This window comes from Rhodobacter ferrooxidans, from assembly GCF_000176015.1.
Taxonomy (GTDB): domain Bacteria; phylum Pseudomonadota; class Alphaproteobacteria; order Rhodobacterales; family Rhodobacteraceae; genus Pseudorhodobacter_B; species Pseudorhodobacter_B ferrooxidans.
This window is the reverse complement of sequence record NZ_ACYY01000001.1, coordinates 218013-273716: the sequence shown is the minus strand read 5'-3', so window position 1 is coordinate 273716 and position 55704 is coordinate 218013. Positions and strand designations below refer to the sequence as shown.

General features: G+C 65.7%; 48 protein-coding genes and 1 other RNA gene (2 of these 49 running past the window's edge). 21 read left to right on the top strand and 28 right to left on the bottom strand.

Going from position 1 to position 55704, the window contains the following annotated elements:
- Window positions 1-1068: the 5' portion of an ABC transporter substrate-binding protein gene (locus tag RSW2DRAFT_RS01315; RefSeq protein ID WP_008027261.1), read on the bottom strand. 171 nt of this gene lie to the left of the window's left edge; only the first 1068 of its 1239 coding nucleotides appear in the window; it begins with the start codon at window positions 1066-1068; its stop codon lies off the left edge, out of view.
- A gap of 99 nt (window positions 1069-1167) precedes the next feature.
- Between RSW2DRAFT_RS01315 and RSW2DRAFT_RS01310 the strand changes: the two genes are divergently transcribed.
- The gene (locus RSW2DRAFT_RS01310) at window positions 1168-1965 is read left to right on the top strand and encodes an IclR family transcriptional regulator (protein ID WP_008027259.1); all 798 of its coding nucleotides are present in this window, start codon (window positions 1168-1170) and stop codon (window positions 1963-1965) included.
- Window positions 1965-3017, top strand: coding sequence for an ABC transporter ATP-binding protein (locus RSW2DRAFT_RS01305; protein ID WP_008027257.1), 1053 nt, complete (start codon window positions 1965-1967; stop codon window positions 3015-3017). The genes RSW2DRAFT_RS01310 and RSW2DRAFT_RS01305 overlap by 1 nt, the downstream gene beginning before the upstream one ends.
- Here RSW2DRAFT_RS01305 and trhO read toward each other — a convergent pair.
- Window positions 3014-3916 (bottom strand): oxygen-dependent tRNA uridine(34) hydroxylase TrhO, encoded by a 903-nt coding sequence (gene trhO / locus RSW2DRAFT_RS01300; RefSeq protein ID WP_008027255.1) that lies wholly within the window; start codon window positions 3914-3916, stop codon window positions 3014-3016. The two genes, RSW2DRAFT_RS01305 and trhO, sit on opposite strands and share 4 nt — an antisense overlap.
- A 102-nt stretch (window positions 3917-4018) precedes the next feature.
- On the opposite strand from trhO, the gene pncA reads away from it, so the two are divergent.
- Window positions 4019-4627, top strand: coding sequence for a bifunctional nicotinamidase/pyrazinamidase (gene pncA, locus RSW2DRAFT_RS01295; RefSeq protein WP_008027253.1), 609 nt, complete (start codon window positions 4019-4021; stop codon window positions 4625-4627).
- Window positions 4628-5920, top strand: coding sequence for a nicotinate phosphoribosyltransferase (pncB, locus tag RSW2DRAFT_RS01290; protein WP_008027250.1), 1293 nt, complete (start codon window positions 4628-4630; stop codon window positions 5918-5920).
- 19 nt (window positions 5921-5939) lie between these two features.
- On the opposite strand, the gene RSW2DRAFT_RS01285 is transcribed toward pncB, so the two are convergent.
- From RSW2DRAFT_RS01285 to RSW2DRAFT_RS01250, 8 genes are all read right to left on the bottom strand, one after another.
- On the bottom strand, window positions 5940-6878 hold the full coding sequence (locus tag RSW2DRAFT_RS01285) for a phosphotransferase enzyme family protein (protein ID WP_008027248.1): 939 nt from the start codon (window positions 6876-6878) through the stop codon (window positions 5940-5942).
- Entirely contained in the window at window positions 6875-8152 is a 1278-nt protein-coding gene (locus tag RSW2DRAFT_RS01280; RefSeq protein WP_008027247.1) for an aspartate aminotransferase family protein, read from the bottom strand. Before RSW2DRAFT_RS01280 ends, RSW2DRAFT_RS01285 begins: the two co-directional genes overlap by 4 nt.
- The gene (arfB, locus tag RSW2DRAFT_RS01275; protein ID WP_008027245.1) at window positions 8149-8571 is read right to left on the bottom strand and encodes an alternative ribosome rescue aminoacyl-tRNA hydrolase ArfB; all 423 of its coding nucleotides are present in this window, start codon (window positions 8569-8571) and stop codon (window positions 8149-8151) included. The genes RSW2DRAFT_RS01280 and arfB overlap by 4 nt, the downstream gene beginning before the upstream one ends.
- A 308-nt stretch (window positions 8572-8879) precedes the next feature.
- Window positions 8880-9503 (bottom strand): queuosine precursor transporter, encoded by a 624-nt coding sequence (locus RSW2DRAFT_RS01270; protein ID WP_008027243.1) that lies wholly within the window; start codon window positions 9501-9503, stop codon window positions 8880-8882.
- Window positions 9504-9582: 79 nt separating this feature from the next.
- Window positions 9583-10479, bottom strand: coding sequence for an esterase-like activity of phytase family protein (locus RSW2DRAFT_RS01265; protein ID WP_040671373.1), 897 nt, complete (start codon window positions 10477-10479; stop codon window positions 9583-9585).
- On the bottom strand, window positions 10452-11342 hold the full coding sequence (mepA, locus tag RSW2DRAFT_RS01260; RefSeq protein WP_008027240.1) for a penicillin-insensitive murein endopeptidase: 891 nt from the start codon (window positions 11340-11342) through the stop codon (window positions 10452-10454). The genes RSW2DRAFT_RS01265 and mepA overlap by 28 nt, the downstream gene beginning before the upstream one ends.
- Entirely contained in the window at window positions 11339-12709 is a 1371-nt protein-coding gene (locus RSW2DRAFT_RS01255) for an MFS transporter (RefSeq protein WP_008027238.1), read from the bottom strand. Before RSW2DRAFT_RS01255 ends, mepA begins: the two co-directional genes overlap by 4 nt.
- A 57-nt stretch (window positions 12710-12766) precedes the next feature.
- Window positions 12767-13297 carry a thioesterase family protein gene (locus RSW2DRAFT_RS01250; RefSeq protein WP_008027237.1) on the bottom strand — a complete coding sequence of 177 codons (531 nt, stop codon included), beginning with the start codon at window positions 13295-13297 and terminating at the stop codon, window positions 12767-12769.
- Between the two features lie 126 nt (window positions 13298-13423).
- Between RSW2DRAFT_RS01250 and RSW2DRAFT_RS01245 the strand changes: the two genes are divergently transcribed.
- From RSW2DRAFT_RS01245 to yaaA, 3 genes are read left to right on the top strand one after another with little or no spacing between them, the layout of a single operon-like run.
- Window positions 13424-13711 carry a YggT family protein gene (locus RSW2DRAFT_RS01245; RefSeq protein ID WP_008027235.1) on the top strand — a complete coding sequence of 96 codons (288 nt, stop codon included), beginning with the start codon at window positions 13424-13426 and terminating at the stop codon, window positions 13709-13711.
- Window positions 13712-13750: 39 nt separating this feature from the next.
- On the top strand, window positions 13751-15796 hold the full coding sequence (recQ, locus tag RSW2DRAFT_RS01240) for a DNA helicase RecQ (protein WP_008027233.1): 2046 nt from the start codon (window positions 13751-13753) through the stop codon (window positions 15794-15796).
- A gap of 37 nt (window positions 15797-15833) precedes the next feature.
- Window positions 15834-16601, top strand: a complete 768-nt coding sequence (yaaA, locus tag RSW2DRAFT_RS01235; protein ID WP_008027231.1) for a peroxide stress protein YaaA — start codon at window positions 15834-15836, stop codon at window positions 16599-16601.
- Window positions 16602-16603: 2 nt separating this feature from the next.
- Here the strand turns inward: yaaA and RSW2DRAFT_RS01230 are convergent, their stop codons facing one another.
- Window positions 16604-19168, bottom strand: a complete 2565-nt coding sequence (locus tag RSW2DRAFT_RS01230) for a hybrid sensor histidine kinase/response regulator (protein WP_008027229.1) — start codon at window positions 19166-19168, stop codon at window positions 16604-16606.
- Window positions 19169-19361: 193 nt separating this feature from the next.
- Here RSW2DRAFT_RS01230 and RSW2DRAFT_RS01225 point away from each other — a divergent pair, with 193 nt between their 5' ends.
- Window positions 19362-24821 carry an alpha-2-macroglobulin family protein gene (locus RSW2DRAFT_RS01225; protein ID WP_008027228.1) on the top strand — a complete coding sequence of 1820 codons (5460 nt, stop codon included), beginning with the start codon at window positions 19362-19364 and terminating at the stop codon, window positions 24819-24821.
- Entirely contained in the window at window positions 24821-26869 is a 2049-nt protein-coding gene (pbpC, locus tag RSW2DRAFT_RS01220; protein WP_008027226.1) for a penicillin-binding protein 1C, read from the top strand. The genes RSW2DRAFT_RS01225 and pbpC overlap by 1 nt, the downstream gene beginning before the upstream one ends.
- Window positions 26870-26991: 122 nt before the next feature.
- Here pbpC and bktB read toward each other — a convergent pair whose 3' ends face one another.
- From bktB to RSW2DRAFT_RS01205, 3 genes are read right to left on the bottom strand one after another with little or no spacing between them, the layout of a single operon-like run.
- Complete coding sequence (gene bktB / locus RSW2DRAFT_RS01215; protein WP_008027225.1) at window positions 26992-28167, bottom strand: beta-ketothiolase BktB; 1176 nt, start codon at window positions 28165-28167, stop codon at window positions 26992-26994.
- A gap of 3 nt (window positions 28168-28170) precedes the next feature.
- Window positions 28171-28797: a maleylacetoacetate isomerase gene (maiA, locus tag RSW2DRAFT_RS01210; RefSeq protein ID WP_008027223.1), complete on the bottom strand. Its 627-nt coding sequence runs from the start codon at window positions 28795-28797 to the stop codon at window positions 28171-28173.
- Window positions 28794-29222: a MarR family winged helix-turn-helix transcriptional regulator gene (locus tag RSW2DRAFT_RS01205; RefSeq protein ID WP_008027220.1), complete on the bottom strand. Its 429-nt coding sequence runs from the start codon at window positions 29220-29222 to the stop codon at window positions 28794-28796. The genes maiA and RSW2DRAFT_RS01205 overlap by 4 nt, the downstream gene beginning before the upstream one ends.
- Before the next feature lie 129 nt (window positions 29223-29351).
- Here RSW2DRAFT_RS01205 and RSW2DRAFT_RS01200 point away from each other — a divergent pair, with 129 nt between their 5' ends.
- From RSW2DRAFT_RS01200 to fahA, 3 genes are all read left to right on the top strand, one after another.
- Entirely contained in the window at window positions 29352-30446 is a 1095-nt protein-coding gene (locus RSW2DRAFT_RS01200) for an MFS transporter (RefSeq protein WP_008027218.1), read from the top strand.
- Window positions 30447-30508: 62 nt separating this feature from the next.
- Entirely contained in the window at window positions 30509-31351 is an 843-nt protein-coding gene (locus RSW2DRAFT_RS01195) for an MBL fold metallo-hydrolase (protein ID WP_008027217.1), read from the top strand.
- Complete coding sequence (gene fahA, locus RSW2DRAFT_RS01190; protein ID WP_008027214.1) at window positions 31348-32610, top strand: fumarylacetoacetase; 1263 nt, start codon at window positions 31348-31350, stop codon at window positions 32608-32610. Before RSW2DRAFT_RS01195 ends, fahA begins: the two co-directional genes overlap by 4 nt.
- 2 nt (window positions 32611-32612) lie before the next feature.
- Here the strand turns inward: fahA and RSW2DRAFT_RS01185 are convergent, their stop codons facing one another.
- Complete coding sequence (locus RSW2DRAFT_RS01185) at window positions 32613-33173, bottom strand: DUF2585 domain-containing protein (RefSeq protein ID WP_008027212.1); 561 nt, start codon at window positions 33171-33173, stop codon at window positions 32613-32615.
- A 56-nt stretch (window positions 33174-33229) separates the two neighbouring features.
- On the opposite strand from RSW2DRAFT_RS01185, the gene RSW2DRAFT_RS01180 reads away from it, so the two are divergent.
- Window positions 33230-34180 carry an MBL fold metallo-hydrolase gene (locus RSW2DRAFT_RS01180; protein WP_008027210.1) on the top strand — a complete coding sequence of 317 codons (951 nt, stop codon included), beginning with the start codon at window positions 33230-33232 and terminating at the stop codon, window positions 34178-34180.
- A 73-nt stretch (window positions 34181-34253) separates the two neighbouring features.
- Here RSW2DRAFT_RS01180 and RSW2DRAFT_RS01175 read toward each other — a convergent pair whose 3' ends face one another.
- The 3 genes from RSW2DRAFT_RS01175 to RSW2DRAFT_RS01165 form a co-directional block, all read right to left on the bottom strand.
- On the bottom strand, window positions 34254-34982 hold the full coding sequence (locus RSW2DRAFT_RS01175) for a metallophosphoesterase family protein (protein WP_008027207.1): 729 nt from the start codon (window positions 34980-34982) through the stop codon (window positions 34254-34256).
- Window positions 34983-35084: 102 nt separating this feature from the next.
- Window positions 35085-36680: a phosphoglycerate dehydrogenase gene (gene serA / locus RSW2DRAFT_RS01170; protein WP_008027205.1), complete on the bottom strand. Its 1596-nt coding sequence runs from the start codon at window positions 36678-36680 to the stop codon at window positions 35085-35087.
- A gap of 92 nt (window positions 36681-36772) precedes the next feature.
- Window positions 36773-37918, bottom strand: coding sequence for a phosphoserine transaminase (locus RSW2DRAFT_RS01165; protein ID WP_008027203.1), 1146 nt, complete (start codon window positions 37916-37918; stop codon window positions 36773-36775).
- A gap of 151 nt (window positions 37919-38069) precedes the next feature.
- On the opposite strand from RSW2DRAFT_RS01165, the gene serB reads away from it, so the two are divergent.
- From serB to RSW2DRAFT_RS01150, 3 genes are read left to right on the top strand one after another with little or no spacing between them, the layout of a single operon-like run.
- Window positions 38070-38945 (top strand): phosphoserine phosphatase SerB, encoded by an 876-nt coding sequence (gene serB, locus RSW2DRAFT_RS01160; RefSeq protein WP_008027201.1) that lies wholly within the window; start codon window positions 38070-38072, stop codon window positions 38943-38945.
- Window positions 38942-39424, top strand: coding sequence for a GNAT family N-acetyltransferase (locus tag RSW2DRAFT_RS01155; protein ID WP_008027200.1), 483 nt, complete (start codon window positions 38942-38944; stop codon window positions 39422-39424). Before serB ends, RSW2DRAFT_RS01155 begins: the two co-directional genes overlap by 4 nt.
- 60 nt (window positions 39425-39484) lie before the next feature.
- A complete protein-coding gene (locus RSW2DRAFT_RS01150) occupies window positions 39485-40246 on the top strand; it encodes a TSUP family transporter (protein WP_008027198.1) in 762 nt (253 codons plus the stop codon).
- Here RSW2DRAFT_RS01150 and RSW2DRAFT_RS01145 read toward each other — a convergent pair.
- Together RSW2DRAFT_RS01145 and RSW2DRAFT_RS01140 are read right to left on the bottom strand one after the other, a co-directional pair.
- Entirely contained in the window at window positions 40243-41598 is a 1356-nt protein-coding gene (locus RSW2DRAFT_RS01145; protein WP_008027196.1) for an aminotransferase class III-fold pyridoxal phosphate-dependent enzyme, read from the bottom strand. The genes RSW2DRAFT_RS01150 and RSW2DRAFT_RS01145 overlap by 4 nt on opposite strands.
- 2 nt (window positions 41599-41600) lie before the next feature.
- Window positions 41601-42407, bottom strand: a complete 807-nt coding sequence (locus tag RSW2DRAFT_RS01140) for an IclR family transcriptional regulator (protein WP_008027194.1) — start codon at window positions 42405-42407, stop codon at window positions 41601-41603.
- Window positions 42408-42534: 127 nt separating this feature from the next.
- Here RSW2DRAFT_RS01140 and RSW2DRAFT_RS01135 point away from each other — a divergent pair, with 127 nt between their 5' ends.
- From RSW2DRAFT_RS01135 to RSW2DRAFT_RS01115, 5 genes are all read left to right on the top strand, one after another.
- Window positions 42535-43479 (top strand): tripartite tricarboxylate transporter substrate binding protein, encoded by a 945-nt coding sequence (locus tag RSW2DRAFT_RS01135; RefSeq protein ID WP_008027192.1) that lies wholly within the window; start codon window positions 42535-42537, stop codon window positions 43477-43479.
- Window positions 43480-43542: 63 nt separating this feature from the next.
- Complete coding sequence (locus RSW2DRAFT_RS17050; RefSeq protein ID WP_008027190.1) at window positions 43543-44091, top strand: tripartite tricarboxylate transporter TctB family protein; 549 nt, start codon at window positions 43543-43545, stop codon at window positions 44089-44091.
- 10 nt (window positions 44092-44101) lie between these two features.
- On the top strand, window positions 44102-45607 hold the full coding sequence (locus tag RSW2DRAFT_RS01125) for a tripartite tricarboxylate transporter permease (protein WP_008027189.1): 1506 nt from the start codon (window positions 44102-44104) through the stop codon (window positions 45605-45607).
- Window positions 45597-47084: an aldehyde dehydrogenase family protein gene (locus RSW2DRAFT_RS01120; protein WP_008027187.1), complete on the top strand. Its 1488-nt coding sequence runs from the start codon at window positions 45597-45599 to the stop codon at window positions 47082-47084. The genes RSW2DRAFT_RS01125 and RSW2DRAFT_RS01120 overlap by 11 nt, the downstream gene beginning before the upstream one ends.
- A gap of 7 nt (window positions 47085-47091) precedes the next feature.
- Window positions 47092-48324 carry a Tm-1-like ATP-binding domain-containing protein gene (locus RSW2DRAFT_RS01115; protein ID WP_008027185.1) on the top strand — a complete coding sequence of 411 codons (1233 nt, stop codon included), beginning with the start codon at window positions 47092-47094 and terminating at the stop codon, window positions 48322-48324.
- A gap of 64 nt (window positions 48325-48388) precedes the next feature.
- On the opposite strand, the gene RSW2DRAFT_RS18660 is transcribed toward RSW2DRAFT_RS01115, so the two are convergent.
- From RSW2DRAFT_RS18660 to RSW2DRAFT_RS01080, 8 genes are all read right to left on the bottom strand, one after another.
- Window positions 48389-49291: a peptidoglycan DD-metalloendopeptidase family protein gene (locus RSW2DRAFT_RS18660; RefSeq protein WP_008027183.1), complete on the bottom strand. Its 903-nt coding sequence runs from the start codon at window positions 49289-49291 to the stop codon at window positions 48389-48391.
- Between the two features lie 15 nt (window positions 49292-49306).
- A complete protein-coding gene (gene recR, locus RSW2DRAFT_RS01105) occupies window positions 49307-49906 on the bottom strand; it encodes a recombination mediator RecR (RefSeq protein ID WP_008027180.1) in 600 nt (199 codons plus the stop codon).
- 1 nt (window position 49907) lies between these two features.
- A complete protein-coding gene (locus tag RSW2DRAFT_RS01100; RefSeq protein ID WP_008027178.1) occupies window positions 49908-50252 on the bottom strand; it encodes a YbaB/EbfC family nucleoid-associated protein in 345 nt (114 codons plus the stop codon).
- A gap of 13 nt (window positions 50253-50265) precedes the next feature.
- The gene (locus tag RSW2DRAFT_RS01095; protein ID WP_008027176.1) at window positions 50266-51999 is read right to left on the bottom strand and encodes a DNA polymerase III subunit gamma/tau; all 1734 of its coding nucleotides are present in this window, start codon (window positions 51997-51999) and stop codon (window positions 50266-50268) included.
- Window positions 52000-52144: 145 nt separating this feature from the next.
- Entirely contained in the window at window positions 52145-53182 is a 1038-nt protein-coding gene (gene rsgA, locus RSW2DRAFT_RS01090) for a ribosome small subunit-dependent GTPase A (RefSeq protein ID WP_008027174.1), read from the bottom strand.
- Window positions 53183-53284: 102 nt separating this feature from the next.
- Window positions 53285-53382, bottom strand: an RNA gene (gene ffs / locus RSW2DRAFT_RS17325) — signal recognition particle sRNA small type.
- 36 nt (window positions 53383-53418) lie between these two features.
- Window positions 53419-54048 (bottom strand): HAD family hydrolase, encoded by a 630-nt coding sequence (locus RSW2DRAFT_RS01085; RefSeq protein WP_008027172.1) that lies wholly within the window; start codon window positions 54046-54048, stop codon window positions 53419-53421.
- A 40-nt stretch (window positions 54049-54088) separates the two neighbouring features.
- Window positions 54089-55704 carry the 3' portion of a bifunctional 2',3'-cyclic-nucleotide 2'-phosphodiesterase/3'-nucleotidase gene (locus RSW2DRAFT_RS01080; RefSeq protein ID WP_008027170.1) on the bottom strand. Its footprint extends 307 nt past the window's final position, so 1616 of the gene's 1923 nt are visible here — the last part of the coding sequence; the start codon falls outside the window, past its right edge; its stop codon occupies window positions 54089-54091.

The following is a 55704-nucleotide window of genomic DNA, read 5'->3' as shown; positions in this document are numbered from 1 at the left end:
TGCCGACAGGAACGGGTCGGTTTCATCCACCGTCGCGTTCTTGTTGGTGGGCAATTGGCCAAGGATGCCGTTCATCTTGGTCTGCACATCGGCCCGCGCCACGAAAGCCAGGAACAGCTTGGCATCGGCCACGTTCTTGGCCCCCGCCGGGATGTGGATGGTATCGGTCGGCGCTTCCTCGGCCCGCGGCAGGCCGGGGGTGATTTCGGGGAACACCATGAAGCCCAGATTGTCGTTGGTCATGCCACCTTCCTTGAAGGTCGCCACCGCAAAGTTGCCCATCACATAGTTGGCAGCCTTGCCCTGCACCAGCAGCGCCGCCGCATCCTGCCAGTCGATCGCCGCATGGTTTTCGGTCACATAGCCCGGCTCCACCAGCTTGGCCCACTCGGCAAACACCGCTTTCACCCGGTCATCGGTCCAGGCGATCTTGCCCGCCGTCAGGTCCATGTGGAACTCGTAACCGTTGGTCCGCATGTCGAGATAGTCGAAGATCCCCGCCACCGGCCACAGCGCCGAACTGCCGGTGGTCAGGCAGTCGATGCCCGCCGCCTTGAAAACCGCGCAATTGGCGATGAACTCGTCCCAGGTCTTGGGTTCAGTGACGCCCGCGGCCTTGTAGACGTCCTTGTTGTAGTAAATCCCCCACTGGTAATAGGTGTAGGGCACGCCCCACTGCTTGCCGTCGATGGTCATCGAGGCCTTGGCCGACCCCAGCGCCTCGCCCAGCCCGTTGGCCTCCCACACATCGGTCACGTCCTGAAACTGCCCGGCGTTGACAAAGGGCGCCATGCGGTTGCCGGCATACCAGTTGGCCAGATCGGGGCTGTCGGCGGTCAGAAAGTTGCGGATCGCGGTCTTGTAGCCTTCATGGTCGAACATGTTGACCACCACATCGACATCGGGGTTCTCGGCCTCGAAATCGGCAATCAACTGATCAAACGCCGCCTTCGGTGCCGGGTCCGAGGTATCGGTGTTGAACACCAGCGTGCGTTGCTGCGCGATGGCCGACCCCGACATCAGCAACGCCGCGGTCAGCGCCAACGCCCCCGTCTTGAAATGAACCATGGTTTCCTCCCTGATGGTTTCATTATGTGAAACTTAGTCTTGAATATTGAAAACTATGCGGCGTATCATGCAACCTGTCAACTGGAGGCTGATAGCGGGATGATGGCAGAGGCGGGCGATGGCACGGTGGGCAAGGCGCTGGATGTGCTGGATCAGGTGGCCGCCTGCGGTCGCCCGGTGCGGTTTTCCGATCTGCTGGCTGAAAGCCGCTATCCCAAGGCCACACTGTATCGGTTTCTGCAAACCCTGACGCATCAGGGCATGCTGTCCTATGACGCCGAAAGCCAGCACTATGCGCTGGGGGTACGGCTGGTGCGGCTGGCCCATGCGGCCTGGGCACAAAGCAGTCTGGCGCCGCTTGCAAGGCCTTGGCTGGACAGGCTTTCTGCCGACACCGGCGAGACCATCCATCTGGCGCAACTGGATCAGGGGCAGGTGCTTTACGTCGATAAACGCAACGCCGCCCGGCCGGTCGAAATGTTCGCTCAGGCCGGCAAGGTCGGCCCGGCCTATTGCACCGGCGTCGGCAAGGCGATGCTGGCGCATCTGGAGCCGCAGGCGCTGGAACAGGCGCTGCAACGGCAGTCGTTCCACCGCTTCACCCCGCATACTCTGGCCAGCCGTGCGCTGCTTCTGGCCGAGCTTGCAGCGATTCGCGCCCGCGGTTTCGCCTATGACCGCGAGGAGCACGAGCCGGGAATCATCTGCATTGCCGCACCGATTCTGACTCGCACGGGCCGGGTGATCGGGGCGCTGTCGGTCACATCGACCACCGCCCGCACCACATTGGAAGGATTGGCGGCACGGGCACCGCAGATCACCGAAACCGCGGCATCCATCGCCGCCGAAGCGGAAAGCTGGCGCTTTCCCGAACAGCAACAGGCAGGGAGGGGCTGATGTCAGGCGTAAATCTGCAAGGCGTGGTCAAGCGGTTCGGCGAGGTTCAGGTGATCCACGGCGTCGATCTGACCATCGAGGATGGCGAGTTCTGCGTCTTCGTCGGCCCCTCGGGCTGCGGCAAATCCACCCTTCTGCGCATGGTGGCGGGGCTGGAGGAAACCACTTCGGGCCGCATCCATATCGGCACCCGCGACGTGACCCGCGAAGACCCGGCCGAACGCGGCGTGGCGATGGTGTTCCAGACCTACGCGCTTTATCCGCACATGACGGTTGCGGAAAACATGGGCTTCGGGCTGAAGATGACCGGCCATCCCAAGGCCGAGGTCGCCGCCAAGGTGCGCGAGGCCAGCCGGATACTGAAGCTGGACGATTACCTGGCCCGCAAGCCCAAGGCGCTTTCCGGCGGTCAGCGCCAACGCGTCGCCATCGGGCGCGCCATCGTCCGCGGGCCAGAAGTGTTCCTGTTCGACGAGCCGCTATCAAACCTTGATGCCGAGTTGCGGGTGGAAATGCGCGTCGAAATCGCCCGCCTGCACCGCGAGATCGGTGCCACGATGATCTACGTCACGCATGACCAGGTCGAGGCGATGACGCTAGCCAGCAAGATCGTGGTGCTGCGGGCAGGGCGGGTCGAACAGGTTGGCAAGCCCTTGGAGTTATACCACAATCCCGACAACCGCTTTGTCGCCGGTTTCATCGGCAGCCCGGCGATGAACTTCGTTTCGGGCGTGGCGTGGCGGGGCGGCGTCGAGGCGGCGGGCCTGGGCGGCACGGTCGTTACCGAGACCGATCTGCCGCCGGGCGCCGTGGTGGTCGGCCTGCGCCCGCAACACCTGCATCTGGCCGAAGGCAGCACGCATCGGGTGGAAATGACCGAGGCGCTGGGCGGCGTTTCCTTCATCCACCTGACCGCGCCCACCGGCGAAAAGCTGGTGATCGAGGCGCATCAGGATTTGCATGCGCAGCCCGGCAGCATGGTCGGTCTGGGGTTCGACGCCGAAAAGGCGCTGTTCTTCGCCGCCGATGCCGAAGGCCGACGCCTGCGCTAACCGGCGAAGTGCCGCGCACCCCGCGCTGCGGCCAAAGCCACTTGCCGCTGCCGCTCGCGGAACCTTTCGCGGTCGGCCTCGGTGTGTTCGTCGATGCAATGGTGACAGGAAACGCCCGCCTCATATTCCGGGCGAAGCTTGTCTTCGGCGCTGATCGGCCGACGGCAGCCGTGGCAACTGTCATAATCGCCCGGAACCAGCCCGTGCCCGACCGATACCCTTTGGTCGAACACATAGCACTCGCCTTGCCACAGGCTTTGGTCGGCAGGCACGTCTTCAAGGTATTGCAGGATGCCGCCTTGCAGGTGGTAAACCTCTGGCATGCCCTGCCCCAGCAGGAAATTCGTCGATTTCTCGCAGCGGATGCCGCCGGTGCAGAACATCGCGATGCGCTTGTTGTGAAAGCGGTCCTTGTTGGCCGCCCACCAGGCCGGAAACTCGCGGAAAGTGCGGGTTTGCGGATCGACGGCGCCCTGAAACGTGCCGATCGCCACTTCGTAGTCGTTGCGGGTGTCGATCACCGCCACATCGGGGTCGGCGATCAGCGCGTTCCAGTCGGCGGGTGCAACATAATGCCCCACGTTTGCGCGCGGATCGACATCCGGCTGCCCCACGCTGACAATCTCGCGCTTGACGCGCACCTTCATGCGGCCGAACGGCATCTCCGCCGCCTGCGCCTCTTTCCAGCCAAGGCCAGCACAGCCCGGCAGGGCCCGGATATGCGCCAGAACCGCATCAATTCCTGCCCGCGGCCCGGCAATCGTGCCATTGATCCCCTCGCCCGCCAGCAGCAGCGTGCCCTTCACCCCCTGCGCCTCGGCCAGCGCCAGCAGTGGCGCGCGCAGGGCGGCGGGGTCGGCAAAACGAGTGAAATGATACAGCGCGGCGATGGTCAGCATGGCGGCTGTTTGCCGCGCGACTGTTACAAAAGCAATCCCCCAAGCTTGACCCTGCCGCCCATGGGTCTTACGCAAGGACTTTCAGCCGCAAGGGAGGCGCCGATGCGACCCGCGACGCAAGGCCTGATCGTGATCGACGTGCAGAACGATTTCTGCCCCGGCGGTGCGCTGGCGGTGGCCGATGGCGATGCCATAATCCCCCGCATCAACGCCCTGCTGGCTGAGTTTTCGGTCAAGGTGCTGACCCAGGATTGGCACCCCGCCAACCACGCCAGCTTTGCCGCCAACCACCCCGGCAAGGCGCCGTTCGAGATGATTGATTTGCCCTATGGCCCGCAAGTGCTGTGGCCTGCGCATTGCGTGCAGGGCAGCAAGGGCGCGGATTTCCACAAGAAACTCGCCACCAACGCCGCCGATCTGGTGATCCGCAAGGGCTTTCGCCCCGGAATCGACAGCTATTCCGCCTTCTTCGAAAACGACCGCGAAACCCCCACCGGGCTGGAGGGCTATCTGCGGTCGCGCGGGGTCAGCGACCTGACGCTGGTGGGCCTCGCCACCGATTTCTGCGTCGCCTATTCGGCGCTGGATGCCGCGCGCTTAGGCTTTGGCGTCACCTTGCTGGAAGGCGCCTGCCGCGCCATCGACCTTGACGGCTCGCTGGAAGAGGCGCGCGAGGCGATGATCGCGGCCGGCGTGCTGCTGGAGGCTTGAATGGTTGATATCGCCACCCGCGTTCACAATCACAAATGGAAGATCGACCCGATCGTGCGCTCGCTGATCGACACCGACTTCTACAAGCTCTTGATGTGCCAGTCGGTTTTCCGCAACAAGCGCGATACCGACGTGACCTTCAGCCTGATCAACCGCACGGCTTCGGTGCGTCTGGCCGATCTGGTGGACGAGGGCGAGTTGCGCCAGCAGCTTGACCATGTGCGCAGTTTGCGGCTGTCGCGCGGCGAAAGCACATTTCTGCGCGGCAACACGTTCTACGGCAAACGCCAGATGTTCCGCCCCGATTTCATGGAATGGTTCGAGGGCATGCAACTGCCGCCCTACCATCTGGAAAAGCGCGACGGTCAATATGAACTGACGTTCATAGGCAAATGGCCCGAGGTGATGCTGTGGGAAATTCCGGCGCTTGCGGTGCTGATGGAACTGCGCAGCCGCGCGGTGCTGGAGCGGTTGGGCAAGTTCGAGCTGGAAGTGCTGTATGCCCGCGGCATGACCAAGCTGTGGGAAAAGATCGAACGCCTGCGCCAGATCGAAGACCTGAAAATCGCTGATTTCGGCACGCGGCGGCGGCATTCCTTCCTGTGGCAGGACTGGTGCGTGCAGGCGATGCGCGAGGGTCTGGGGCAGGCGTTCAGCGGTACCTCGAACTGCCTGATCGCCATGCGGCGCGAGGTCGAGGCAATAGGAACAAACGCTCATGAATTGCCGATGGTCTATGCGGCGCTGGCCAATTCCGATGCCGAACTGGCGCAGGCGCCCTATCAGGTGCTGGCCGACTGGCACGAGGAACATGACGGCAATCTGCGCATCATTCTGCCCGATACCTATGGCACCGAAGGTTTTTTGCGCAACGCTCCGGAATGGCTGAGCCAATGGACCGGCATCCGCATTGACTCTGGCGACCCGGCGGCAGGCGCTGAAACCGCGATCCTCTGGTGGCAATCGCGTGGCGAAGATCCGCGGCAGAAGCTGGTGATCTTCTCGGACGGACTGGACGTTGACAAGATCGAGGAACTGCACCGGCAGTTTCACGGTCGGGTCAAGGCGTCGTTCGGCTGGGGCACGCTGCTGACCAACGACTTTCGCGGTCTGGTGGCCGATGATGCGCTGGCACCGTTCAGTCTGGTGTGCAAGGCGGTCTCGGCCAACGGTCGCCCGACGGTGAAATTGTCCGACAATCCCAACAAGGCGATGGGACCAGCGGCTGAAATCGCTCGATATAAACGGGTATTCGGTATTGGCGAGCAAGTGGCGCAAGACGTATTGGTATAGGGTAGATCTGTAGCGCGTCTTAGCCCGACCCAGACATGACCTGTGCCGACCACATCACGGCGCGGTCGATATGGCGCCGGTGCACCGGGTCCAAGTGCGGCAGGCGCGGTGCCGCCCAGCCAACCGAGGCCAGCGTGCGGGCCAATGTGAACACATCCACCATACTGAAATCGTCATCGCGCAAGCTGGCATAGCCGTCGATCAGCGCTGCCTGCAACGCCTGACGGTTCGCTTGATACAGATTTTGCGACATCACCGTGCCCAGATCGTACAGCCGAAAGCCGATACCGGAATCGTCGAAGTCGATCAGCGAAAGCGAATGACCGTTCACTAAAACATTTTCCCGCAGCACATCCGCGTGAATCGGCCCCGGCGCGGCGGTTCTTGCGTAATCGGTCAGTCTCTCGCGGGTGAAATCACGGGCGCGTCGCAAGGTTGCGGCCTCGTCTGCCGTCAGTGCCGGATGCTCCCAAAATCTTCCCCAGAACGGTTCTTCGCCCGTCAACCCGTCGATATCCCAGCGCGGTCGCGTAAAATCGCCGGGCAGGATCAGCCCGTCGGTCACGCGGTGCACCTGTGCGACCAGCCGCCCCAGCGCGTGGTGCCACGCCACCTGCTGCGCCGCATTGCCCGGCAAAGGCCGCCCCGCCTCGCCCAAAGGCGCACCGTCAACCCAAGCAAGGACCGAGGCAATCCGCCCGCTGTCCAGCCGCACCAGCAGATCGCCAGAGCGGCTGACCAGCGGATCCGGCACCGCCACCCCCGCCTTCGCCAGCGCCGCACACCACCACAGTTCCGACCGGATCGCCGCTTCGGCCTGATAGCCCTGCCGGTGCAATCGCAGCGCCGCCCGCTTGCCGCCGGGCAGGCGCATCTCATAGACCGCATTCTCGCGGTTGCGGATCAGCCGCAGATCATGGCCACCCCAAGCCGACGCGGCTTCCTGGCTTTCGCTCATGCAGGCACCGGGGCTTCCGCCAGCACAGCCTCGATAGCGTCCATCAAAGAGTCAGCATTTTCAATGGAGAACGGCAGTGGCGGTCGGATTTTCAGCGTGTTCTGCGCCCGCCCGATCCGGTTCAGGATGAAGCCGCGGGTCACCAGCGCCTCGACCAGATCGGCCACGAAATCGGTTGCCGGGGTCATCGCGTCATCCAGCACGAACTCGGCGCCGAAGAACATGCCGTTGCCGCGCACATCGGCCAGCAGCGGGTGGCGCAGCGCCTGCATCCGCGCCATCACATGCGCCGAAACCACCGCTGCATTGTGTTGCAAGCCTTCATCCTCGATCACCTGCAGCACTTCCAGACAGGCTGCCGCCGACACCGGATTGCCGCCGAAGGTGTTGAAATAGCCAAAGGCGTTGCGGAAGGCCGCCATCACATCGGGCCGCGCCAGCACCGCAGCGACCGGATGACCATTGGCCATTGGCTTGCCCACGGTCACGATATCGGGGGCAAAGCCCAAGGCCTCGTGACCCCAGAAATCACTGCCCATGCGGCCAAAGCCTGGCTGCACCTCGTCGGCGATCATCACCCCACCTGCAGCGCGCACCACCTGCACTGTTGGGTCCAGAAACCCCTTGGGCACCGAAGGTAAACCTTCGTTCGCAAATGCCGGGCACAACATCATGCCAGAGAACCCGAACCCCGCCGCCTCCAGTTCCACAATCGCCCGTGCCACGTTGTCGGCAAAAGCCTGCGCCTGTCCGGCAAGGCTTCCACCCACCGGTCGCAGGTTGTCGGGCGCGGGCACCAGCCGCACATTCGGTGCCCGGCCCCCGATCGGCGGACGGCGCGATGACAGTTGACTGACCGCCGAAGTATTGCCGTGATAGGTGTTGTCAGTGGCAATGATGCCGGTGTTGCCGGTCACCGCCTGCGCCATCCGCAGCGCGATATCGTTGGCCTCAGACCCGGTGCAGACCATGATCGCCTGTGACAAGCCGTGGCCCAGCTTTCCGGTCAACCGCTCGATATAGTCCAGCACCAGATCGTGCAGATAGCGGGTGTGGGTATTCAACTCGGCCGCCTGCGCCGCAATCGCCTGTACCACGCGCGGGTGACAATGGCCGACATGCGGCACGTTGTTGTAGCAATCCAGATAGCGTTTGCCGCTGGTGTCCCATAGCCAGACGCCCTGGCCTTTCACAATGTGAACGGGTGTTCGGTAAAACGTCGGCACGTTCGGCCCCATCAGCCGCGCCCGCCGTTCCAGCATGGTCTCGGTCATTCTTCCTCCGCTATCTTGCCGCGTGCTGCCTTGACTTCGCCGCGCTCGGCCTTGGCCGCCAACCGCCGCCGCTGGCTGCCCAACGTCGGTTTTGTTGCCACCCGCCGTTTAGGGGCCACCAGTGCCGCCTGGATCATTTCCACCAGGCGCGCTTCTGCCAGTTCGCGGTTGCGGGCCTGGCTGCGGGTTTCCTCGGCGCGGATCACGATGGCGCCTTCGTTGGTCCAACGCCGCCCGGCCAGCCGCTTCAGCCGCGCCTTCACCGCTGGGGTCAGGTTCGGGCTGCGCTCGGCCTCGAACCGCAATTCGACTGCGGTTTCCACCTTGTTGACATTCTGCCCGCCTGGCCCGGACGACCGGGAAAAGCTTTCCGAAAGCTCCCAATCGGCCAGCACAAGGGTGTCATTGATCCGCAGCATTGCGCAGCATCCGGTTTCATCTGTTCTCAAATATCCCCGCCGGAGGCTCCGACGCAACCGCAACAATGCCGGTTCAGAACGAGAAAGGGTCGCCACATGCGGCGACCCTTCCCGAGTTTCAAGGAGATGGGCCAGTTAGGTCTGAAGCCCAATCATCGGTAGGTTCCCTGAGGGGTTGCCCTCAGCAAACGCCCCCTCTGACTGTCCCGAACCGCTTCTCCAATATCACTCTCGACACTGGATCACCTCCTTTCAAATGGTTTCCGATAGCGCTAGCGTCGCACATATTTTGTGTTTGTCAAAAGATTTTACGCATCCCTTGTGGTCCACTTTGCGATGACCAGCCGAAACGGCACCAGCGCAACAATCGCCAGCGTCAGTTTCACCGTCCAATCTGCCACCGCGAGCGACACCCAAAGCGGCGCCTGCGGCCCGACCCCCAGCAGCGGCAGCACGTCGTTGGCCCAAGCCACGTCGTTGCCCGGCTCCAGCACCACCAGGGCGCTTGAAAACGCGATGCTGAAAAACAGCGCCGTATCGACCGAAGCCCCGACCAGCGTCGAAATCAGTGGGGCCCGCCACCAGGCCACCTGGCGCAGCCGGTCAAAAATCGTCACGTCCAGCAGTTGCGCCGCCAGGAACGCCAGCCCTGACCCCATCGCCACCCGCAAGGTCACCAATGGGCCGAATTCCCCCACGATCTGCGTGCCGATCAGCGAGCACACCACTCCCACGGCAAACCCCGCCAGCACCACCCGCCGCGCCGCAGCCACACCTTGCAGCCGGTTGGTCAGATCGGTCACCAGAAAGGCGAAGGGATAGGTAAAGGCCCCCCAGGTCAGCCAGGGGCCGCACAGAAACTGCACGAGAACGTTCGAGGCCACCACAAGGGCGGCCATCGCAAGAATACCGGGAATCAAGTTGCGGGTCATGTTTTTTCCGTTTTTACAAGGTGGCGGAGACTTGGCCCTGCTGGGCAATGGCGCGGGTTAGGCCGCGTGCAGGCGTCTGTCAACCGGGCACCCGGTATTCCACGATCTCTGTGCGCTGGAAAAAACTGAAGTTGTCGTCCGACACCATGGTCAGCCGCAGCACGCCGCCAGCGTCGCGCCAGACCGAAAGACCTTCCAGATTGTCGTGCAGGCCGGGCGGCGTTTCAAGCAACACCTCGGCATCGCTCAGCCCCTGGGAATTGACGGTGAACCGCCGCACCCGGCTGGCAAAGCCGCCCACGCCATGAAATTGCCGCTCCAGCAAGTAAAGGTGGCCATCCGGGCCAAAATCCATGCCGACCGGCAAATAGCGGTCCGTGCGCGGCAACTCGAACGGCTGATCCCAAACGCCATTGCGGAACCGGTAGATTTTGAACGGCTTTTTCGCCCCGCTCGATTCTTCGGGCAATGTGTACAGCCAACCGTTGGCGTCCACCGCAAGCGCTTCCAGGGCGGCGTTCCGTTTCATCCGGGCAAAATCGGGGTGCACCGGCAGGTTCTCGGCAAAACCGCCGATCGTTACATAGTACAGCACGCGCACCTTGCGTTCCAGCGACACATAGAACGACCCGTCGGGTGCCAGTGCCAACCCTTCGCTGTCGGTGCGACCTTTGGACAAAGGCTTTTCGCTATCGGATTTCAGCCGATGCACAGGGCCGGCGTCGATGCCGACGATCATCCCGGTTGCATCCCGACGGAACCTGCCACTGATCCAGCCACCGTGATCCGACAGCGCGGTAAAGCTTTGACCGTCCGCCAGGATTTCTATGCCGGAAAAGCCGCCAAAGCGGCGATCATCGCTGGTCCAGGTGTAACTGCCGATATGGCCTGCGGGCGGCTGCGGTGTGGCACTGCCTTCCAGCGCCAGCACCGCAAACAGGCCTGCCGCTATTGCGCTGTAAGAACGTCGGCGCATTGTGCAGGCAGATCGGCCATGGTGAATTCACGCGGGGTCTTCGGTCGCGGTTTGGGCTTTTCCGGTTTGCCGCTGGGTTTCGGCGGGTTCAGATAGTCGGTCACCCACCAGTTCAGCGTCTCGTCGCAGCCATCGCCGCCGTTCGACAGTTCGGCCACCGTCGGCTTTTGCGTTTCGCACAGATTTGCGCCTTTCGGGCATTTCAGCCGGACGTGAAAATGCGTGTCATGCCCGGCAATCGGGCGAATCTTCTGCAACCAGGCCTTGTCGCGGCGGGTGGCGGTGCGGCACATCTCGATCTTCACGGCGGCGGCCACGAAAATCCGGTCCACCCGCGGGTCAGAGGCCGCAGCCCGCAGCAGCGCATGATGCGCAGGGGTCCAGTTTTCGGTCACCGACCGCTGATCCGCCGACCGCACCGGGATCGACGAGATGTTCTCGCGTTCCCGCCGCGTCAGGTTCAACCGCCGAGGCGGCAGCATCCAGACATCGGCATCCAGCCCGGTCTGGTGGCTGGCATGACCCGAGGTCATCGGCCCACCACGCGGCTGGGCGATATCACCGATATAAAGCCCCGCCCAACCCACTTGCGTGGCGGCCACCGACAGTTGCTGCAAGAACTCGATCAACTCGGGTTGGCCCCAGTTGCGGTTGCGCGAAAGCCGCATTGCCTGCCAGGTCGGGCCGGATTCAGGCATCTGCACCATGCCCGCCGCACAGCCGCGCGCATAGCTGCCGATCGGCATTGGCCGATCTGACGACGGGGTTTCCATCGCGCCAAACAGTTTATTCGCCAACGGTTTGGCGCTGATCGGGGTGGCGGCCAGCCCAAGGGCGGCGATCAGAATAAAAAGGCGTTTCATGCGCTGACCCGTTGCTCCCCCTGCGGTTTCACCCAGACTAGCAGAAACAACCCCGCAAGGAACAGCCCGATCAGCGGCGAGATGCCGATGCGCTGCGACCCGCTGGCCATGGTGACCGCCGCAATCAGCGCCGGGGCCAGAAACGAGGTGACCTTGCCCGACAGCGCGAACAGCCCGAACGCCTCGGCGGCATGTTCGGGGCTGGTATGGCGCACCATCATGGTGCGGCTGGCCGCCTGCAACATGCCGCCCGCGCCGCCGATCAGCGCGCCACAGGCGAAAAAGATCTGGTCGGGCAGGTTGCTGGCCGGGTCCATCGCCATGCCGAACAGCCCCTCGCGGGTCATGCCGACGATGATGCAGCAGACCGCGATCAGCACCAGGATGCTGAAGGAAATCACCGGTTTCGAGCCGAACCGGTTGTCGGCCCGCCCGCCGATCCAGCTTGCCACAGCCGCCGAGATCGCGCCGACAATGCCGAACAGGCCGATCTGGGTGACGCTCCAGCCCAGCACGCCCGAGGCATAAACCCCGCCAAAGCCGTAAAGCGCGTTCAGCGCGTCGCGATACAGCAGCGACGAGCCCAGATAGGCGGCAAGGCTGGGCCGATGGGCCAGGCTTTTCAGCAGGGTTTTCAGGCTGGCCCAAGCCGCGGGAACATCCAGCCTGCGATGGTGGGTTTTCGGCTCGCGCACCCACAAGACGAACGGCAACATGAAGACCACATACCAGATCGCGGTGAAGGGGCCGACCGCGCGGGTGCCTTCGCGCGCCGCCGCATCCAGCCCCAGGATCGGGCTGATGCCGATCAGGGTCTTGCCGGTGCTGCCGCTTTCGACGAACAGCGCCAGCATCACCGCCAGCGAAACAATGCCGCCCAGGTAGCCGAAGGCAAAGCCGGAACCCGAGATGCCGCCGATCTTGTCGTGATCCTCCAGCCCCGGCAGCAGGGCGTTGGTGAAGATGGTGGCAAACTCCATGCCGATGAAGCCCAGCCCGAAGAACGCCACCGCCCAGAACAGACTGCCCTCGCCCGGTGCCAACCACCACAACCCGTAGGAACCCACGACATACAGCAGCGAAAACACCCAGACCCAGACCAGCCGCCCCCCGGTGCCATCGGCAATCGCCCCCAGCAGCGGTGCCAGCAGGGCAATCACCGCAGAAGCCGCGGCGATGCCCCAGCCCCAATAAGATTGCGCGGCAGCGGCGGCGGCGTCGGCAGTCATGCCCTGCGCCACATAGCGCGCCCGCGCCATCTCGGCGAAATAGGGGCCGAAGATGAAGGTCAAAAGCAGCGTGCTGTAGGGCTGGCTGGCCCAGTCAAAGAAATACCAGCCCCAGATGCGTTTCCTTGGCGAAATCATCGCAGCCCCCCGCTATGCCCCCGGATCAAGCCCGAAATGCCGCGCCTGCGCAAGCGATCAGCGTTGCGGCGGCCAGGGGCGCAGCGCGTCGGCAGCAATCCAGCCCTGAACCCAATCGGGCAGGGGCGGGCTTTGCGGGTCTTGCCCCAGCGCCTGCAAAACCTCGACCGGCGCAACAATCCCCGCCTTCGAAGTCACCGCCGAGCGCAGCAGCATATGGCTGGTGCAGTCCGCCCCCTTCCACATGCTTTGCTCGATATACAGAAACCGCGCGTCCCAGCCGATGCAGCGGCTGTGCATTTCCAGCCGGTCGAACATCTGCACCCGGCGACGATAGCGCGTGGTGTTGCCCGCCACCGTCATGCCCCAGCCCCGCGCCTTCAGCACCGCATGCAGCCCGGTGCGCTGCCCCAGCGGAATCCGCCCCAGATCATACAGCGTCAGAGTGCGGCCATTGTTCAACTCGACCCAGGGGTCCAGATCCCAGGGCCAGCAGATGTGATGGCTGACATGGGCACCCAGCAGCGGCAAGGCAGGCGCGCGCCGAAACTTCCACAGCTCTTTATACATCCGGGCAAAGGGATACATGGCGCCTCCGTTTGCCCTGCCCTGCCGTGTCGCGGCAACAAGGTCAAGCATAACGCTTCGGAAAGCATTGCCCTTTATCGGTTGGCCGGATACCTAACGCCCAAGCCACAGACCGGAGCCGTTGCCATGACCTCGATCCTGCAAATCCTGCTTCTGATCCTTGATGTCGCGCAATTCATCATCTTCGCCCATATCATCATGAGCTGGCTGATCAATTTCCAGGTGCTGAACCTGCGGCAACCCTTGGTGGCACAGCTTTGGAACGGGTTGAACCGGTTGCTGGAGCCGCTGTATTCCAAGGTGCGCAACATCCTGCCCAGCATGGGCGGGCTGGATCTGGCGCCACTGATCGTGCTCTTGGGCGTCTATGCGCTGCGCATCGTGCTGATCAACAACCAGTTCGCTTTTTCCTAAGGCAACCGGGCGTCCCGGCACCTCCTGACCCGCAGGCCCATGCAGCACACCCGTTCCCTTCTGTCCTCGGTCTTCGGCTTTGCCGCCTTTCGCCCGGGGCAGGAAGAAATCGTTCAGGCGGTGCTGGACGGGCACAACGTGCTGGCGATCATGCCGACGGGCGGCGGGAAATCTCTGTGTTTCCAACTGCCTGCGCTGTCGCGGCCCGGCGTGACCGTTGTGATCAGCCCGCTGATTGCGCTTATGCGCGATCAGGTGCGGGCCCTGCGCGAAGCGGGCGTCGAAGCTGGCGCCCTGACCTCGGGCAACACCGACGAGGAAACCGAAAGCATCTTTGCGGCGCTGGATGAGGGCCGGATAAAGCTTCTCTACATGGCCCCCGAACGGCTGGCCTCTGCTGGCACCCTCAGCCTGCTGCGCCGGATCAACGTGCAGATGATCGCGGTGGACGAGGCGCATTGCGTCAGCCAGTGGGGCCATGATTTCCGCCCCGACTACCTGCGCATCGGCGCGCTGCGGCAAGCCCTGAACGTGCCGCTGGCCGCCTTCACCGCCACCGCCGACGAGGAAACCCGCACCGAGATCGTGACCCGGTTGTTTGCCGGTCAGCCGCCCGAGACCTTCCTGCGCGGCTTTGACAGGCCCAATATCCATCTGGCCTTCGCGGTGAAAGACACGCCGCGCCAGCAGATTCTGGCCTTTGCCGCCGCCCGCAAGGGGCAATCGGGCATCGTCTATTGCGGCAGTCGGGCGAAAACCGAAACCCTGGCGCAGGCGCTGCGCGAGGCCGGTCACGCCGCCTGCCCCTATCATGCGGGCATGGAGGCCGATGACCGCCGCCGCACCGAAGTGCGGTTTCAGCAGGAGGATGGGCTGATCGTGGTGGCGACCATCGCCTTTGGGATGGGCATCGACAAGCCCGACATCCGCTGGGTCGCCCACGCAGACCTGCCAAAGTCGATCGAGGGCTATTATCAGGAAATCGGTCGCGCCGGGCGTGACGGGGCACCTGCCGAAACCCTGACGCTTTATGGCCCCGAAGACATCCGCCTGCGCCGCGCCCAGATCGACGAAAGCCCCGCCCCCGCCGACCGCAAGGCCGCCGACCATGCAAGGCTGAATGCGCTGCTGGGTCTGGCCGAGGCCACCGGTTGCCGCCGCCAGGTGTTGCTGGGATACTTTGGCGAGGCGTCAACCCCTTGCGGCAATTGCGATATCTGCGATCATCCTGCCGATGTGTTCGACGCCACCGACGCCGTGCGCAAGGCGCTTTCAGCGATGCTGCGCACTGGCGAGTGGTTCGGCGCCGGGCATCTGATCGACATCCTGACCGGCACCTCCACCGCCAAGGTGCGCGAGCGCGGCCACGACCAGTTGCCCACTTTCGCCGTCGGGCGCGAGTTTTCCAAGCCCGCCTGGGGGGCCGTGTTCCGGCAGATGATGGGCCGTGACCTCGTGCGCCCCGACCCCGACCGCCACGGCGCGCTGCGGATGACCGACGCCGCCCGCCCGATTCTGCGCGGCGAAGCGGCGATCAGCCTGCGCCGCGATACCGTGCAATCGGCCTCGGCGGGCGCGCGACCGGCGGTGAAGTCGCTGGTATCGGACGAAGACGCGCCGCTGATGTCGGCGCTGAAAGCCAAGCGCCGGTCACTGGCCGAGGCCGCCTCGGTCCCCGCCTATGTGATCTTTCCTGACCGCACGCTGGCCGAAATGGCCGAAAAGCGCCCCGCCAATCTGGACCAGATGGCGCAAATCTCCGGGGTCGGGGCGAAAAAGCTGGAAAGCTACGGGTTGGCGTTTCTGGCGGTGATCAATGGTGCCGCCGAGGGCCTGCATCCGCAGCGGCTGCGGCTGGCCGGGCGCGATGCCGGGGCGCTGTTTGACCGGCTGTCGCAGGTGCAGTTGGAGCTTTCCCGTGGCGCCGATGGCATCGGCAAACCGCTGAGTCTCTCGCAATCCGCGCTGCGCAAGATCGCCGAGGCGCGGCCCAGCACCCTGTCGGAACTGGACCGCGTTGGCGATCTGGGTCCGGTCAAGATCGAACGCTTCGGCGCGGCTTTCCTTGCGGTGCTAAGGGGCTGAGCCTTGCCTTCGCCGCGCTGTCTTGTAGGTAGGGCCAATGCTGACCGTGCTTTCCCCTGCCAAACGGCTTGACGCCGCCCCCCGCCCGCTGGCTTTCGGGTTGCCGGAAACCCGACCCCGGTTCCAGACCGACGCCGAAACGCTGGCCGAAGTGGCGCGCGGACTTGGCCCGGCCGATCTGCGCAAGCTGATGGATATTTCCGAACCGCTTGCCCGGTTGAACGTCGCCCGGTTTGCCAGTTTCGACACGGCTCCACTTTCCACCGCGCTCAGCCTGTTTGCCGGTGACACCTACACCGGGCTGGAGGCGAAAACGCTGGACCCCGACGCGCTGGACTGGGCGCAGCGGCATTTGCGCATACTTTCCGGGCTTTACGGGCTGTTGCGCCCGTTCGACGCCATCGCGCCGCACCGCCTGGAGATGGGCAGCCGTCTGGCCAACCCGGGCGGGCCTGACCTTTACGCCTTCTGGGGCGACCGGATTTCCCAGGCGCTGAACGAGGCCGCAGAGCAGGCGGCCACCGATGTGCTGATCAACTGCGCCTCGGTTGAATACTTCACCGCCGTGGACCGCAAGGCCTTGCGGCTGCGGGTGATTACTCCGGTGTTTCTGGAAGGCCGCGATGGCACGCAAAAGATCGTCAGCTTCTGGGCCAAGAAGGCCCGCGGTGCCATGGCCCGCTTCATCGCCGAAAACCACCTGACCGAGCCGCAGGCGATCAAGCACTTCGACGCCGGTGGCTACCGCTTCACGCCCGAACTGTCGGACGGCGACCGCTGGGTGTTTCTGCGCGAGACTGACTGAATTCAGGTTCCTGTCATCGCCTCCTCCTCCTCGGCATCGGGCAGCACCGGGCGGGCATCGCTGGGGCAGAATTCAACCAAAGCCTCGGTGATCGCAGATTTGCGCAAGGGTTTGGTCATGTAGCGGTCGATCCCGGCGGCCAGGATGCTGGTCTCATCGCCGTCCATCGCATGTGCGGTCAACGCCACGATCGGCACATGGCGGTCCCCGGCTTCCAGCAACCGGATCGCGGTGGCCGCCTCCCGCCCGTCCATTTCCGGCATCGAGATGTCCATGAAGATCATGTCGGGGCGGATGCTCTGGAAAAGCTCCACCGCCTCGCGGCCGTTGTTGGCGAAGGTCAGGTCGATATCCATGTCCTTGACCATCTTGCGGAAAACCAACTGGTTGGTGCGGTTGTCCTCGGCGGCCAGTACCCGCATCTGCCGCCGGGTCGCCGCGGTCAGGGTGAACCGCGGAGTGTGCACCGGCACGACCGGCGTCGAAAGCGCCTGCAACCGCCGATACAGGTCCGAGCGCAGGATCGGCTTTTGCAGGATCGCCGCCAGATCGCCCGCCATCGGGCTTTCGCGCGCCTCGGTCGGGCTGGAGGACAGCAGCACCACCGGCATGGTCCAGCCGCCGTCCCGCACCCTTTGGGCCAGGGTCAGCCCGTCCATTTCCGGCATTTCATGGTCGGTCAGCAGCACGTCGAAATCACTGTCCTGCGCCAGCACTGCCAGAACCTCGGCGGCGGAGCGGCACAGCGTCACCTCGATGCCGCAGGTGATCAGTTGCCGTTCCAGAATGGTGCGGTTGATGAACTGGTCATCCACCACCAGCGCGCGGCGCAGCGTCACCTGCACATGCTGGGTGGCATCTTCCTCGGCCACCGGCAGCGCCAAGCGGAAGCCGAAGCACGAGCCCTTGCCCGGCTCGCTATCGACCCAGACCGCCCCGCCCATGCGTTCCACCAGCCGCTGGGTGATGGCGAGGCCCAGGCCGGTGCCTTCGAACTTGCGGTTGGTCTCGCTTTCCACCTGATTGAATTCGCCAAAGATGTGGTCCAGATGCTCGGGCGCGATGCCGATGCCGGTGTCTTCGACGGTGATGTGCAACTGCTGGCTGCCGGGTTCTGCCTCGATGCCCACCACGCGCACCAGCACATGCCCGGTCTCGGTGAACTTGACCGCATTGCCCATCAGATTGGTCAGCACCTGCCGCAGCCGTCCGGCATCGCCGATGTAGCGGGTGGGCAGGAACATGTCGAAGTCGATCATCAGATCCAGCCCCTTGGCGCGGGCGCGGGGTTGCAGCAGCATGGTCACTTCGTGGATCGTGCGTTCCAGATCAAAGGGTTCGGGGTGCAGCGTCAGCCGCTCGGCCTCGATCTTGGAATAATCGAGAATGTCGTTGATGATCACCAGCAACGCCTCGCCCGAGGAGCGGATGGTGTCGGCAAACAGCCGCTGTTCCTCGGTCAGGTTGGTGTCGCACAGCAGTTCGGCCATGCCGACCACGCCATTCATCGGGGTGCGGATCTCGTGGCTCATGTTGGCAAGGAAGGCCGATTTGGCGCGGTTGGCGGCCTCGGCGGCCATGCGCGCGGTTTCCAGCAATGTCTGCTGTTCGCGGGCCGCGGTGACATCGACCCGCAGGCCGACATGGCCGCCATCGGGGGTTTCCTGCTCGATCACCCGCAGCCAGCGGCCATCTGCCATCTGCTGTTCGAACTGGTCGCTTTTCAGCCGACGCCGGGCCAGCCGTTCCTTCAGCCAATCCTCCTCGACCCCCAGCGCATCGGCATAGGCGCCCTGTTCCAGCCCATAGCGCAGGATCGATTCGTAGCTGGCCCCCGGCACCATCGCCTCGGCGCTTTCGGGATAAAGATCGCGGTAGCGCTGGTTGCAGGTCATCAGCCTGTCCTCCCTGTCAAAAAGCACGAATCCATCCGGAATCGCCTCGATGGCGGCCCAGATACGCATCTGTTCGGTAATGTTCAGCGCCAGGCACACCATGTCGCCATCGCGCGAGCGGTGATCGACCAGCCGCACCCAGGTGCCGTTGGCAAATTGCAGCACCACCGGTTCGATCGGGTCATCGTCCCAGCGGGCCAGCATTTCGGCGCACCAATCGTCAAGATTGCGGCCGCCGATGTCCACCAGCCCGGTTTCTGCCCCCAGCCGCAGAATCGCTTCGTAACTGATGCCGGGCACCAGTTTGTGGCCTTCGAACGAGGCCAGATAGGCGCGATTGGCGGTGACCAGCTTCTTGTTGGTATCGAACACCGCGAAACCGTCGCGGATGGTGTTGATCGAATCCCACAGCCGCCGTTCGGCCACCACCGCGGCGGTATGGGCGCGTTCCAGATCATGCATGAAGCGGTTGTTCTGGCCCTTCAGCACCTCGGCCTCGGACAGCGCCGATTTCACCACCTGCCGCTGTTCGACAATCTGATCCGACAGCGACCGCGCGTGCAGCGCCAGCTTTTCATTGGCGGCAAAAAGCTCGCGGCTTTTCTGTTCCAGCAGCCGTTCCGCCGCCAATCGCGCGCGCCGTTCCTTGGCCAGCCGTTCCGCGATTTCCATACCCAGCCTGTTCCGCCGCCCATCCTGCCAGACCGGGCGCTGCCTTCTGGCGCAGACCTCGGTCAGACCGCACCTTGGAACAACAAAGTGAAGTAAAACTTAATGTTGACCGGGTTCGCCGGACATTACGACTCATTGCCAGAATGGGGGGCTGCGTGGCAACATGACGGCCTTGATTGCTGGAGGTATTTCGATGCGTGTTTTCACCCGGGTCTTCGTGCTGTCCGCCTTTGCCCTGACCGCCGCGCTGCCGGCATTGGCAGAAGATCTGGTGCCCGCGCGCCGCTTCGTGCTCAGCCAGGATGCCGACCTGCCGGGGGGCGATCTGACCTCGCTGTTCGACACCACCATCGAAGCCTGCGAGCAGGCCTGCATGTCCAATGCCCGCTGCACCGCCTTCACCTTCAACACCCGCAACGGCAGTTGCTTTCCCAAGGCCGCACCGGGCGAGGAGAAATTCTTTCAGGGTGCCTTTTCGGGCCGGTTGGTGGCCAATGATCCGGGCGTGATTGCCGGTGCCGCCGCCCGCCGGGCCGAGCTTGGCTTTCTGACCGATTGGGATATTGCCGCTGCCGTTGAACAGGCCAAGACGCTGGGCAACCTGCACACCACCGGGCAATGGACCGCCGAAGAACACATGCAATCCTCGGCCGATGCCGAGGCCAATGGCGATCTTGAACTGGCCGGGCAGTTTGCCGGGGCGGCGATCAACGCCAGCGATGCGCCCGAATTGTGGCTGGACTATTCGCGGCTGCTGCTGGCCGAAAGCGCGACCAACGAGAACAACCGCAGCGATCTGCGCAACCGCGCCTTCAACGCCGCGATCAATGGCTATCTGCGCGCCGAAAACAAGGCGCTGCGCCACTCGATCCTGGTGCAGTTCGGTGCGGCGGCCGAGGCTTATGACCGTGGCCGCGACACCGTGCAGGCGCTGCGTCTGGCGCAAAGCCTGCAAAGCCGCCCGGACACCGAGGCGCTGCTGGAGGATGCCATTGCCAAATGGGGCTTCCGCATCACCGAGCATGACGTGCAGTCGGACAGTGCCCGCCCGCGGGTCTGCGCCACCTTCTCGGAAGATCTGGTGGAATCCGGCGTCGATTACTCCAGCTTCGTGCAACTGCCCGAGCCGGGCCTGACCGTGGTGGCGGGTGGCTGGCGGCAGTTGTGCGTCGAAGGCATGGCGCATGGCGCGCGCTACACCCTGACCTTCCGCGAGGGGTTGCCCGCCGCCGATGGCCAGACCATGGCGAAATCGGTGCCGCTGAACGTCTATGTGCGTGATCGCAGCCCCGGCGTGCGCTTTGCGGGCCGCGCCTATGTGCTGCCGAAATCCGACAACGCCGCGCTGCCGGTGGAAACGGTGAACACCGAAAAGCTGGATCTGGCGCTGTTCCGGGTGTCGGACCGCAACCTGCTGCGCGCCATCCAGAACGACTATTTCGGCCAGCCGATGCAGGATTGGGCCGAGGGCTATTTCACCGACGAGGTGGGCGAGCAGCTGTGGACCGGTTCGGCCACCGTCGGGATGGAGGTCAACCGCGACGTGACCACCCGCCTGCCGCTGGCCGAGGCGATCGCCGGTCTGCCTGCCGGGGTCTATACCCTGAAAGCTGCGGTGCCGGGGGTGGACCCCTATGTGGTTCCCGCGGCCTGGCAGTGGTTCGTGATTTCCGACCTTGGCGTGACCACGATGAGCGGCACCGACGGGCTGCATGTCTTCGTGCGCAGTCTGGGCACGGCGGCGGCGAAAACCGGTGTGAATGTCGAACTCCTCAGCCGCGCCAACACGGTGCTGGCCACGGTGCAGACCGATGCCATGGGCTATGCGCATTTCGATGCCGCCCTGACCCGCGGCAGCAACGGCGCGCAACCGGCGCTGGTGGTGGTGAAGGACGGCGATACCGATATCGCCTTCCTGTCGCTGACCGACCCCGAGTTTGATCTGTCGGATCGTGGCGTTGAAGGCCGTGAACCGGCACCGCCGGTGGATGTGTTCCTGGCCACCGACCGCGGCGCTTATCGGGCGGGCGAAACCGTGCATGCCACGGCGCTGGCGCGCGATGCGCAGGCGGCGGCGGTGGCGGGTCTGCCGCTGACGGCGCTGGTCTATCGCCCGGATGGCGTGGAATACTACCGCGCGCTGGCCGAAGATGTTGGCGCGGGTGGCCATGTGTTCGACCTGCCGATTGCCGGTTCGGCCCCGCGCGGGGTCTGGCGGCTGGACATTCTGGCCGATCTGGAAGCGCCTGCGCTGGCCAGCCAGACCTTCCTCGTGGAAGACTTCCTGCCCGAGCGGATTGATTTCGATCTGAAACTCGCTGACACGCCGATCAGCCTCGGCGATATGCCGCAACTGACGGTCGATGCCAAATACCTGTTCGGCGCGCCGGGGGCCGATCTGGCGGTGGAAGGCGAAGTGCTGGTGACGGCCGCCGATGGCCTGCCCGCCTTCCCCGGCTACCGCTTTGGCCGCCACGACCTTGCCTTCGACAGCCGCATGGAATCGCTGCCGGGCGAGGTGCGCACCGCCGAGGATGGCACGGCGCTGGTCGATGTGACCCTGCCTGAAATGGCCGACCCGGCCATTCCGTTGCAGGCGAAATTCACCGTGCGGGTGGCCGAAGGCTCTGGCCGTCCGGTGGAACGCAGCCTGACCCGGGCGCTGACGCCCGCGGCGGCGATGATCGGCGTCAAGCCGCTGTTTGACGACGTGGTGGCCGAAGGGGCCGATGCCCGCTTTGCCCTGATCGGGGTCGGTGCCAATGCGCTGGCCGAACCGATGCAGGTGAAGTGGAAACTGTCCCGGATCGAGACCAATTATCAATGGTATCAAAAGGATGGAAGCTGGAACTGGGAACCGGTGATCAGCCGCACCTCCGTGGCCGAGGGTGAAGCCGCCTTGGGCGACACCCCGACCGAGATTGCAGCGCCTGTCACCTGGGGCGAATACGAACTGGCGGTGGAACGCAGCGACGGCAAGCTGGCTGCCACTTCGACGACCTTCTGGGCCGGCTGGTATGCGCCCGCCGACACCTCGGTAACGCCCGACACGCTGGAGCTTTCGCTGGACAAACCGGCCTACAAGTCTGGCGAAACCGCAACGCTGCGGCTGGTGCCACGGGCGGCAGGGACGGCGCTGGTGACGGTGCTTTCCAACCACCTGATCGCCATGCAGGCGGTCGAGGTGAAGGAAGGTGAAAACCTGATCACCCTGCCGGTCACCGATGAATGGGGCGCGGGGGTCTATGTCACCGCCTCGGTCCTGCGGCCGATGGACGTGGCGGCGGGGCGCAACCCGGCGCGGGCGCTGGGTCTGACCCATGCCGCGGTTGATCCCGGCGCGCGGAAGTTGACGGCGGCGGTGGAAACCGCGCCCGAAGCCGCGCCGCGCGGGCCGCTGGATGTGGCGGTAAAGGTCGATGGCGTGGCGGCGGGCGATACCGCCTTTGTCACCATCGCCGCCGTCGATGTCGGCATCCTGAACCTGACGGCGTTCGAAGCCCCCGACCCCTCGGACCACTACTTCGGTCAGCGCAAGCTTGGCGTCGGCATCCGCGACGTTTACGGCCGTCTGATCGACGGGCTGAACGGCGCCGAGGGCACGGTGCGTTCCGGCGGTGATGCCGGGCTGAATGCCAAACTGCTGGCACCGCCACCGACCGAGGAGCTGGTGGCCTATTTCACCGGCCCGGTGCAGGTGGGCGCCGATGGCTATGCCCGCGCCAGCTTTGATCTGCCGTCGTTCAACGGCACGGTCAAGGTGATGGCGGTGGCCTGGTCGGGCAAGGCGGTGGGGCAAGCCAGCGCCGATGTGCTGGTGCGCGATCCGGTGGTGGTGACCGCCAGCCTGCCGCGCTTCCTGTCGCCCGGCGACGAAACCCGGCTGCTGCTGGAGATCGTGCATGCCACCGGGCCTGCGGGCCGCATGGGGCTGGATGTCTCCAGCACCGGGCTGACGCTGGGCGAGGTGCCTTCGGGCTTTGATCTGGCCGAGAACGGCAAGCAGGTGTTTGCGGTGCCGGTGACTGCCAGCGGGACCGGTTTGCAGACCATCGAGGTGGCGCTGACCACGCCGGATGGCAAGCAGTTGAAGAAGACCCTGACCATCCCGGTGCAGGTGAACGACCCCGAAGTGGCGCGGATCACCCGGTTTGATCTGGCGGCAGGCAAAAGCTTCACCTTCGATGCCAATGTCTTTGCCGACATCACGCCGGGGTCCGGCAGCGCGACCATGGCCATCGGCCCGATCGCCCGGCTGAACGCGCCGGGCCTGCTGGCGGCGCTGGACCGCTATCCCTATGGCTGCACCGAGCAGATGACCTCGAAGGCGATGCCGCTTCTGTATTTCGATGCGGTGGCGCAGGCGATGCACATGAAGGGCGGCGACAATATCCATGCCCGGATTGATCAAGCCATCACCGAGATTCTGGCCAACCAGTCGGCGGAAGGGGCCTTTGGCCTATGGTATCCGGCGACGGGCGACATGTGGCTGGATGCCTATGTCACCGACTTCCTGTCGCGCGCCAAGGCCCAAGGCTACGCGGTGCCCGACCTGGCGCTGCGCAACGCGCTGGACAACCTGCGCAATCAGGTGAACTACGCACCCGATTTCGACGGTTCGGTGAATGGCGGCGGCGAGGCGCTGGCCTATGCGCTGATGGTGCTGGCGCGCGAAGGCGCTGCCGCGGTGGGCGATCTGCGCTATTATGCCGATGTGAAGGGCGGCGATTTCGCAACGCCGCTGGCAATGGCGCAACTGGGGGCGGCACTGGCCAGCTATGGCGACCAGACCCGGGCCGATGCGATGTTCCGCAAGGCCGCGACCAAGCTGAACGCCTCGACCGCCACCGAAAAGGCCCAGATCTACCGCGCCGATTATGGCACCAACTACCGCGATGCCGCGGCGGTGCTGGCACTGGCGGTGGAGGCGGGCTCCACCGCGGTGGACCGCGAGGCGCTGACCGACCGGGTGGCGACGCAAAGCGCCAACCTGTCCACCCAGGAAGCCACCTGGGCGCTGCTGGCGACCAATGCGCTGATCGACCGGCCGGGTGCCGAAGGCATCACCATCGACGGCGCACCCGCGACCGGCCCGCTGGTGCGGGTGCTGGATGGCGCGGCGGCAGTAACGCCGGTGGTGGTGGAAAACGGCTCTGGCAAGACCACCACGCTGACGGTCACCACCTATGGCGTGCCGTCGGAACCCGAACCCGCGGGTGGCAATGGCTATGCCATCACCCGCAGCTACTACACGCTGGACGGCAAGGCCGCCTCGCTGGACGATCTGAAAACCGGCACGCGGCTGGTGACGGTGCTGGAGGTGACGCCCTTTGGTTCCGGCGAGGCGCGGCTGATGGTCAGCGACCCGCTGCCGGCGGGGCTGGAGATCGACAACCCCAACCTGATCTCGGGCGGGGCGATCTCGGGCCTTGGCTGGCTGGACCTGCAAGGCGAGGTGGCGCACAGCGAGTTCCGGCAGGACCGCTTCCTGACCGCCATCGACCGCTATGACAACCAGCCGTTCCGGCTGGCCTATGTGGTGCGGGCGGTGACGCCGGGGGTGTTCCACCACGCCGCCGCCTCGGTCGAAGACATGTATCGCCCCGATTTCCGGGCGCGGTCTGACACCGGGCAGATCACGATTACCGAGTGATGCGGGTCAGCCGCAACCTTGGACCGCTGCTGTTTGCAATGGCCGTCGCCCTGTTGGTGGCGGCCATTGCACGCGTGCAGCTTGACCATTGGGTCGATACGACACTGCTGCCACCCTTGGGGGTCGAAACCGCGGTCGAGGTGGTGGACCGCGACGGGCGCTTGATGCGGGCCTATACCGTGGCCGATGGCCGCTGGCGGATGGCGGTCGATCTGGCCGATGTGGACAAGGGCTATCTGGCGCTGCTGCTGGCCTATGAGGACAAGCGGTTTTACCAGCACTCCGGGGTGGACCCGCGGGCGATGCTGCGGGCGCTGGCGCAGGCGGTGTGGAATGGCCATGTCGTCTCGGGCGGATCAACCCTGACGATGCAGGTGGCGCGGCTGCTGGAGGAAAGCGGCACTGGCCGTGTGGCGGGCAAGCTGCGGCAGATGCGGGTGGCGCTGGCGCTGGAACGGCGGCTGGGCAAGGACCAGATCTTGCAGCTTTATCTGCACCTTGCGCCCTATGGTGGCAATGTCGAAGGCCTGCGCGCCGCCACCCGCGCCTATTTCGGCAAGGATCCGCGGCGGCTGACACCGGCAGAGGCGGCGCTGCTGGTGGCCATTCCGCAATCACCCGAGAACCGTCGGCCAGACCGCAGGATCGGCGCTGCCGGGGCGGCACGGGCGCGGGTGCTGGCGCGGGCGGTGCAGGAAGGCGTGCTGGAGGCCGAACAGGCGCAGGCGGCGCTTTCCGAAGCCGTGCCAGACCGCCGCCGCCCCTTCCCGCAACTGGCGCCGCACCTGACCGACCGGGTGCGCGCCGCTGCCCCCGCCACCCTGCGGCATGTGCTGACGCTGGACGCGGGCTTGCAGGTGCAGCTAGAGGCTTTGGCGGCGCAGGCGGTGGCGGGACAGGGCGAGCAGCTGGGGGTGGCCATCGTGGTGGCCGATCACCGGTCGGGCGAAGTGCTGGCCTCGGTCGGCTCTGCCGCTTACCGCTCGGACGCGCGGCAGGGGTTTGTCGATATGACGCGGGCGTTGCGCAGCCCCGGTTCGACGCTGAAACCGCTAGTTTATGGGCTGGCCTTCGACGAGGGGTTGGCGCATCCCGAAACCCTGATCGACGACAAGCCGGTGATGTTCGGCGGTTATGCGCCGCAGAATTTCGACAAGGTTTTCCGCGGCACCATCCGCCTGCGCGAGGCGCTGCAACTGTCGCTGAACATTCCCGCGGTGCTGCTGACCGACGCGCTGGGGCCTGCGAAACTGCTGGCCGGGATGCAGCGGGCGGGCATGCATGCGGTGGTGCCGGGCGGGCAGCCGGGGCTGGCGGTGGCCTTGGGCGGTGTGGGGGTGACGCTGGAGGATATGGTGCAGCTTTACGCCGCCATCGCACGGGGAGGCGTGGCCTTGCCGCTGCGGGTGACGGGGGAAAGCGTTGAAGGCCAGCGGGTGATGTCCGACACCGCCGCCTGGCAGGTCAGCGATATCCTGTCGGGGCTGGCCCCGCCACCGGGTGCGCCTGCCAACCGGCTGGCCTACAAGACCGGCACATCCTATGGCCACCGCGACGCCTGGGCGATCGGGTTCGACGGGCGGCATGTGATCGGGGTCTGGATGGGCCGCGCCGATGGCACGCCGGTGCCGGGGGCCTTTGGCGGCGAGTTGGCGGCGCCGGTGCTGTTCCAGGCCTTCAACCGGCTGAAACCGGCGCTGACGCCGCTGCCACCGCCGCCGCCCAGCACGCTCTTGGTGTCCAACGCCCAACTGCCGCAGCCGCTGCAACGCTTCCGCTCGCGCAACGCGGCGTTTCAGGCGGCCGAGGATGCGCCGGCGGTGGTGTTCCCCCCCGATGGCGCGGAAGTGGAATTGCTGGATCAGGGGTTGCTGGTGCGGGTGCGCGGCGGCGTGGCGCCGTTCACCTGGCTGGCCGATGGCGTGCCGCTGGCGGTGGCACAGGGCGCGCGCGAAACCATGCTGGCGCTGCCGGGGCCGGGCTTCGTGACGCTGTCGGTGATTGATGCGGCGGGGCAATCTGCCCGGGCCTCGGTGCGGCTGCGGTGAAAGCAGCCGGGGGTTTCACACCCCCCAGCCCGGCCATGGGTCGGGCGTTCCTTGCTGAAAACCTTCCACCGAAAGGTTTTCCGGGCGCGCGTCACCCCGTGGGATATTTGGGCAAAGGTGAATTACAGGCGTTCGATGGCCAGCGCGATACCCTGGCCGCCGCCGATGCACAGCGTGATCAGCGCGCGTTTGCTGCCGGTGCGGGCCAGTTCGTGCAGCGCCTTGACGGTGATGATCGCCCCCGAGGCGCCGACCGGATGCCCCAGCGCAATCGCCCCGCCATTGGGGTTGACCTTGGCCGGGTCAAAGCCAAGGGCGGCGCTGACCGCAAGCGCCTGCGCGGCAAAGGCCTCGTTGGATTCGATCAGGTCGAAATCGGCAATGGCAAGCCCGGTGCGCGCCAGCAGCGCCTGCACCGCGGGCACCGGGCCAAGGCCCATCACCTCTGGCCGCACCCCGGCATGGGCGTAGCCAAGCACCCGCGCCAGTGGCTGCAACCCGGCGGCCTGTGCTGCCGAGGCGCGGGCCAGCACCAGCGCCGCTGCACCATCGTTGATGCCCGAGGCATTGCCTGCGGTGACGCTGCCGGTCTTCGAAAACGCCGGGCGCAGCGCCGCCAGTGCCGCCAGCGTGGTGGCCTTGGGGTATTCGTCCTGCGCAAACAGCGCCGGTCCCTGCCGGGTCTTCACCTCGACCGGCACGATCTGGCTGGCAAAGCGGCCCTCGGCAATCGCCATGGCGGCGCGGTTCTGGCTTTCCAGCGCGAAGGCGTCCTGCGCTTCGCGGCTGATGCCACATTCGACGGCGACGTTTTCGGCGGTGATCCCCATATGGCCGCTGCCGAACGGGCAGCTTAGCGCCCCGGTCATCATGTCGATGGCGCGCGTATCGCCCATCTTCACGCCAAACCGGGCGGCGGGCAGCAGATACGGCGCGCGGCTCATGCTTTCGGCCCCGCCTGCCAGCGCGAAATCGGCGTCCCCCAGCAGCAGAGCCTGAATGGCCGACACCACCGCCTGCACGCCCGATCCGCACAGCCGGTTGACGTTCATCGACGGCACGGTTTCGGGGATGCCCGCCTGCATCGCCGCGACGCGGGAAAGATACATGTCGCGCGGCTCGGTGTTGATGACATGGCCGAACACCACGCTGCCGATCCGGGCGGCATCCAGCCCGGCGCGGTCGATGGCGGCGCGGGCCACCACGGTTGCCAGATCGACCGGCGCCACGGCGGCCAGCGCGCCGCCAAAGCTGCCGATGGCGGTGCGCATACCGGAAAGGATGACGATGTCGTTCATGGCTTACTCCTGCGGTTTCGCGCGGTCGGGGTGGGCGGCCTGCACCGCCGGAATTTCCGCCAGATTGGCCGCGATCCTGTTGATCTGCAAAAGCGACGTTGCGTCCACCCCCCAGCGCGCGGCGTTGTAAAGCTGCGGCAGCAGGCAAATGTCGGCCAGCGTCACCGTATCGCCGTGGCAATAGCGGCCGCGCCCGTCCAGCATCGCCTCCAGCGCTGCAAGACCGCTGCCGATGAAATGCTGCATCCAGCCTTCCATGCTGATGGCCCCACCCGAGGCGTCCACCGCGTGCCGCGCCACGCGCAGGTTGCAGATGGGATGGATCTCCATCGCCACGGCATAGGCCAGGGCGCGCACCCTTGCCCGCCCGGCAGGATCGTCGGGCAGGAAACCGGCATTGCGGGTTTCATTCAGATATTCCAGGATCGCCAGCGATTGCGTCAGGGTCAGCCCGTCAATCTTCAGTGTCGGCACCAGCCCCTGCGGGTTGCGCGCAAGGTTGGCAGGGTCGCGCTGGGCGCCGGATGTCAGGTCCACCGGCACCGCCGTGTAGGGCAGCCCCAGCAGCCCCAGCCCGATCCGCACCCGATACGCAGCGGACGACCGCCAATAGTCGTAAAGCACGGTCATTCGGGGTCTTTCAGCAGGGTGGCAAGCGCCGCGCGGAACGGTGCCGCCCCGGCACCAAGCTGCGCCAGCACCTGCGCCTGATAGCGTTCCGCGATCGGCAGGATGCGCGCCACCAGATCGCGCCCCGCGTCAGTCAGCGAGATCACCACCAGCCGCCGGTCGGTGCTGTTCGCGTGTTTCTCGATCAACCCCGCCGCCTCCAGCCTTGCGGCAGCGCGGCTGATCTTGGGCTTGTCCATCTCGACCCTGGCGCAAATCTCGCGCACCGACACCGCGCCCGATTGCGCCAGATGCGCCAGCACCCGCCATTCGGCGATCGAAAGCCCGAACTCGGCCCGATACAACTCGGCAAAGCCACGGCTGACGCGCGAGGCGGCAACGGCAAGCTGATAGGGCAGAAAGGCAGACAGATCGAAGGCGGACATGGCACCGGTTCCGTGGATCGGCTTGACCATAGCTGGCGCAAACTGCCCGATTGCGCAAGCGTGATGGGGTCGCGGATTGACAGTGCCACTGGCTTGGGCGAAAGCGGCGGGCCAGACAAAGGGGCGATGATGCGTCAGATGCTGAGGGCCGAGGCCGGGTTGCTGTTTGCCGGCATGGCCACATTCGTGCTGATGGGGGCGGGGCAGTCGCTGTATGGCCCGGCCTTGCCCGCGTTTACCCGGGCCTTCGGCGTCGGGCTGTCCGAGGCGGGCTTGCTGATTTCGGCGCATTGGGTGGGGGCGGCGGTCGGGGTGACGCTGATGTTCCTGCGCGGACATTGGGCCACACCGCGGCGGGTGCTGCTGGTGATGGCGCTGGGGGCGGCGATGGTGGCGACAGGTGCCGCCTGGGGGCTGACGCTGGCAGGGGCGGTGGTGTTCGGCACCGGCTATGGCGCGGCAACGACCATCTACAACCGCCGTTTTCTGAACGCCTTTGGTGCGCGCGGCCCGGCGATGGTCGGGCAGTTGAACGCGGTTTTCGGGCTGGGGGCGATTGCGGCACCGCTGATCTTTGTGGCCTTGGGCAGCCAGCCACAGCTTTCCTACGGGCTGGTGGCGGGCCTGGCGTTGCTGGCCTTTCTGGGCGCAGGCTCCGTCAGGCCGGAGGCGCCGCCGCCGCTGGCGCATGGCCCGGGCTTCCGGCTGCGCCTTGACATTCTGGCCTTTGGCGTGGCCGCAATCGGGGTCGAGGCCAGTCTGATCGGCCTTGGTCCCACCGCTCTGATCGCGGCGGGTGAAACCGAGGCACATGCCGCACAACTGCTGTCCGCGTTCTTCGTGGCCTTTCTGGCGGCGCGGGTCGGCCTGCTGTGGCTGGCTGATGCCGTGCCTGCCTTTGCCCTGCTGGTGCTGGCGCTGTTCGGCGCCGGGCTTTGCGCGCTGGGGGCGGCCAGCTTGAGTGCGGCATGGTTCTTTGTGCCCTTGGGTGGCTTTGCCGGGCTGTTCTTTCCGCCGTTCTATGTAACCGCCGCCGCAAGGATGGGCAGCGACCCGCGGGTATCGCCCAGCATCATAGCCGCCGGGCTGATCGGCGGCATCGCGGCACCCCTGCTGATGGGCGGGTTGATGAGCTGGCTGGGTGATGGGCAGTTTTTCTGGATCATTGCCGCCTTTACCCTGAGCACCGCCGCCGCAGGCTTGCTGTCGTTGCGCCGTGCTTGACTTCGTTGCGTTTGCAACAATACTCGCCGCAAGCTGTCGCATCGCACAAACCAGGGGGTGCCATGAACCGGATCGTGCTGCTGGGCACCAAGGGCGGTCCCGGCATAAGGGCGCGCGGCGCCATGCCGACATCGACCCTGCTGGAACTGGACGGGCGGCGCATTGTCATTGATTGCGGTATCGGCGTCACCAAGGGGCTGGTCGAGGCCGGGGTTGATCTGCGCGACCTTGACCTGATCTGCATCACCCACCTCCATTCTGACCACCTGCTGGAGCTTGGCCCGCTGATCCATACCGCCTGGTGCACCGGTCTGCGTGGCGCGGTCACGGTTTACGGACCGGAAGGGATTGCAACCTATTGGGCCGGGTTTCTGGCCTCGATGGCTTATGATTGTGCCATAAGGGTGCTGGACGAGGGCCGCACCCCGCTGGCCGAACTGGTGACGGTGGTGACCTATGCCGAGGGTGTGGTGCTGGAAGGGCCGCTGCGGATCAGCGCCTTGGCTGTGCCGCATCCGCCGCTGGAAAACTGCTTTGCGCTGCGGTTTGACGGCAGCCACACGGTCACGCTGTCGGGCGACACCGCCTATTTCCCGCCCTTGGCCGCCTTTGCCGCTGGGTCCGACGTGCTGGTGCATGAGGCCATGCTGCCCGAAGGCATTGACCTGATCGTGCAGAAAACCGGCCTGGGCGAGGCCTTGCGCGCGCATCTGCATGCGGCGCATACCACGGTGGATGACGCGGCGCGGGTGGCTTCGGCGGCGGGGGTGGGGCGGCTGGTGCTGAACCACCTGATCCCGGTCGATGACCCGCGCTTTACCGCAGCCGACTGGCTGTCGCGCTGTGCCGCGCTGTGGAACGGTCCGGTCACGCTGGGCCATGATGGATTGGAGATCGCGCTGTGAGCCTGCAGAAATCCTGGGTGGAAAGCGCCAATTCCGCCACCACCGACTTTCCGCTGAACAACCTGCCCTGCGGCGTGTTCTCGGTCGGTGACGGTGATGCGCGCTGCGGTGTGGCCATTGGCGACATGATCCTGGATGTGGCGGCGCTGGAGGCGGAAGGGCTGCTGCGACTGGCTGATCACCCGGTGTTCGATGTGCCGTTCTGGAATGAACTGATGGAGCTTGGCCCCGACGCCTGGGCCGATTTTCGCAGCCAGCTGGCCGGGTTTCTGACCGAAGGCGCACCGAAGCGGTATCTGGCCGAGGATCACCTGGTGCCGCAAGCCGATGCCGTGATGCACCTGCCGTTTCTGGTGGCCGAATACACCGATTTCTATGCCGGGCGGAACCATGCCTACAACGTCGGCTCGATGTTCCGCGACCCGGCCAACGCCCTGCCGCCGAACTGGCTGCACCTGCCGATCGGCTATAACGGCCGGGCCTCGTCTGTGGTGGTGTCGGGCACCGATATCCGCCGTCCCTGGGGGCAGTTGAAACCCCATGGCGCCGACGTGCCGCAGTTCGCCCCCTCGCGCCGCTTCGATTTCGAACTGGAGGTTGGCGCTGTGGTCGGCACCGCCAGCGAGGGCATGGTGTCGGTGGCGGCGGCGGATGCGATGATCTTTGGTTATGTGCTGCTGAACGACTGGTCGGCGCGGGATATTCAGGCTTGGGAGTATCAGCCGCTGGGGCCGTTTCAGGCCAAGGCCACCGCGACGACCATCAGCCCCTGGATCGTGATGCGGGCGGCGCTGGAGCCATTCCGCAAGCCGACACCGCCGCGCGAGGTGCTGCTGCTGCCCTACCTTACCGAACCCGGCCCGCTGCTTTACGACATTGCGCTGGAGGTGGGTCTTGCCCCCGCAGGCCAGCCCGAAACCGTGATCAGCCGCAGCAACATGACCGCGCTTTACTACGCCCCGGCGCAGCAGCTTTGCCACCACACCACCTCGGGCTGCCCGATGACGGTGGGCGATCTGCTGGGCTCTGGCACGATTTCAGGCGCGGAGAAGGACAGCCGTGGCAGCCTGCTGGAACTGTCCTGGGGTGGGAAAGAGCCGATCACCTTGGGCACCGGCGAAAGCCGCAGCTTCATCGAGGATGGCGATACCGTCACTCTGCGCGGTGCAGCCATCGGCGCGGGCTATCGCATCGGTTTCGGGGAATGTTCCGGCACGCTGATCGCCGCCCATGCCGACCCGATTGGTGCGGGGCGATGAGGCTAAAGCCCGCCCTGCCAGACGCGCACCGCGTCCAGCGGATACAGCAGCATCAGCACGTTCAGCGCCAGCCCGTCGCGGATGATGAAGGCCGTCAACACCTCGAAGCCGATCACCAGCGCCACGCTGGCCCAGACCGGGATCACCCGTGCCAGATGGAAGCCGATGATCATCGCCAGAATGTCGGAAACCGAATTGACCACCGAGTCGCCAAAGTAATCCAGCGAGATCGTCACCGCCCGATACCGCTCGATGATGAAGCTGGAGTTTTCCACCATCTCCCAGCCTGCCTCGACCACCGTGGCAATGACCAGCCGCCAGCCGAACGGCACCCGCCGCGCCACCAGCCACAGCGCGCCATAGAACAGCAACCCGTGCAGCAGGTGCGAGGGCGTGTACCAATCAGCGATGTGCTGCGAGTTCTCCGAACTCATGGTATCGCCGTGCCAGAGCTTGATATAGCCGCAGGTGCACCACGGCACCCGGCCCGCCCACAACAGGTAAGCTACCGCCAGCAGAATGATGGCCAGAACGATCAGATAAGGCAGGCGTTTGTTGCGCATGACCGCGACGGAATCACATCGCGCGGGCTGCGTCCACAGAATTGAGAGGGAAATCCATGGCCAAGACATTCGCATCGCAGGGCGATCTGGCGGAAAAGCACACCAGCTTCACCGAGGTGGGCGACGGGGTTTACGCCTTCACCGCCGAGGGCGACCCCAATTCCGGCGTGATCATCGGTGACGAGTCCGTGATGGTGATCGAGGCGCAGGCCACACCACGGCTGGCGCGCAAGGTGATCGACTGCGTCCGGTCTGTTACCGACAAGCCGATCAGCCATCTGGTGCTGACGCATTACCACGCGGTGCGGGTGCTTGGGGCCAGTGCCTATGGTGCGCCGCAGGTCATCATGTCGGACGCCGCCCGCGCCATGGTGGTGGAACGCGGGCAGGAGGATTGGGACAGCGAGTTTGGCCGCTTTCCCCGGCTGTTTCAGGGGCATGAGGAAATTCCGGGCCTGACCTGGCCGACAACGACGTTCTCCGACAGCATGACCGTGTATCTGGGCAAGCGCCGTGTCGATATCATGCAGCTTGGCCGCGCACATACCGCGGGCGATGCCGTGGTCTGGCTGCCCGATGCCGAGGTGATGTTTACCGGCGATATCGTCGAGTACCACTCGGCCTGCTATTGCGGCGACGGGCATTTTGCCGATTGGGCCGGAACGCTGGCCAATATTGCCGGTTTCGAACCGGTGGCGATTGCGCCGGGGCGCGGCGATGCGCTGCTGGGGCGGGCGCGGGTGGCCGAAGCCATCGCCAACACCGCGGATTTTGTGGAAAGCACGTATCGCCCGGTGGCGAAGGTGGCGGCGCGGGGTGGCAGTCTGAAGGAAGCGTGGGATTCGGCTCGGGCGGTCTGCGACCCGAAATTCGGCGCCTATGCGATCTATGAGCATTGCCTGCCCTTCAACATCGCCCGCGCTTATGACGAGGCCCGCGGCATCGACACGCCGCGGATCTGGACCGCCGAACGCGACCGCGAGATGTGGGCGGCGTTGCAGGGTTAAAGGCCGCTCATCCGCCCTGACAGGCGTCTTCGCTGGGTTCCGCGATGAGCGCGCGGCGCGCGGGAAGAGCGCCTCAGGGATGGATCGCGATCCGCCCGGCTTCGGTCAGGTGGAACACGTCTCGGCCCTCGATCACCACCGCCGACAATGGCCCGCCATAGGCCGCCGAACTGTCGATGTTCAGCCGGTTGCCGTAATGGGTGGGGGTGTCGATGGCGGTGTGGCCATGCACGACCAATGCGCCATGGTCGCGGGTGTCCGACAGGAACGGCTCGCGGATCCACACAAGGTCGGTTTCGGTCTGATCTTGCAGTGCAACGCCGGGGCGGATACCGGCATGGACGAAGATCGCGTCACCGCGTTGATAGCTGGTGGGGAGGGCTGCCAGAAACGCCCGGTGGGATGCGGGAACGGCGGCAATGGCTTCGCGGGCCAGGGGTGCCAGTGGCCGCTCGCCTGCGTTCTTCACCCCATAGGACGCGAGGGTCTGCACCCCGCCGAGCCTAGGGTGCAGCCAGGAGAATTCCGACCGCAGGCCGGGGTCTTGCGCGGTGTAGTCGGTCAGATACAGCGCGAACATCCGGTCGTGGTTGCCTTTCAGCACCACCCAATCCTCGCCTCTGGCAAATCCAGTCATCAGGAAATCCACCACGCCGCGGCTGTCGGGGCCGCGGTCCACCAGATCGCCGATATGGACGATGGGGGCGCTGCCATGCCGGGCTTGATCGGCGGCGATGCGGTCATGCAGGCGCATGAGCTGGTCGAGGTGGCCGTGGATGTCGCCGATGGCATAGGTATGCATGCGGGGTCCGGGGTTGGGAAAAGGCCGGGGGCGCTGCCCCCGGACCCCCGGGATATTTGGGCAAAGGTGAAAGGGCAAGAGGTTGTCTTGCCCCTTGCCGGTTCAGGCCACGTCGAATTCCAGGGCTTTCACCTGCTGGAACAGGCCGGTGGATTCCAGCGTGTCGACGACTTTGGGGTCGATGCGCTGGTCGAGGTAGAGGATGGCGATGGCGTCCTGGCCGACGCCGGAACGGCCAAGGGTGAAGTTGGCGATGTTGACGCTGTTCTTGCCCATGGTCATGCCCAGCAGGCCGATGATGCCCGGCACGTCCTCGTTGGTGGTGTAAAGCATGTGGCGGCCGATTTCGGCGTCGATGTTGATGCCCTTGATCTGGATGAACCGCGGTTTGCCATCCGAGAAGCAGGTGCCCGCCACCGACCGCTCGCGGGTGTCGGTGACCATGGTGACCTTGATGAAGGCATCAAAAGTGCCGGTCTTTTCCTGACGGGTGGTCGAGATCTGGATACCGCGTTCCTTGGCGATGATCGGGGCCGAGACCAGGTTCACGTCGGGGTTCGAGGCTTTCATCACGCCCGCGATCACCGCGCAGTTCAGCGCGGCCAGGTTCATCTCGGCCACGCTGCCATCATACAGGATGTTGATGGCCTTGATCGGCTCTTCGGTCATCTGGCCGATGAAGGCACCAAGGTGGGCGGCAAGCTTGATCCAGGGGCCCATCACCGCGGCTTCCTCGGCGGTGACCGAGGGCATGTTCAGCGCGTTCTGCACGGCACCCGTCAGCAGGAAGTCCGACATCTGTTCGGCCACCTGCAGCGCCACGTTTTCCTGCGCTTCCGATGTGGAGGCGCCAAGATGCGGCGTGCAGACCACGTTGGGCATGTTGAACAGCGGGCTTTCGGTGGCCGGTTCGGTTTCGAACACGTCAAGGGCGGCGGCGGCGACCTGGCCGGATTTCAGCGCATCGACCAGGGCTGCCTCGTCGATCAGCCCGCCACGGGCGCAGTTGATGATGCGCACGCCCTTCTTGGTCTTCGCCAGATTTTCGCGGCTGAGGATGTTCCGGGTCTTGTCGGTCAGCGGCACATGCAGGGTAATGAAATCGGCGCGGGCCAGCAGGTCTTCCAGTTCGACCTTGGTCACGCCCAGATGCTTGGCGCGTTCATCCGACAGGAAGGGGTCGTAGGCGATGACCTTCATCTTCAGCCCGACCGCGCGGTCGCAGACGATGCCGCCGATGTTGCCGGCACCGATGACGCCGAGGGTCTTGTTGAACAACTCCACCCCCATGAAGCGCGACTTTTCCCACTTGCCGGCGTGGGTCGAGGCGTTGGCCTCGGGCAGTTGGCGGGCGGCGGCGAACATCATGGCGATGGCATGTTCGGCGGTGGTGATCGAGTTGCCGAACGGCGTGTTCATCACGATCACGCCCTTGCGCGAGGCGGCGGGGATATCGACGTTGTCGACGCCGATGCCGGCGCGGGCGACGACTTTCAGCCGGGTGGCGTTTTCCAGCAGCTTTTCGGTGACCTTGGTGGCGGAACGGATGGCGAGGCCATCGTATTGGCCGATGATTTCGGCCAGCTTTTCCTTGTCCTTGCCGAGTTTCGGCATGTAATCGACCTCGACACCACGGTCGCGGAAGATCTGCACGGCGGTTTCGGAAAGCTCATCGGAAACGAGAACGCGGGGGGCCATGATGGACTCCTTGTGAAATGGGGGGGCTCATCGGTCCCTGCCGGTCCCTTTTCGCAGCGCGAAGAGGCCGGTCAGGGCCGATGAGCAACGGGTCAGATTGCGGCGATTTCGGACTGGAACGCCCAGTCGAGCCAGGGCATCAGGGCTGCGACATCGGCGGTTTCCACCGTCGAGCCGCACCAGATGCGCAGGCCGGCCGGGGCATCGCGGTAGGCGCCGATGTCATAGGCAACGCCCGCCTTTTCCAGCCGCTTGGCCACGGCCTTGGCAAACGCCTCGCCGTCCTTGATGCGCGGGTCGGCGAATTTCAGGCAGACGCTCGTCGTGGACGCAATCGCCGGGGTTTCCGCCAGATTGGCCAGCCAGGGGTTTGCGGCGCAGAAATCCCACACCACCTGCGCGTTGGCGGCAGCCCGGTCCACCAGGCCTTTCAGCCCGCCCACCGATTTCGCCCATTTCAGCGACACCAGATAATCTTCCACCGCCAGCATCGACGGGGTGTTGATGGTCTCGCCGACGAAAATGCCCTCGATCAGCTTGCCCTTGGCGGTCAGCCGGAAGATCTTCGGCAGCGGCCAGGCGGGGGTATGGGTTTCCAGCCGTTCCACCGCGCGCGGCGACAGGATCAGCATGCCATGCGCGCCCTCGCCACCCAGCACCTTCTGCCAGGAGAACGTCACCACATCCAGCTTGTCCCACGGCAGGTCCATCGCAAAGGCCGCCGAGGTGGCGTCGCAGATCGTCAGACCGGCACGATCCGCGGGGATCGCATCGCCATTCGGCAGGCGGCAGCCCGAGGTGGTGCCGTTCCAGGTGAACACCACGTCCTTGTCGAAATCCACCGTGGCGAAATCGACGATCTGGCCGTAGGGCGCCTTCTTGACCACCGCATCCAGCTTCAACTGCTTGACCACATCGGTCACCCAGCCTTCGCCAAAGCTTTCCCAGGACAGCATCTCCACCGGCCGCGCACCCAGCAGCGACCACAGCGCCATCTCCACAGCCCCGGTATCCGAGCCGGGAACGATGCCGATCCGGTAATCCGCCGGCACGCCCAGAATCTCGCGCGTCAGGTCAATCGCTTCCTTCAGCTTGTTCTTGCCCACAGCAGCGCGATGCGAGCGGCCCAAGGGCGCGTCTTCCAACATCGACAGCGTGTATCCGGGGATTTTGGCGCAGGGGCCGGAGGAAAAGCGCGGGTTTGCCGGGCGCGCAGCCGGGGTCTTCAGATCAGACATGGTATCCTTCCAGATAAATGCCCCCCGGTGGGGAGGGGTGTCCCGCCGTTGCATCTACTGGCGGTTGCGCACTGGCACAAGCCGGAAAACTGCCGTAAAGCGGCATCCAAGACGGAAAAAACGACGCACCCCTCCACTATCGGAAACTTCGATGTTCACAGCCACCCTGCTGACCAACCCCGCCCGCCCGATCCTCGACCGTGAAACCGTGGAAAGCTTGCGCAATGCCTGGGGTGGCGGCGAGGCGGTCTGGCTGGACCCCGGTGTGGCCGCCGAGATTGCCTTGCCGGTGCTGCCCGAGAACCGTTGGCAGGTGTGGCAGGACTTGCAGGCGATGCAGATCGACCTGGTGCTGCAACCCAAGGCCGGGCGGCACAAGAAACTGCTGCTGGCCGACATGGACAGCACGATGATCCAGCAGGAGTGCATCGACGAGCTGGCCGACGAGGCCGGGGTGGGCGCTTATGTTGCCGGTATCACCGCCCGCGCGATGAATGGCGAGCTGGATTTCGAATCGGCGCTGCGCGAGCGGGTCGGCCTGCTGAAAGGCCTGCCGGAATCGGTGATTGCGCAGGTGCTGCGCGACCGCATCACCCTGATGCCGGGGGGCCGCGAACTGGTGGCCACGATGAAGGCCAATGGCGCGCGGGCGGCGCTGGTCTCGGGCGGCTTTACCGCCTTCACCGGGCCGGTGGCGGCGATGCTGGGTTTTGACGAGAACCGCGCCAACACCCTGCATGTGCAAGGTGGCAAGCTGACCGGCACCGTGGCCGAGCCGATCCTGGGCCGCGAGGCGAAGATGCGGGCGTTGCAGGAGATTGCCGCCGACATGGGGATTTCGCATGCCGAGGTGATGGCGGTGGGCGATGGTGCCAATGATCTGGGGATGCTGGGGCTGGCCGGGGCCGGGGTGGCGCTGCACGCCAAGCCCAGCGTCGCCGCGCAATGCGACATCCGCATCAACCACGGCGATCTGACGGCGCTGCTGTATATTCAGGGCTTTGGCCGGGAAGATTTCGTCGCATGATCGTGCGGGCGGCGGTGCTGGCCGATGCCCCGGCGATGGCGGCGCTGCTGAACCGCATCATCGACATCGGTGGCACCACGGCGCATGAAATCCCGTTGACCGAGGCGCAGGTGGCGCAGCATTACATCAGCGGCCCGGCGGTGATCTGCTGCCATGTGGCGGAAGGCGCTGGGCAGGTGATCGGCTTTCAATCGCTGGACCGCCACCCCGGCTTGCCCGACGGCTGGGGCGATATCGGCACCTTCGTATCCCCCGATCTGCAACGCAGCGGCGCTGGGGCCGCGCTGTTTGCCGCGACCTGTGCGGCGGCAAAGGCGGCTGGGGTCGCGGTGATCAACGCCACCATCCGCGCCGACAATGCGCCGGGGCTGGGCTATTACGCGCGCCGCGGTTTCACCGATTACGCCACTGACCCGGCGTTTGCGCTGCGCGACGGCACCCGAGTCGGTCGCATCAGCCGCCGCTTCGATCTGGCCTGAGCCGGGGTTTACTTCCCGCGCCGCAGCCCCGATGAAGGCCTGCCCAATCCCCGGTCCCGCATGTTCGAAGTCAGCCTGCACCTTGCCACCCTGCTGACCCTTGCCGCCTTTGCCGCGGGGTTCGTTGACGCCATTGCCGGCGGTGGCGGGCTGATCACTCTGCCGGCGCTGTTGCTGGCCGGGGCCTCGCCGTTGCAGGCGCTGTCCACCAACAAGGTGCAGGGCACTTTTGGTGCTGCGACGGCGGCGGTGACCTATGCTATGGCCGGCCGGGTCGATCTGCGCCAGCAACTCGGTGCCGCCGCGGTGGCGCTGGCGGCGGGGGCTGCGGGGGCGGCGCTGGCCGGGCTGGTGCCGACCGAAGGCCTGCGGCTGGCGCTGCCGGTGATCCTGATCGGCATCGCCGGGTTTTTTGCCTTCAAGAAGGGGCTGTCCGACGACGACCGCGCCCGCCGCATTTCGCCCACTGCTTTCACCGCCTTCGTGGTGCCACTGATCGGCGGCTATGACGGGCTGATCGGGCCGGGGGCGGGGGCGTTCTACATGATCGGCTTTGTGGTGCTGGCGGGGCATGGCGTGCTGAAGGCCACGGCGCATACCAAGCTGCTGAACTTCGCCTCCAACCTCGGCGCGCTGGCGGTGTTTGCCGCCTATGGCGCGCCGTGGTGGGGCATCGGGCTGGCCATGGGCGTGGCGCAGATCGCGGGCGCAAGGGTTGGCGCGCGGTTGGCCATGCGGATCGGCGCGCGGGTGATCAAGCCCTTGCTGGTGGCCACCTCGACCCTGCTGGCGTTGCGGCTGCTTTGGCAGATGCTGGGTTAAACCAACGCGGAAAACCCGGCCTCAAGTGCTGCCAGAATCACCTGCACATCCGCCGAGGTCAGCACCAACGGTGGCGACAGGATGATGTTCGGCCCCGACACCCGTACCATCGCACCCGCCCGGTAGGCGGCTTCCTGCACCCGCCCCGGCACCGCCTTGTCGGCGGGTTTCTTGCTGGCACGATCCGCCACTAGCTCCAGCGCATGCATCAGCCCATGGCCGCCGCGCACATCGCCGATCACCTCGAACCGTGCCTGCAAGGCCAGTAAGCCTGCGTGCATCTCGGCCCCGCGCGCTGCCGCATTGTCCTTGACATTCAACCGCTTGGTCTCGGCCAGACAGGCCAATGCCGCAGCCGCCCCGACCGGATGGCCGGAATAGGTATAGCCATGGCCGATGGCGGCGCGACCGCTGGTATCGCCCTCGAACACCTGCGCGAAGGCCTCCGAGATCATCACCGCGCCGAACGGGAAATAGCCGTTGGTGATGGCCTTGGCGGTGCAGGCAAGGTCGGGCTGCACGCCCCAAAGCCGACTTCCCGACCACGCCCCGGTGCGGCCGAAAGCGGTGATCACCTCGTCGGCAATCAGCAAAATCCCATGCCGCGAGCAAATCTCGCGCACCCCCGGCATGAAGCTGGCATGCGGCGGAATCACCCCACCGGCGCCCAGGATCGGCTCCATGATGAAGGCGGCGATGGTGCCCGCCCCCTGAAAGGCAATCTCGTCCTCCAAAGCCGCCAGACACAACTGCGCCAGCCGCGCCGGATCGGCTTCGTTGAAGGGATTGCGGTAGGTGTAGGGCGCGGGCACATGGAAACAGCCGGGCAGCAGCGGCTCATACATCGTGCGGAAATTGGCGTTGCCGTTGACGCTTGCCGCGCCGGTATGGGTGCCGTGGTAGCCCTTCTTCAGGCTGAGGTATTTGACCCGGCCGGCCTCGCCGCGGATCTTGTGATACTGCCGCGCCAGCCGAAGTGCTGTTTCCACCGAATCGCCGCCGCCACTGGTGAAGAACGCCCGCGCCAGCCCGTCGGGGGCAAAGAAATCGCGCAATTCCTCGGCCAGTTCGATCACCGCGTCGTTGCTGGTGCCGCGGAAGATCGAATAGTAGGGCAGGCGGTCCAGTTGCGCCGCAATCGCCGCCTTCACCGGGGCGCAGGAATAGCCCAGATTGACGTTCCACAGCCCACCGACCGCATCCACCACCTCGTGCCCGTCCACATCGCGGATGCGCACGCCATGCGCCTCGGTGATGATGGTGGGCGGGCTGTTCAGACTGTCGGCAGGCGCCGTCATCGGGTGCCACAGGCTGCGGGCGTTGTTGGCTTTCAGGTAGTTACCGTCTTTCATGGCTAGGCCCTTTCCTGGGTCGGCAGGGGCGTGCCCTGCCAGATGTCTGCGATGGCGGGCGGCACCTGGCCACCCCATAGCGTTGTGATCTGTTGCGCGGCGGTTATGAGGCTGCTCTGCACCCGGCTGCGCAGTTCCGGCCCCATCCGCGCGGCGGGGGCGGCCAGCGCCAGCGCGCCGCAGCAGGTGGCACCGGCATCGAACAAGGGGGCGGCCAGACTGTGAACCCCCTCTTCGAACCCGCTGGCACTTTCGGCAAAGCCCTGCGCCTGCACCACCGCCAGCCGGGCGCGGATCGCATCCGGGTCGGTTTCGGTCTGCGCGGTCAACCGCAGCAGCGGTTGCGCCAGCACCCGTCTGGCCAGCGCCTGCGGCCCGAAGGCCAGCACCGCAAGGCCCGACGAGGTGGCGTGCCAGGGCAGGGTGTCGGCATCCTCCATCATCACCGTCATCGCATGGGTGGCGGAATAGGCATAGGCCAGCATCTTCAGGTTTTCGCCAACGATCACCGACAGATGCACCGTCTCGCCCAGTTCCTGCGCCAGCGCCCGCAGCACCGGTTGCGCCGCCTCGCGCATCGGCACCGCCGCCTCGCGCAGCGCCGCCAGCCGCAGCGCCTGTGGCCCCAGCCGGTATTCCCGAGCTGCCCCCACCTGTTCGACAAACCCATGCGCCGCCAGTTCCGTCAGCATCCGGTGACAGGTCGCCTTGTTCATCCCCGAGGCGCGGGCAAAATCGCTAAGGCCGATCAGCGCCCGCTGGCGGCTGAACTGATCAAGCAACCCCAATGCCTTGGAAACCGTGCCCACCACATCCCCCAAACCGCTTGCCAACAGCCATGATTTTCATTTCTGTTGACAGATCGGTAGCGCGGCTGTCAATCTAAATTAAAACCAACGGTTCAAATAATGAACCGATCACACCAGGGAGATTGCAATGAAGAAACTTGTCCTGATGGCCGGAGTCTGTGCGGCCTCGCTGGCCCTGATGTCGGGGGCGGCGCTGGCGGAATACCCGGAAAAGCCGGTGACCTTCATCGTGCCCTGGCCGCCGGGTGATCTGGAAGACGTGCTGACCCGGATGATCGCCGAGGAATTCCAGAAGCAGACCGGCGCGCCTGCTGCCGTGGTCAACCGCCCCGGTGGTGGTGGCATCGTCGGCGCGCTGGAAGTGGCGCAGGCCCCGGCGGACGGCTACAAGATCGGCTCTTTCGTGATCGGTATTCCGACAGTGAAGACCATGGGCCCGGATGCGCAGGTGCAGCGCGACACCTTCGAGCCGATCGGCATTTTTCTGACCTATCCGTTCCTGATCGCAACCGCCAAGGACGCGCCCTACAGCACGCTGCAGGAGCTGGCCGACTATTCCAAAACCAACACCGTGCGGCTGGGGCATTTCGGCTACGGGCTGGAGCCGACGCTGCTGACCATGCTGGGTACCCAGACCCTTGGCGGCAAGTTCGGCGCCGAGGCGGCGTTTGACGCGCTGGATTGTTCGACCCTGGCCAATGGCGATGCCGACGTGATCAACACCACGGCGCAACTGGTGCTGCCCTGCCTGAACGACATCAAGGTGCTGGCCACCATCACCGGCGAGCGGATGTCGATCACGCCCGATGCGCCGACGCTGGCCGAACTGGTGCCCGCACTGGACAGCACGCTGTGGAACGGGCTGTTCGTGCCCAAAGGCACGCCGCAAGAGGTGAAGGACAAGATCGCCGCCGCAGCGCAAGCCGTGGTGGCCAGTGCAGCGGCACAGGAGATCGCCAAGACCACCGGCGCGCAGGTCTATTGGCTGGACGCCGCAGCTTCGGCCGAGCGGATCAATCTGGACTATGACCAGTTGAAATCGGTGCGCGAACAGCTTGGCGTGACCGAATAAGCCTGTCACCCTCTGGGGGCGTGCCGCCGGGTGCGCCTCCGTTCTCCAACCGCCGAGGCCGGAATGACCGATGACGAACTGCCGGCCAACCGGCTGGAAAGTCTGGCGCTGACGGCGATGTTCTTTGCCGTGGCGCTGGCGTTGTTGCTGGCGATGCCCTGGGCCACCCGCTGGGGGCAGGCCTCGGGCGGCTGGTGGACGCGGCCTGCGCTGATGCCGGGGCTGGCACTGGCGGGGCTGACTCTGGCCAACCTGATCACCCTGGGCCGCGCCCTGACCGACCTGCGCGCCGACCCGCCAACGCCCGAGGAACGGATCGTGGCGCGGCAGAACATCCTGGGATGGCTGCGGCCTGTGGAATTCCTGGCCTATTTCGCGATCTATGTCTGGGCGATCGGCCATCTGGGCTATCTGCTGGCCACCCTGACCTTCATCCTTGGCCTGATGCTGCGGGTGCGGCTGACCAGCCCGCGCTGGCTGCTGACCGGGGTGCTGACCGCCCTGGCGCTGGTGGCGATCTTTCGCGTCGGTCTGGGCGTCTGGATGCCCGCGCCGCCGCTTTACGATCTGGCGCCGGATGCCTTGCGCACCGCGCTGATCCGCTGGTTCTAGGGGGCGCGCGATGGAGTTCCTGCTGACCGGCCTTGCCCAGCTTGCCGACCCCACGGTGTTCTTCGTCATGGTGTTCGGTGCCATCCTTGGCGTGGTGGTCGGCGCCATTCCGGGGGCCGGGGCGGCAGTCACGATCTCGATCCTGCTGCCCACCACGTTCTCGATGGACCCGCTGACCGGCATGACCCTGCTTCTGGGGGTCTATTGCGGCGCGGCCTATGGTTCGGCCATCCCGGCGGTCTTGATCAACACCCCCGGCAGCCCGGTGGCGGTGCTGACGGCGATGGAGGCCAAGCCCTTTGCCGACCGGGGCGAGGCGCGGCGCGCAATGTCGCTGGCCTATTCCTCCAGCTTTGTCGGTGGGATCTGCGCCGTGCTGGCGCTGATGCTGCTGACCAGACCGTTGGCGCAGGTGGCGCGGCACTTCGGCTCGGCCGAGTTCGCCATGCTGGCGCTGGCCGCCCTGGTGCTGGTGATCATCGGCCACGGCGGGCGGCGGATCGAGGCGTTGGCTGCGCTGTGCTTCGGGCTGTTTCTGGCCACCGTCGGCGTGGAAACCGCCTATGCCACCCAACGCTTTTCCTTCGGTTTTCAACCGCTGATGTCGGGCATCCCGCTGGTGCCGCTGGTGATCGGCCTCTTCGCCATGTCCGAGGCGCTGGTGCAACTGACCGCACGCAGCCACAGCAAACCGCCGGTGCAACTTTCCGGGCGGTTCTTTTCCGGCTTCACCGAGGTGTTCCGCTATCCCCGCACGCTGTTCGGGTCGTCCCTTGTCGGTATCCTCATCGGCATCATGCCGGGTGTGGGCGAGTTTCTGGCGCAGCAGGTCAACTATGTCTGGGCCCGCAAACTGTCGCCCGAGGGCCATCTGTTCGGCAAGGGTGCGCCCGAGGGCATCATCGTCTCCGAAGCCACCAACAACGCCGTGCCGCCCGCCGCCCTGATCCCGATGCTGGCGCTGGGCATCCCGGGCGAGGAGCTGACGGCGATGATGCTGGCGGTGTTTCTGGTGCACAACGTGGTGCCCGGCCCGCAGCTTTTCATCGAAAGGCCCGAGTTCGTGGCTGGGCTGTATTGGACCCTTCTGGTGATGAATTTCGTCATCATCGGCTTTCTGATGCTGGCCACCAAATGGATTGCCAAGGCGGCGCTGGTGGACAAGCGATTTCTGGGCGTGGTGATCCTGACGCTGTCGCTGATCGGCACCTATGCCAGCAATTACAGCCTGTCCGATTGCGGCATTGCCATGGTATTCGGCCTGCTGGGCTACATCCTGCGCAGCCACCGCTGGCCGCTGACGCCGATCCTGCTGGGGCTGGTGATGGGGCCGATTCTGGAGGGGCGGATGCGGCAGGCGCTGGGCGGGTCGAACGGCGATCCGTCGATCTTCGTGACAAGGCCGATTTCGGCGGCCATGGTGGCGGCGCTGGCGCTGCTGATCATCTTCACCATTCGTGGTGCGCGCAAAGCCCGCCGCCGCCCGCGCAAGGACTGGCAGATCAATGACTCTTGACCAACCAACCATCGACCGCCTTGCCCGCCTGCCGGTGGCGCCGGGCCAATTGCTGATCAACGGCGCGTGGGGCGACGGGCAGAACCCGCGGTCCGAGGTGCTCTCGCCGATCGACGGTCAAGTGCTGACCACCCTCGCCTCGGCCTCCGCCGCCGACGTGGCCCGCGCCACCGCTGCGGCCCGTGCTGCGTTCGAGTCCGGTGTCTGGTCGCGCGCCACGCCCGCCGCCCGCAAGGCCGTGCTGCACCGGCTGGCCGATCTGATCGAGGCTCATGCGGTCGAGTTGGCCGTGCTTGGCGTGCGCGACAACGGCACCGATATCGCCATGGCGATCAAGGCCGAACCCGGCTCGGCGGCGGGCACCTTCCGCTATTATGCCGAGGCCATCGACAAGGTCTATGGCGAGATTGCCCCGACCCCCGCCAACATTTTGGCGCTGATCCACCGCGAGCCGGTGGGGGTGGTGGCGGCCATCGTGCCGTGGAATTTCCCACTGATGATCGGCGCGTGGAAACTGGCGCCAGCCTTGGCCGCGGGCAATTCCGTGGTGCTGAAACCTGCCGAAACCGCCTCGCTGTCGCTGCTGCGGCTGGCGGAACTGGCGCTGGAGGCGGGCCTGCCGCCGGGTGTGTTGAACGTCGTCACCGGGCCGGGGCGGGTGACGGGCGAGGCATTGGCGCTGAGCATGGATGTCGATGTGCTGGTGTTTACCGGCTCTGGCGCCACCGGGCGGAAGCTGCTGCAATACTCCGCCGCCTCGAACCTGAAGCGGTGCTATCTGGAGCTTGGCGGCAAATCCCCCAACATCATCTTTGCCGATGCCCCCGATCTGGCGCTGGCTGCCAAAACCGCCGCCTTCGCCATCTTCCGCAATGCGGGCCAGGTCTGCGTGGCAGGATCGCGGCTGCTGGTGGAAGCCTCGATCCACGACGATTTCGTGGCCGCCTTGGCGGAAGCCACCGAAAAGATGACCCTCGGCAACCCGCTGCAACTGGACACCCAGATTGGTGCCGTGAACTCGGAAACCCAGCTTGCCGCCAACCTCGGTTTCATCACCGACGCCATGGCCGAAGGCGGCCATATCGCCCTGGGTGGCACCCGTGCGCTGACCGAAACCGGCGGCTATTACATGCAGCCCACCATCGTCACCCATGTCGCCCCGCAGCACCGGCTGGCGCGCGAGGAGGTGTTCGGCCCGGTGCTGGCGGTGACCGCCTTTGATACCGAAGCCGAGGCCCTGGCGCTGGCCAACGCCACCGATTACGGCCTTGCCGCCGGGGTCTGGACCGCCAACCTTTCCCGCGCCCACCGGATGATCCGCGGCATCCGCGCCGGGGTGGTGCATGTGAACACCTATGGCGGCGCCGATGCCACGGTGCCCTTGGGCGGGGTCAAGCAATCGGGCAATGGCTCCGACAAGTCCTTGCACGCGCTGGACAAATACACCGACCTGAAAACCGCCTGGATACAGTTGTAGGTGACGCATGGGCAACCGCATCCTGATCGCAGGTACCTTTGATACCAAGGACGACGAGCTGTCCTACCTCGCCGCCCGCATCCTGTCGCAGGGCGGCGAGGTGCTGCGGATGGATGTCTCGGTGCTTGGCGACCCCGCATCCCCGACCGAGATTTCCAAGCATCAGGTCGCCGCCGAAGCCGGTTCCAGCATCGCCGCAGCCATCGCCGCGATGGATGAAAACACCGCCATGCAGATCATGGCGCTGGGGGCCGCCCGTCTGGCCCGCCGCCTGCATGCCGAGGGCCGGTTCGATGGCGTGCTCGTGCTGGGCGGCAGCATGGGCACGGACCTCGCGCTCGATCTCTGCGCCGCCCTGCCGCTGGGGGTGCCGAAATATGTCGTCTCCACCGTCAGCTTCTCGCCGATGATCCCGCCCGAACGGCTGGCACCAGATATCCAGATGATCCTTTGGGCGGGCGGGCTTTACGGGCTGAACCCGGTCTGCAAGGCGGCGCTATCCCAGGCCGCAGGGGCCGTTCTGGGTGCAGCCCGCGCGGTCGAACCGCCCAGCCGCAGCCGCCCGCTGATCGGCATGACCAGCTTCGGCAAGACCGTGCACCGCTTCATGGTCGCGCTGAAACCGGCGCTGCAGGCGCGCGGCTTCGATCTGGCGGTGTTCCACGCCACCGGCATGGGCGGGCGGGCCTTCGAAAGCCTGTCAGCGCAAGGTGCCTTTGCCGCGGTGCTGGATTTCGCACCGCAAGAGGTGTCCAACCACCTGATGGGTTCCGCCATCACCGCCGGGCCGGACCGCCTGACTGCCGCGGGTCTGGCGGGTATCCCGCAGATCGTAGCACCCGGCTGCTCGGACCTTGTCGATCTGGTCGGCTGGCAACCCACACCCGATCGCTTTGCCAACCACCCGCTGCACGCCCACAACCGCCTGCTGTCCTCGGTGGTGCTGACCGCCGATGAACGCCGCGCCGTCGCCCGCAGCCTTTGTGCCAAACTGGCCCGCGCCACCGGCCCCACCACCCTGATCCTGCCCAGCCATGGCCTGCACGAATGGGACCGCCCCGGCGCCCCGCTTTGCGACCCTGCCGCCCACGCCGCCTTTTGCGACGAAATCCGCAGCCAATGCCCCGCCAATGTGCAACTGATCCCGCTCGACGCCCACATCAACGACCAGGCCTTCACCGATACCGTGCTGCAAATCCTCGACGCCTGGCTCAATCAAGGCCTCATCGCTCGCCCTTAACATTCACCTCTGCGAAAATATCCCGGGGGAGCCCGGAACGGGCGGGGGCAGCGCCCCCAAAAACCTAAACCGCAAAACTGCCCGCAGGCAACCGCAGCAGCAGGTTCGGGTCAGGGCAGATCTGCTGCCACACGTCCCACAGACTGGCATGGCCGACACCAAAGAAATTCCCGGACCGCTGCTCCAGCATGTCGCTCATCACCTGAAAATGCAGATGCGCCGCCCAGCCGCCGTTCTCGTGCCAATCCCCAAGATGCGCCAAAACCTGCCCCGGCTGCACCATATCGCCCACCCGGCACAGCCCCGGCAGACTGCCACCCAGATGGCCATAAAGCGTCCAGAACGCCCGCCCGGACCCTTCATGCTGCAGGATCAGCGTGTGGCCATAATCCAGCGGATCGGCGTTATAGGTCACCCAGGCCACCCGCCCCGCCAGCGGCGCATGCACCGGCGTGCCGACGGCGGCAAGAACGTCGATTCCTATATGCCTTGTGCGCCGCTCGGGGCTGGCGGCATCGGCGAACTGGGCGCTGGCATAGATCGAGCGCACCTCGCCGTAAGCCCCCAGCCCGTAATCCACTCCCTGTGCCGCGAACCAGGGGTCAAAGGCGCGGTCGCTGAAGGCGGGCATCCCCGGTTGCCGGTCGTCGGCCCGCAGGGCCATGCGTGACGATTGCCCGATCTCGGGCAGAAACAGCGGCGCTACCGGAACCTGCGCCAGATGCTGCACCAGACCTTCCACCCCCGGCACCGCCGCGAACCCGGCGCCCACCCGCATCACCGCCCGCAGCAGCCCGGCATCCACAGCCCCCAGCCGCCTAGCCTCGGTCGCAGGCAGCGCCGCAATCACCGACGGCAGCAGCCCGTCCGCTTCGGCCTCGCTCAAACAGGCCGACGCTCGCCGCAGCGCGTCATAAAGATCAACCTGCCCGACCAGACCCGCCGCAATCTGCCCTGCCTTGTCCATATCCGATTTCCCTTTTCAGAACCGCTTGCGCGCCTTCAGCGCCGCCCCGATGGTGCCGTCGTCCAGATAATCCAGCTCGCCACCGATCGGCACGCCCTGCGCCAGCGAGGTGATGGCAACGCCGGATGCCCCCAGCACATCGGCAATGTAATGCGCCGTGGTCTGGCCATCGACCGTGGCATTCAGCGCCAGAATCACCTCGGAGATTCCCTCCTCGGCCACCCGCGCCAGCAGCCGCGGGATCCGCAACGTGTCCGGCCCCACCGCGTCCAGCGGCGACAGCGTGCCGCCCAGAACGTGATAGCGCCCCTTGAACGCCCCGCCACGCTCCATCGCCCAGAGGTCGGCCACATCCTCGACCACGCACAGCTCGCCGGTGGCACGGCGCGGGTCGGCGCAGATCGCACAGGTGTCGCCCGCACCGATATTGCCACATGTGGTGCAATCGCGCGCCGACAGCGCAACCTGTGCCATGGCCTGCGCCAGCGGTGCCATCAGCGCCCCGCGCTTTTTCAACAGCACCAGCACCGCCCGCCGCGCCGACCTTGGCCCCAGCCCCGGCAGACGTGCCATCAACTCGATCAATTGCTCGATGTCGCCGGGGATGTCGGTCATCTCAGAACGGCAGGTTCATGCCGGGCGGCAGGCCCAGACCTTCGGTCAGCTTGGCCATTTCCTGCTGACTGCGCGCACCGGCCTTGCCTTGCGCATCCTTGATCGCGGCCAGGATCAGGTCTTCCACCACTTCCTTTTCCGAGGCGACAAAGATCGACGGATCAATCTCCAGCCCGGTCAACTCGCCCTTGGCGGTGCAGCGCGCCTTCACCAGGCCCGCACCGGATTCGCCGATCACCACGATGCGGTCCATGTCGGATTGCAACTGCGCCATCTTTTCCTGCAAGTCCTTGGCGGCCTTCATCATCTTGCCCATGTCGCCAAGCCCGCCCAAACCCTTCAGCATGCTGTCGTTCCTCTCAATTGTCCTCGAACGGATCCCATTCGTCTTCCACTTCCGGCAGCGCCTCGGCGGCAGCAGATTGCGCCATCGCCTCGGGCGAGCGGATGGCGGTGATTTCGGCGTTCGGAAAGGCCGCCAGCACCGCCTGCACCAGCGGGTTCTGCATCGCCTCGGCCTTTGCGGCAAGCCAGTCCTTGCCGCGGTCTTCGGCCAGCGTTGCAGCACCGCCACCGCTGACGATCGAAACCCCCCACCGCGCGCCAGTCCAACCCTGCAACCGCTGCGCCAGCCGTGCGGCAAGGTCGCGCGGGGCATCGTCGGTCGGTTCAAACTCGATGCGACCGGGAGAATAGCGGGCAAGGCGCAGGCAGGTTTCCACCTCGACCAGCAGCTTCATGTCGCGCTTGTCTCGGATTAGATCGACCACCTGCTCGAACCTTGCATAGGCCTCCAACCCGCCCTCGGCCAAGGCCAGCGCCGCCGATCCCGCCATCTGCGGCCCGCGCGGCGCTGCGGCGGGCGCCTGCATCCGCGTGGTCGGCGCCTGGGGCGCGCTGCTGGATACCGAAGCCGCCGCCACCACGGGTTGCGATTGCAGCTTGCGGATCAGGGTTTCGGGGTCGGGAAGGTCGGCCACATGCGTGAGGCGAATTACCGCCATTTCGGCGGCCATCATCGCATTGGGCGCCAGCGCCACTTCCTCCAGCGATTTCAGCAGCATCTGCCACATCCGGGTCAGCGCCCGCATCGGCAGCCGCACCGCCATCTCCAGCCCGCGCAGACGTTCGTCAGGTGGCGTGGTCGGGTCTTCGGCGGCTTCCGGCGTGATCTTGATTACCGAAATCCAGTGGGTGATCTCGGCCAGATCGCGCAGCACCGCCATCGGGTCGGCGCCATCGGCATATTGCGCCGAGAGTTCCGACAAGGCCCCCGCCGCATCGCCTTTCATCACCAGATCGAACAGATCGAGCACCCGGCCCCGGTCGGCCAGACCCAGCATCGCCCGCACCTGCGCCGCACTGGTTTCCCCCGCGCCATGGGCAATCGCCTGATCCATCAGGCTCATCGCATCGCGCACCGAGCCTTCGGCAGCGCGGGTGATCAGCGCCAGCGCGTCGGGGGCCAGACTGGCCCCTTCCAAAGCGGCGATGCGGGCCAGATGCGTCAGCATCACTTCCGGCTCGATGCGTTTCAGATCGAAGCGCTGGCAGCGCGACAGCACCGTCACCGGCACCTTGCGGATTTCCGTAGTGGCAAAGATGAACTTCACATGCGCGGGCGGCTCTTCCAGCGTTTTCAGCAGCGCGTTGAAGGCGGCATTCGACAGCATGTGCACTTCGTCGATGATGTAGATCTTGTAGCGCGCCGAGGCCGCCCGATAGTGAACGGAATCAATGACCTCGCGGATATCGCCCACGCCAGTGCGCGAGGCGGCATCCATTTCCATCACATCGACATGCCGGCCTTCGGCAATCGCCCGGCACGGCTCGCAAACCCCGCAGGGTTCGGTGGTCGGGCCACCCTTGCCGTCGGGGCCGATGCAGTTCAGCCCCTTGGCGATGATGCGGGCGGTGGTGGTCTTGCCCACCCCCCGCACCCCGGTCATCACGAAGGCATGGGCAATGCGGTCGGCGGCAAAGGCATTTTTCAGCGTGCGCACCATCGCCTCTTGCCCGATAAGGTCGGCAAAGGTGGCGGGGCGGTATTTGCGCGCAAGAACCTGATAGCCTGGCTCGGGTGTGTCGGACATTGGGCCTCGCGGGATTCGGTTGCCTCCAGACTAGGCCGGGCGGCGGGCGGCGTCCACCCAAAGGCCGGGGAACGCCGGTGCGGGGCGGGGAAAGGCAAAAGTTTTCCAAAACTTTTGCAAAATCCTTCGAAGGATTTTGGCACCGCTAGCGGCGCTTGAGGTCTTTCTTCACCGACTTGATCATCCGCCCGAAGGCCTTGTCGCGGCGGCGGGCCTCCAGCAGGCTGGCGTTGGTGCGGGCGTCTTCCTGTTGCAACTTCTGCCAGCGGCCAAACCGCCCGGCCTCCAGCGTGCCTGCCGCAATCGCCGCCTGCAAGGCACAACCCGGCTCGGCGGCGTGGCTGCAGTCGCGGAACCGGCAGGTGCCCGCCAGCGCCTCGATATCGTCGAACAGCTCGGCTATGCCCTCGGCGGCATCGAACAGCGCCAGCTCACGCATCCCCGGCATGTCGATCAGCAAGCCACCCCCCGGCATCAGGTGCAGCGCGCGCGCGGTGGTGGTGTGGCGGCCCTTGGCGTCGTCTTCGCGGATGCCGGCGGTGGCCAGATCAATCCCGGCCAGCCCGCCGATCAGCGTCGATTTGCCAACGCCGGAGGAGCCGACAAAGGCCACCGTCTGCCCATGCCCGCACCATGGCCGCAGCACGTCCAGCGCCTCGGCCTGTTTGGCGTTCAGCGCCAGAACCGCGGCGATATGCGGCGAGATCGCCTTGGCATCGGCCACCAGTTCGTCGGAATCCGCCGCCAGATCGGCTTTGGTCAGCACGATCACCGGCGTGGTGCCACTGTCCAGCGCCAGCGCCACATAGCGTTCCAGCCGGGCCAGGTTGAAATCGGCATTGCAGGAGGTGACGATGAACAGCGTATCGACATTGGCGGCGATCAGTTGCGCGCGCACCTCGATACCCGCCACCTTGCGCTCCAGCAGCGAGCGGCGCTTCAGCACCCGCAGGATGCGGTTGGTTGCCGGATCGCCAAGCACCCAGTCGCCCACCGCCACCGTGCCCGCGTTCAGCCCCGGCGGAAATTCCAGCACCAAGGGCCCGGCTGGGCCAAGCCCGGTGGCGCGGTTGCGTTGCACGGCCGAAAGCCGAAGGGGTAGGGCCAAAGCGTCGTCGGGGGTGATCTGGCTGGCGAAATGTGGCGACCAGCCAAGGTCGTCAAGGCTGGGGAAATCGCTCATCGCCCGGCCCGTTGCGCGCCATCAGGTGCTGAAAGCCTGGAAAAACCGCACTTCCCCGCGTTGGCGTCACGACACAAAGCAAACCTCCGACGCGCCGGGAAAGGGTGAGAGGCTGACAACGACCCAAGCGGGGCTCGTTACGGCTGCTTCCTTCCGGACCTGACCGGGTTGGCGAGGTGCCTGCCCGCGCCAACCTCTCGACGCCGATATAGGCGCAGGCCGAAAGATTCGCAAGCTCAGTCGATCAACCCGACCAGACGGGCGCCCGACAGCAGGTCGGCGGCAACGTGATGGGCAAAGCGGCCTGTTGTCGGCACAATGTCGGGCACCTGCACCACCAGACAACCGGCGCGCTGTGCGGCTTCGGCACCGATCTCGCTGTCTTCAAACACCAGACAGCGGTTGGCAGGCACGCCCAGCCGGGCGGCGGTCAGCAGGTAAGGTTCGGGGTCGGGTTTGGCCAGGGTCACATCGTCCAGCGTCACCACATGGGCGAAATCACCCGCCAGCCCGGCCAGCCCCAGCTTGAAATGCGCGGCCCCCCGCTCGGTCGAGGTGCAGATGGCGCGCGGCAGGGTGAACTGCGCCAGCAGATCGCGCACGCCGGGCTTCAGCGGCAGACCGGCGGCGATGCGGGCTTCAAACCCGGTACGCCAGCGTTTGTTCAGCAGCGCCACGTCGATCTCGGGGCGACGGGCGCGGATCAGCACGGCGGCGCTGGGCAGGTCCTTGCCGACCAGCAGATGCATGAAGCTTTCCTCGACCGGCGCGTCCAGACTGGCAAAGGCCGCCATCCCCGCCGCCAGCGCCAGGCTTTCGGTGTCGATCAGCGTGCCGTCCAGATCGAAGATCACCGCGTCGAACATCGCCCGCCCCTAGCCGTTTTGATGCCGCCTGCCTAGCCGATCACAGCGTCAGGCGAAAGCGCACAAAGCCGTCATCGGTGGGACCAAGCGGGGTCAGGTGCTGCGGCCCCAGGTCGGGCACATGCGGGCTGGCCTGCGGGCTGGTTTCGAAGGTGACAGAGGTGCCTTGCATCGGCACGAAGCTCCAGCCCAGGGTTTCGGGCGCGTGGATCACCCCGGCCTCGGCCACATGGCGCACCACAATATCGCGGGTCAGATTGCGCGAACACCACAGCAGATGCGCGGGCGTGGTGCCGGGAAAGCCGCCGCTGCCCGAGGCGCGATAGCTGTTGGTGGCCAGAATGAACCGGGCATCGGGGGCGACCTCGGCACCGGCCCAGGTCAGGTTGCGGATGCGGCGGGCGGTGGGGTGCAGAAGCTTGCCCTGCCGGTCGAACCGCGCGGGCTGGCTGAGGTCGATCTGGAAGCTGACGCCATGGATCAGATCGAAATTGTAGCAGGGGAAATCGGGGTCGATCAGCGGCTGGTCGGCCAGGCCCGGTTCGATGCAATTGTAGATGCCGACGGCGCGTTCCAGCCAGTCGGCCACTTCGGCACCATTCAGCCGCAGGGCGGCGATGGAATTGGGAAAGATGTAAAGGTCGGCGGCATGGCGCAGCGCCATCTCGCCCACCGGCACATCGGTGAAATGCCGCGGTCCGCCGCGACCGCCGAACTTGAAGGGGGCCGCCGCCGAAAGGATCGGCAAGGCGGCATCGGGGGTGCCCGCCACATGCCGGGCCACATGCGCTGCCTGCGCCTCGGCCACCAGTTGCACCGCCGGGCTGGGGCTGACCAGCGCGAAATAGCTGTTCAGCGGCACCGCGGTGCGGCCGATGCTGCGCCGGGTGAAATGCAGCGTGGCCCCGTGATCGTCGCGCACCGCCGCCTCGACCTCGGGGATGGCGCGACGGGGGGACCGTCCGGCCTGCGCCGGTGTTTTCTCGGCCTCGGCGGCTCGGATCGCCCGCGCTTCCACGGCGAAATCGGCCACCCGCCAGCCCGCGTCGCTGCGTTCCAGCAACAGGTCGATCAGCCCCAGATGCGAGCCGAAAAACCCCGCCATCACCGCCGGTTTGCCGCCAAGCGTGCCGCGGGTATGATCGACCGCCTCGACTCCGGCAAAGCTGGCCGAGGGGAACACCAGATGGCTGTGCCCGGTCACAAGCGCATCAATCCCCGGCACATGCGCAAGGGCGGTCGAGGCATCCTCCATGCCTTGCGTTGCCTCTGCCGCACCGATCCCGGAATGGGACAGTGCGATGATGATATCGGCGCCTTCCGCCTTCATCCGCGGCACCAGCGCCCGCGCGGTTTCGACAATGTCGCGGGTAACGACCTTGCCCGCCAGATGCACCCGGTCCCATTGGGTGACCTGCGGCGGCACGAAACCGATCAGGCCGATGCGGATCGGGTGCTCGGTCCCGGCACCATCGGTGATCTGCCGGTCCAGGATCACATAGGGCGGGATCAGGGTCTGATCGGCCTCTGGCGTCGGCCCCAGCTTGCGGGCGATGTTTGCCGACACCACCGGAAACGCCGCCCCGGTCAGTGCGGTCAGCAGAAACTCCAGCCCGTAGTTGAATTCGTGATTGCCCAGCGTTGCCGCGTCGTATC

What these genes read in the sequence shown, in the direction of transcription:
- RSW2DRAFT_RS01310 (WP_008027259.1), top strand. Translation starts at nt 1,168, where the DNA reads ATGATGGCAGAGGCGGGCGATGGCACGGTGGGCAAGGCGCTGGATGTG.
- RSW2DRAFT_RS01305 (WP_008027257.1), top strand. Translation starts at nt 1,965, where the DNA reads ATGTCAGGCGTAAATCTGCAAGGCGTGGTCAAGCGGTTCGGCGAGGTT.
- trhO (WP_008027255.1), bottom strand. Translation starts at nt 3,916, where the DNA reads ATGCTGACCATCGCCGCGCTGTATCATTTCACTCGTTTTGCCGACCCC.
- pncA (WP_008027253.1), top strand. Translation starts at nt 4,019, where the DNA reads ATGCGACCCGCGACGCAAGGCCTGATCGTGATCGACGTGCAGAACGAT.
- pncB (WP_008027250.1), top strand. Translation starts at nt 4,628, where the DNA reads ATGGTTGATATCGCCACCCGCGTTCACAATCACAAATGGAAGATCGAC.
- RSW2DRAFT_RS01285 (WP_008027248.1), bottom strand. Translation starts at nt 6,878, where the DNA reads ATGAGCGAAAGCCAGGAAGCCGCGTCGGCTTGGGGTGGCCATGATCTG.
- RSW2DRAFT_RS01280 (WP_008027247.1), bottom strand. Translation starts at nt 8,152, where the DNA reads ATGACCGAGACCATGCTGGAACGGCGGGCGCGGCTGATGGGGCCGAAC.
- arfB (WP_008027245.1), bottom strand. Translation starts at nt 8,571, where the DNA reads ATGCTGCGGATCAATGACACCCTTGTGCTGGCCGATTGGGAGCTTTCG.
- RSW2DRAFT_RS01270 (WP_008027243.1), bottom strand. Translation starts at nt 9,503, where the DNA reads ATGACCCGCAACTTGATTCCCGGTATTCTTGCGATGGCCGCCCTTGTG.
- RSW2DRAFT_RS01265 (WP_040671373.1), bottom strand. Translation starts at nt 10,479, where the DNA reads ATGCGCCGACGTTCTTACAGCGCAATAGCGGCAGGCCTGTTTGCGGTG.
- mepA (WP_008027240.1), bottom strand. Translation starts at nt 11,342, where the DNA reads ATGAAACGCCTTTTTATTCTGATCGCCGCCCTTGGGCTGGCCGCCACC.
- RSW2DRAFT_RS01255 (WP_008027238.1), bottom strand. Translation starts at nt 12,709, where the DNA reads ATGATTTCGCCAAGGAAACGCATCTGGGGCTGGTATTTCTTTGACTGG.
- RSW2DRAFT_RS01250 (WP_008027237.1), bottom strand. Translation starts at nt 13,297, where the DNA reads ATGTATCCCTTTGCCCGGATGTATAAAGAGCTGTGGAAGTTTCGGCGC.
- RSW2DRAFT_RS01245 (WP_008027235.1), top strand. Translation starts at nt 13,424, where the DNA reads ATGACCTCGATCCTGCAAATCCTGCTTCTGATCCTTGATGTCGCGCAA.
- recQ (WP_008027233.1), top strand. Translation starts at nt 13,751, where the DNA reads ATGCAGCACACCCGTTCCCTTCTGTCCTCGGTCTTCGGCTTTGCCGCC.
- yaaA (WP_008027231.1), top strand. Translation starts at nt 15,834, where the DNA reads ATGCTGACCGTGCTTTCCCCTGCCAAACGGCTTGACGCCGCCCCCCGC.
- RSW2DRAFT_RS01230 (WP_008027229.1), bottom strand. Translation starts at nt 19,168, where the DNA reads ATGGAAATCGCGGAACGGCTGGCCAAGGAACGGCGCGCGCGATTGGCG.
- RSW2DRAFT_RS01225 (WP_008027228.1), top strand. Translation starts at nt 19,362, where the DNA reads ATGCGTGTTTTCACCCGGGTCTTCGTGCTGTCCGCCTTTGCCCTGACC.
- pbpC (WP_008027226.1), top strand. Translation starts at nt 24,821, where the DNA reads ATGCGGGTCAGCCGCAACCTTGGACCGCTGCTGTTTGCAATGGCCGTC.
- bktB (WP_008027225.1), bottom strand. Translation starts at nt 28,167, where the DNA reads ATGAACGACATCGTCATCCTTTCCGGTATGCGCACCGCCATCGGCAGC.
- maiA (WP_008027223.1), bottom strand. Translation starts at nt 28,797, where the DNA reads ATGACCGTGCTTTACGACTATTGGCGGTCGTCCGCTGCGTATCGGGTG.
- RSW2DRAFT_RS01205 (WP_008027220.1), bottom strand. Translation starts at nt 29,222, where the DNA reads ATGTCCGCCTTCGATCTGTCTGCCTTTCTGCCCTATCAGCTTGCCGTT.
- RSW2DRAFT_RS01200 (WP_008027218.1), top strand. Translation starts at nt 29,352, where the DNA reads ATGCGTCAGATGCTGAGGGCCGAGGCCGGGTTGCTGTTTGCCGGCATG.
- RSW2DRAFT_RS01195 (WP_008027217.1), top strand. Translation starts at nt 30,509, where the DNA reads ATGAACCGGATCGTGCTGCTGGGCACCAAGGGCGGTCCCGGCATAAGG.
- RSW2DRAFT_RS01185 (WP_008027212.1), bottom strand. Translation starts at nt 33,173, where the DNA reads ATGCGCAACAAACGCCTGCCTTATCTGATCGTTCTGGCCATCATTCTG.
- RSW2DRAFT_RS01180 (WP_008027210.1), top strand. Translation starts at nt 33,230, where the DNA reads ATGGCCAAGACATTCGCATCGCAGGGCGATCTGGCGGAAAAGCACACC.
- RSW2DRAFT_RS01175 (WP_008027207.1), bottom strand. Translation starts at nt 34,982, where the DNA reads ATGCATACCTATGCCATCGGCGACATCCACGGCCACCTCGACCAGCTC.
- serA (WP_008027205.1), bottom strand. Translation starts at nt 36,680, where the DNA reads ATGGCCCCCCGCGTTCTCGTTTCCGATGAGCTTTCCGAAACCGCCGTG.
- RSW2DRAFT_RS01165 (WP_008027203.1), bottom strand. Translation starts at nt 37,918, where the DNA reads ATGTCTGATCTGAAGACCCCGGCTGCGCGCCCGGCAAACCCGCGCTTT.
- serB (WP_008027201.1), top strand. Translation starts at nt 38,070, where the DNA reads ATGTTCACAGCCACCCTGCTGACCAACCCCGCCCGCCCGATCCTCGAC.
- RSW2DRAFT_RS01155 (WP_008027200.1), top strand. Translation starts at nt 38,942, where the DNA reads ATGATCGTGCGGGCGGCGGTGCTGGCCGATGCCCCGGCGATGGCGGCG.
- RSW2DRAFT_RS01150 (WP_008027198.1), top strand. Translation starts at nt 39,485, where the DNA reads ATGTTCGAAGTCAGCCTGCACCTTGCCACCCTGCTGACCCTTGCCGCC.
- RSW2DRAFT_RS01145 (WP_008027196.1), bottom strand. Translation starts at nt 41,598, where the DNA reads ATGAAAGACGGTAACTACCTGAAAGCCAACAACGCCCGCAGCCTGTGG.
- RSW2DRAFT_RS01135 (WP_008027192.1), top strand. Translation starts at nt 42,535, where the DNA reads ATGAAGAAACTTGTCCTGATGGCCGGAGTCTGTGCGGCCTCGCTGGCC.
- RSW2DRAFT_RS17050 (WP_008027190.1), top strand. Translation starts at nt 43,543, where the DNA reads ATGACCGATGACGAACTGCCGGCCAACCGGCTGGAAAGTCTGGCGCTG.
- RSW2DRAFT_RS01125 (WP_008027189.1), top strand. Translation starts at nt 44,102, where the DNA reads ATGGAGTTCCTGCTGACCGGCCTTGCCCAGCTTGCCGACCCCACGGTG.
- RSW2DRAFT_RS01120 (WP_008027187.1), top strand. Translation starts at nt 45,597, where the DNA reads ATGACTCTTGACCAACCAACCATCGACCGCCTTGCCCGCCTGCCGGTG.
- RSW2DRAFT_RS01115 (WP_008027185.1), top strand. Translation starts at nt 47,092, where the DNA reads ATGGGCAACCGCATCCTGATCGCAGGTACCTTTGATACCAAGGACGAC.
- RSW2DRAFT_RS18660 (WP_008027183.1), bottom strand. Translation starts at nt 49,291, where the DNA reads ATGGACAAGGCAGGGCAGATTGCGGCGGGTCTGGTCGGGCAGGTTGAT.
- recR (WP_008027180.1), bottom strand. Translation starts at nt 49,906, where the DNA reads ATGACCGACATCCCCGGCGACATCGAGCAATTGATCGAGTTGATGGCA.
- RSW2DRAFT_RS01100 (WP_008027178.1), bottom strand. Translation starts at nt 50,252, where the DNA reads ATGCTGAAGGGTTTGGGCGGGCTTGGCGACATGGGCAAGATGATGAAG.
- RSW2DRAFT_RS01095 (WP_008027176.1), bottom strand. Translation starts at nt 51,999, where the DNA reads ATGTCCGACACACCCGAGCCAGGCTATCAGGTTCTTGCGCGCAAATAC.
- rsgA (WP_008027174.1), bottom strand. Translation starts at nt 53,182, where the DNA reads ATGAGCGATTTCCCCAGCCTTGACGACCTTGGCTGGTCGCCACATTTC.
- RSW2DRAFT_RS01085 (WP_008027172.1), bottom strand. Translation starts at nt 54,048, where the DNA reads ATGTTCGACGCGGTGATCTTCGATCTGGACGGCACGCTGATCGACACC.